The 54121-nt window shown below is 70.5% G+C and carries 64 protein-coding genes (2 of these 64 cut by a window edge); 36 read left to right on the forward strand and 28 right to left on the reverse strand.

Annotated elements, in window-relative coordinates:
• The 6 genes from ACYVC6_RS10255 to ACYVC6_RS10280 all read left to right on the forward strand — a co-directional run.
• Window positions 1–670, forward strand: the 3' portion of a protein-coding gene (locus ACYVC6_RS10255) for an ROK family protein (protein ID WP_460713642.1). 587 nt of this gene lie to the left of the window's left edge; the window shows 670 of its 1257 coding nt (coding positions 588–1257); the start codon falls outside the window, past its left edge; it ends in the stop codon at window positions 668–670.
• Window positions 667–2175, forward strand: a complete 1509-nt coding sequence (locus tag ACYVC6_RS10260; RefSeq protein WP_460713644.1) for a sugar ABC transporter ATP-binding protein — start codon at window positions 667–669, stop codon at window positions 2173–2175. The genes ACYVC6_RS10255 and ACYVC6_RS10260 overlap by 4 nt, the downstream gene beginning before the upstream one ends.
• Window positions 2172–3269, forward strand: coding sequence for an ABC transporter permease (locus ACYVC6_RS10265; protein ID WP_460713646.1), 1098 nt, complete (start codon window positions 2172–2174; stop codon window positions 3267–3269). Before ACYVC6_RS10260 ends, ACYVC6_RS10265 begins: the two co-directional genes overlap by 4 nt.
• Window positions 3270–3333: 64 nt before the next feature.
• Window positions 3334–4383 carry a substrate-binding domain-containing protein gene (locus tag ACYVC6_RS10270; RefSeq protein ID WP_460713648.1) on the forward strand — a complete coding sequence of 350 codons (1050 nt, stop codon included), beginning with the start codon at window positions 3334–3336 and terminating at the stop codon, window positions 4381–4383.
• Window positions 4384–4491: 108 nt separating this feature from the next.
• Complete coding sequence (locus ACYVC6_RS10275) at window positions 4492–5676, forward strand: Gfo/Idh/MocA family protein (protein ID WP_460713650.1); 1185 nt, start codon at window positions 4492–4494, stop codon at window positions 5674–5676.
• Window positions 5677–5707: 31 nt separating this feature from the next.
• The gene (locus ACYVC6_RS10280; RefSeq protein WP_460713652.1) at window positions 5708–6715 is read left to right on the forward strand and encodes a sugar phosphate isomerase/epimerase family protein; all 1008 of its coding nucleotides are present in this window, start codon (window positions 5708–5710) and stop codon (window positions 6713–6715) included.
• 10 nt (window positions 6716–6725) lie between these two features.
• Here the strand turns inward: ACYVC6_RS10280 and ACYVC6_RS10285 are convergent, their stop codons facing one another.
• The 5 genes from ACYVC6_RS10285 to ACYVC6_RS10305 are packed head-to-tail and all read right to left on the reverse strand — an operon-like array spanning window position 6726 to window position 10194.
• Entirely contained in the window at window positions 6726–6923 is a 198-nt protein-coding gene (locus ACYVC6_RS10285; protein WP_460713654.1) for a ferredoxin, read from the reverse strand.
• A complete protein-coding gene (locus tag ACYVC6_RS10290) occupies window positions 6920–8161 on the reverse strand; it encodes an NADH-ubiquinone oxidoreductase-F iron-sulfur binding region domain-containing protein (protein WP_460713656.1) in 1242 nt (413 codons plus the stop codon). Before ACYVC6_RS10290 ends, ACYVC6_RS10285 begins: the two co-directional genes overlap by 4 nt.
• A complete protein-coding gene (locus ACYVC6_RS10295) occupies window positions 8158–8721 on the reverse strand; it encodes a ferric reductase-like transmembrane domain-containing protein (RefSeq protein ID WP_460713658.1) in 564 nt (187 codons plus the stop codon). Before ACYVC6_RS10295 ends, ACYVC6_RS10290 begins: the two co-directional genes overlap by 4 nt.
• Window positions 8718–9686, reverse strand: coding sequence for an FAD:protein FMN transferase (locus ACYVC6_RS10300; RefSeq protein WP_460713660.1), 969 nt, complete (start codon window positions 9684–9686; stop codon window positions 8718–8720). Before ACYVC6_RS10300 ends, ACYVC6_RS10295 begins: the two co-directional genes overlap by 4 nt.
• A 1-nt stretch (window position 9687) precedes the next feature.
• Window positions 9688–10194 carry a hypothetical protein gene (locus ACYVC6_RS10305; RefSeq protein ID WP_460713662.1) on the reverse strand — a complete coding sequence of 169 codons (507 nt, stop codon included), beginning with the start codon at window positions 10192–10194 and terminating at the stop codon, window positions 9688–9690.
• Between the two features lie 164 nt (window positions 10195–10358).
• On the opposite strand from ACYVC6_RS10305, the gene ACYVC6_RS10310 reads away from it, so the two are divergent.
• Entirely contained in the window at window positions 10359–10847 is a 489-nt protein-coding gene (locus ACYVC6_RS10310) for a hypothetical protein (protein WP_460713664.1), read from the forward strand.
• 16 nt (window positions 10848–10863) lie between these two features.
• Here ACYVC6_RS10310 and ACYVC6_RS10315 read toward each other — a convergent pair whose 3' ends face one another.
• On the reverse strand, window positions 10864–12141 hold the full coding sequence (locus tag ACYVC6_RS10315) for a sensor histidine kinase (protein ID WP_460713666.1): 1278 nt from the start codon (window positions 12139–12141) through the stop codon (window positions 10864–10866).
• Window positions 12138–12833 (reverse strand): response regulator transcription factor, encoded by a 696-nt coding sequence (locus ACYVC6_RS10320; protein ID WP_460713668.1) that lies wholly within the window; start codon window positions 12831–12833, stop codon window positions 12138–12140. The genes ACYVC6_RS10315 and ACYVC6_RS10320 overlap by 4 nt, the downstream gene beginning before the upstream one ends.
• A gap of 50 nt (window positions 12834–12883) precedes the next feature.
• Between ACYVC6_RS10320 and ACYVC6_RS10325 the strand changes: the two genes are divergently transcribed.
• Entirely contained in the window at window positions 12884–13501 is a 618-nt protein-coding gene (locus ACYVC6_RS10325) for a hypothetical protein (RefSeq protein ID WP_460713670.1), read from the forward strand.
• Window positions 13502–13684: 183 nt separating this feature from the next.
• Window positions 13685–15688: an ATP-dependent DNA helicase gene (locus ACYVC6_RS10330; protein WP_460713672.1), complete on the forward strand. Its 2004-nt coding sequence runs from the start codon at window positions 13685–13687 to the stop codon at window positions 15686–15688.
• A gap of 105 nt (window positions 15689–15793) precedes the next feature.
• Here the strand turns inward: ACYVC6_RS10330 and ACYVC6_RS10335 are convergent, their stop codons facing one another.
• From ACYVC6_RS10335 to ACYVC6_RS10360, 6 genes are all read right to left on the reverse strand, one after another.
• Complete coding sequence (locus ACYVC6_RS10335; protein ID WP_460713674.1) at window positions 15794–17095, reverse strand: alkaline phosphatase family protein; 1302 nt, start codon at window positions 17093–17095, stop codon at window positions 15794–15796.
• Window positions 17092–18807 (reverse strand): alkaline phosphatase D family protein, encoded by a 1716-nt coding sequence (locus ACYVC6_RS10340; protein WP_460713676.1) that lies wholly within the window; start codon window positions 18805–18807, stop codon window positions 17092–17094. The genes ACYVC6_RS10335 and ACYVC6_RS10340 overlap by 4 nt, the downstream gene beginning before the upstream one ends.
• A 159-nt stretch (window positions 18808–18966) precedes the next feature.
• Complete coding sequence (locus ACYVC6_RS10345) at window positions 18967–20454, reverse strand: MXAN_6640 family putative metalloprotease (RefSeq protein ID WP_460713678.1); 1488 nt, start codon at window positions 20452–20454, stop codon at window positions 18967–18969.
• A 133-nt stretch (window positions 20455–20587) separates the two neighbouring features.
• Window positions 20588–21298: a transcriptional repressor LexA gene (gene lexA / locus ACYVC6_RS10350; protein WP_460713680.1), complete on the reverse strand. Its 711-nt coding sequence runs from the start codon at window positions 21296–21298 to the stop codon at window positions 20588–20590.
• 171 nt (window positions 21299–21469) lie between these two features.
• Window positions 21470–22159 carry a hypothetical protein gene (locus ACYVC6_RS10355; protein WP_460713682.1) on the reverse strand — a complete coding sequence of 230 codons (690 nt, stop codon included), beginning with the start codon at window positions 22157–22159 and terminating at the stop codon, window positions 21470–21472.
• 99 nt (window positions 22160–22258) lie between these two features.
• Window positions 22259–22951 carry a hypothetical protein gene (locus tag ACYVC6_RS10360; protein ID WP_460713684.1) on the reverse strand — a complete coding sequence of 231 codons (693 nt, stop codon included), beginning with the start codon at window positions 22949–22951 and terminating at the stop codon, window positions 22259–22261.
• An 87-nt stretch (window positions 22952–23038) separates the two neighbouring features.
• Here ACYVC6_RS10360 and ACYVC6_RS10365 point away from each other — a divergent pair, with 87 nt between their 5' ends.
• The 3 genes from ACYVC6_RS10365 to ACYVC6_RS10375 all read left to right on the forward strand — a co-directional run bounded on the left by ACYVC6_RS10365 (window position 23039) and on the right by ACYVC6_RS10375 (window position 24950).
• Window positions 23039–23815 (forward strand): SDR family NAD(P)-dependent oxidoreductase, encoded by a 777-nt coding sequence (locus tag ACYVC6_RS10365; protein WP_460713686.1) that lies wholly within the window; start codon window positions 23039–23041, stop codon window positions 23813–23815.
• A 199-nt stretch (window positions 23816–24014) separates the two neighbouring features.
• Window positions 24015–24371: a LysM peptidoglycan-binding domain-containing protein gene (locus ACYVC6_RS10370; RefSeq protein ID WP_460713689.1), complete on the forward strand. Its 357-nt coding sequence runs from the start codon at window positions 24015–24017 to the stop codon at window positions 24369–24371.
• A 162-nt stretch (window positions 24372–24533) separates the two neighbouring features.
• Window positions 24534–24950, forward strand: a complete 417-nt coding sequence (locus ACYVC6_RS10375; RefSeq protein ID WP_460713691.1) for a DUF3052 domain-containing protein — start codon at window positions 24534–24536, stop codon at window positions 24948–24950.
• Between the two features lie 3 nt (window positions 24951–24953).
• Here the strand turns inward: ACYVC6_RS10375 and ACYVC6_RS10380 are convergent, their stop codons facing one another.
• Window positions 24954–25259 (reverse strand): hypothetical protein, encoded by a 306-nt coding sequence (locus ACYVC6_RS10380; RefSeq protein ID WP_460713693.1) that lies wholly within the window; start codon window positions 25257–25259, stop codon window positions 24954–24956.
• Between the two features lie 377 nt (window positions 25260–25636).
• On the opposite strand from ACYVC6_RS10380, the gene nrdR reads away from it, so the two are divergent.
• The 4 genes from nrdR to ACYVC6_RS10400 all read left to right on the forward strand — a co-directional run bounded on the left by nrdR (window position 25637) and on the right by ACYVC6_RS10400 (window position 30662).
• Window positions 25637–26146 (forward strand): transcriptional regulator NrdR, encoded by a 510-nt coding sequence (gene nrdR, locus ACYVC6_RS10385; RefSeq protein ID WP_460713695.1) that lies wholly within the window; start codon window positions 25637–25639, stop codon window positions 26144–26146.
• A gap of 135 nt (window positions 26147–26281) precedes the next feature.
• A complete protein-coding gene (locus tag ACYVC6_RS10390) occupies window positions 26282–29203 on the forward strand; it encodes a vitamin B12-dependent ribonucleotide reductase (protein WP_460713697.1) in 2922 nt (973 codons plus the stop codon).
• Window positions 29204–29370: 167 nt separating this feature from the next.
• A complete protein-coding gene (locus ACYVC6_RS10395) occupies window positions 29371–29625 on the forward strand; it encodes a helix-turn-helix domain-containing protein (protein ID WP_460713698.1) in 255 nt (84 codons plus the stop codon).
• Window positions 29622–30662: a YDG/SRA domain-containing protein gene (locus ACYVC6_RS10400; RefSeq protein WP_460713700.1), complete on the forward strand. Its 1041-nt coding sequence runs from the start codon at window positions 29622–29624 to the stop codon at window positions 30660–30662. Before ACYVC6_RS10395 ends, ACYVC6_RS10400 begins: the two co-directional genes overlap by 4 nt.
• A gap of 87 nt (window positions 30663–30749) precedes the next feature.
• On the opposite strand, the gene ACYVC6_RS10405 is transcribed toward ACYVC6_RS10400, so the two are convergent.
• A complete protein-coding gene (locus ACYVC6_RS10405; RefSeq protein ID WP_460713702.1) occupies window positions 30750–31145 on the reverse strand; it encodes a (deoxy)nucleoside triphosphate pyrophosphohydrolase in 396 nt (131 codons plus the stop codon).
• Window positions 31146–31320: 175 nt separating this feature from the next.
• On the opposite strand from ACYVC6_RS10405, the gene ACYVC6_RS10410 reads away from it, so the two are divergent.
• Window positions 31321–31818 carry a hypothetical protein gene (locus ACYVC6_RS10410; RefSeq protein ID WP_460713704.1) on the forward strand — a complete coding sequence of 166 codons (498 nt, stop codon included), beginning with the start codon at window positions 31321–31323 and terminating at the stop codon, window positions 31816–31818.
• 110 nt (window positions 31819–31928) lie between these two features.
• On the opposite strand, the gene ACYVC6_RS10415 is transcribed toward ACYVC6_RS10410, so the two are convergent.
• Complete coding sequence (locus ACYVC6_RS10415; protein WP_460713705.1) at window positions 31929–32501, reverse strand: TIGR03086 family metal-binding protein; 573 nt, start codon at window positions 32499–32501, stop codon at window positions 31929–31931.
• 59 nt (window positions 32502–32560) lie between these two features.
• Between ACYVC6_RS10415 and ACYVC6_RS10420 the strand changes: the two genes are divergently transcribed.
• The 5 genes from ACYVC6_RS10420 to ACYVC6_RS10440 all read left to right on the forward strand — a co-directional run bounded on the left by ACYVC6_RS10420 (window position 32561) and on the right by ACYVC6_RS10440 (window position 37254).
• Window positions 32561–34948 (forward strand): LuxR C-terminal-related transcriptional regulator, encoded by a 2388-nt coding sequence (locus ACYVC6_RS10420; RefSeq protein WP_460713707.1) that lies wholly within the window; start codon window positions 32561–32563, stop codon window positions 34946–34948.
• 87 nt (window positions 34949–35035) lie between these two features.
• The gene (locus ACYVC6_RS10425; RefSeq protein WP_460713709.1) at window positions 35036–35308 is read left to right on the forward strand and encodes a hypothetical protein; all 273 of its coding nucleotides are present in this window, start codon (window positions 35036–35038) and stop codon (window positions 35306–35308) included.
• Window positions 35309–35361: 53 nt separating this feature from the next.
• Window positions 35362–36609 (forward strand): hypothetical protein, encoded by a 1248-nt coding sequence (locus ACYVC6_RS10430; RefSeq protein WP_460713711.1) that lies wholly within the window; start codon window positions 35362–35364, stop codon window positions 36607–36609.
• Window positions 36610–36634: 25 nt separating this feature from the next.
• The gene (locus ACYVC6_RS10435) at window positions 36635–36868 is read left to right on the forward strand and encodes a FitA-like ribbon-helix-helix domain-containing protein (protein WP_460713713.1); all 234 of its coding nucleotides are present in this window, start codon (window positions 36635–36637) and stop codon (window positions 36866–36868) included.
• A complete protein-coding gene (locus tag ACYVC6_RS10440) occupies window positions 36865–37254 on the forward strand; it encodes a type II toxin-antitoxin system VapC family toxin (protein WP_460713715.1) in 390 nt (129 codons plus the stop codon). The genes ACYVC6_RS10435 and ACYVC6_RS10440 overlap by 4 nt, the downstream gene beginning before the upstream one ends.
• Before the next feature lies 1 nt (window position 37255).
• Here ACYVC6_RS10440 and ACYVC6_RS10445 read toward each other — a convergent pair whose 3' ends face one another.
• A complete protein-coding gene (locus ACYVC6_RS10445; protein WP_460713717.1) occupies window positions 37256–37897 on the reverse strand; it encodes a Uma2 family endonuclease in 642 nt (213 codons plus the stop codon).
• A gap of 15 nt (window positions 37898–37912) precedes the next feature.
• Window positions 37913–38374: a hypothetical protein gene (locus tag ACYVC6_RS10450; protein ID WP_460713719.1), complete on the reverse strand. Its 462-nt coding sequence runs from the start codon at window positions 38372–38374 to the stop codon at window positions 37913–37915.
• A gap of 99 nt (window positions 38375–38473) precedes the next feature.
• On the opposite strand from ACYVC6_RS10450, the gene ACYVC6_RS10455 reads away from it, so the two are divergent.
• From ACYVC6_RS10455 to ACYVC6_RS10470, 4 genes are all read left to right on the forward strand, one after another.
• A complete protein-coding gene (locus ACYVC6_RS10455; RefSeq protein ID WP_460713721.1) occupies window positions 38474–39118 on the forward strand; it encodes a hypothetical protein in 645 nt (214 codons plus the stop codon).
• 73 nt (window positions 39119–39191) lie between these two features.
• Window positions 39192–39446, forward strand: coding sequence for a hypothetical protein (locus ACYVC6_RS10460; protein ID WP_460713723.1), 255 nt, complete (start codon window positions 39192–39194; stop codon window positions 39444–39446).
• Window positions 39447–39451: 5 nt separating this feature from the next.
• Window positions 39452–39856 (forward strand): PIN domain-containing protein, encoded by a 405-nt coding sequence (locus tag ACYVC6_RS10465; RefSeq protein WP_460715325.1) that lies wholly within the window; start codon window positions 39452–39454, stop codon window positions 39854–39856.
• Window positions 39857–40011: 155 nt separating this feature from the next.
• Window positions 40012–40572 (forward strand): hypothetical protein, encoded by a 561-nt coding sequence (locus ACYVC6_RS10470; protein ID WP_460713725.1) that lies wholly within the window; start codon window positions 40012–40014, stop codon window positions 40570–40572.
• Window positions 40573–40594: 22 nt separating this feature from the next.
• On the opposite strand, the gene ACYVC6_RS10475 is transcribed toward ACYVC6_RS10470, so the two are convergent.
• Window positions 40595–41491 (reverse strand): hypothetical protein, encoded by an 897-nt coding sequence (locus ACYVC6_RS10475; RefSeq protein ID WP_460713727.1) that lies wholly within the window; start codon window positions 41489–41491, stop codon window positions 40595–40597.
• Between the two features lie 119 nt (window positions 41492–41610).
• Here ACYVC6_RS10475 and ACYVC6_RS10480 point away from each other — a divergent pair, with 119 nt between their 5' ends.
• Both ACYVC6_RS10480 and ACYVC6_RS10485 read left to right on the forward strand, forming a co-directional pair.
• Window positions 41611–42369 carry a nuclease-related domain-containing protein gene (locus tag ACYVC6_RS10480; protein ID WP_460713729.1) on the forward strand — a complete coding sequence of 253 codons (759 nt, stop codon included), beginning with the start codon at window positions 41611–41613 and terminating at the stop codon, window positions 42367–42369.
• A 19-nt stretch (window positions 42370–42388) separates the two neighbouring features.
• Window positions 42389–42727: a TraR/DksA family transcriptional regulator gene (locus ACYVC6_RS10485; protein ID WP_460713731.1), complete on the forward strand. Its 339-nt coding sequence runs from the start codon at window positions 42389–42391 to the stop codon at window positions 42725–42727.
• A 17-nt stretch (window positions 42728–42744) separates the two neighbouring features.
• Here ACYVC6_RS10485 and ACYVC6_RS10490 read toward each other — a convergent pair whose 3' ends face one another.
• Window positions 42745–43233: a DUF4234 domain-containing protein gene (locus tag ACYVC6_RS10490; RefSeq protein ID WP_460713733.1), complete on the reverse strand. Its 489-nt coding sequence runs from the start codon at window positions 43231–43233 to the stop codon at window positions 42745–42747.
• Window positions 43234–43298: 65 nt separating this feature from the next.
• Between ACYVC6_RS10490 and ACYVC6_RS10495 the strand changes: the two genes are divergently transcribed.
• A complete protein-coding gene (locus tag ACYVC6_RS10495) occupies window positions 43299–43745 on the forward strand; it encodes a hypothetical protein (protein ID WP_460713735.1) in 447 nt (148 codons plus the stop codon).
• On the opposite strand, the gene ACYVC6_RS10500 is transcribed toward ACYVC6_RS10495, so the two are convergent.
• Window positions 43739–44395 (reverse strand): hypothetical protein, encoded by a 657-nt coding sequence (locus ACYVC6_RS10500; RefSeq protein ID WP_460713737.1) that lies wholly within the window; start codon window positions 44393–44395, stop codon window positions 43739–43741. The two genes, ACYVC6_RS10495 and ACYVC6_RS10500, sit on opposite strands and share 7 nt — an antisense overlap.
• A gap of 14 nt (window positions 44396–44409) precedes the next feature.
• Here ACYVC6_RS10500 and ACYVC6_RS10505 point away from each other — a divergent pair, with 14 nt between their 5' ends.
• The 4 genes from ACYVC6_RS10505 (at window position 44410) to ACYVC6_RS10520 (ending at window position 47091) form a co-directional block, all read left to right on the forward strand.
• On the forward strand, window positions 44410–44571 hold the full coding sequence (locus tag ACYVC6_RS10505) for a hypothetical protein (protein ID WP_460713739.1): 162 nt from the start codon (window positions 44410–44412) through the stop codon (window positions 44569–44571).
• A 210-nt stretch (window positions 44572–44781) separates the two neighbouring features.
• On the forward strand, window positions 44782–45450 hold the full coding sequence (locus tag ACYVC6_RS10510; RefSeq protein WP_460713741.1) for a SprT-like domain-containing protein: 669 nt from the start codon (window positions 44782–44784) through the stop codon (window positions 45448–45450).
• Between the two features lie 219 nt (window positions 45451–45669).
• A complete protein-coding gene (locus ACYVC6_RS10515; RefSeq protein WP_460713743.1) occupies window positions 45670–46572 on the forward strand; it encodes a DUF1707 domain-containing protein in 903 nt (300 codons plus the stop codon).
• 48 nt (window positions 46573–46620) lie between these two features.
• Window positions 46621–47091 (forward strand): gluconokinase, encoded by a 471-nt coding sequence (locus ACYVC6_RS10520; RefSeq protein ID WP_460715326.1) that lies wholly within the window; start codon window positions 46621–46623, stop codon window positions 47089–47091.
• Here the strand turns inward: ACYVC6_RS10520 and ACYVC6_RS10525 are convergent.
• Window positions 47076–47759, reverse strand: coding sequence for a hypothetical protein (locus ACYVC6_RS10525; protein WP_460713745.1), 684 nt, complete (start codon window positions 47757–47759; stop codon window positions 47076–47078). The two genes, ACYVC6_RS10520 and ACYVC6_RS10525, sit on opposite strands and share 16 nt — an antisense overlap.
• Window positions 47760–47902: 143 nt before the next feature.
• On the opposite strand from ACYVC6_RS10525, the gene ACYVC6_RS10530 reads away from it, so the two are divergent.
• The gene (locus ACYVC6_RS10530) at window positions 47903–48415 is read left to right on the forward strand and encodes a hypothetical protein (RefSeq protein WP_460713747.1); all 513 of its coding nucleotides are present in this window, start codon (window positions 47903–47905) and stop codon (window positions 48413–48415) included.
• Here ACYVC6_RS10530 and glgA read toward each other — a convergent pair.
• From glgA to ACYVC6_RS10550, 4 genes are all read right to left on the reverse strand, one after another.
• Entirely contained in the window at window positions 48397–49614 is a 1218-nt protein-coding gene (gene glgA / locus ACYVC6_RS10535) for a glycogen synthase (protein ID WP_460713749.1), read from the reverse strand. The genes ACYVC6_RS10530 and glgA overlap by 19 nt on opposite strands.
• A 20-nt stretch (window positions 49615–49634) precedes the next feature.
• Window positions 49635–50099: a family 16 glycosylhydrolase gene (locus tag ACYVC6_RS10540; protein ID WP_460713751.1), complete on the reverse strand. Its 465-nt coding sequence runs from the start codon at window positions 50097–50099 to the stop codon at window positions 49635–49637.
• A 15-nt stretch (window positions 50100–50114) separates the two neighbouring features.
• Complete coding sequence (locus ACYVC6_RS10545; protein ID WP_460713753.1) at window positions 50115–50465, reverse strand: hypothetical protein; 351 nt, start codon at window positions 50463–50465, stop codon at window positions 50115–50117.
• 74 nt (window positions 50466–50539) lie between these two features.
• The gene (locus ACYVC6_RS10550; protein ID WP_460713755.1) at window positions 50540–51382 is read right to left on the reverse strand and encodes a family 16 glycosylhydrolase; all 843 of its coding nucleotides are present in this window, start codon (window positions 51380–51382) and stop codon (window positions 50540–50542) included.
• Window positions 51383–51467: 85 nt separating this feature from the next.
• Here ACYVC6_RS10550 and glgC point away from each other — a divergent pair, with 85 nt between their 5' ends.
• Window positions 51468–52712, forward strand: coding sequence for a glucose-1-phosphate adenylyltransferase (gene glgC, locus ACYVC6_RS10555; RefSeq protein ID WP_460713757.1), 1245 nt, complete (start codon window positions 51468–51470; stop codon window positions 52710–52712).
• On the opposite strand, the gene ACYVC6_RS10560 is transcribed toward glgC, so the two are convergent.
• Window positions 52709–53284 (reverse strand): mismatch-specific DNA-glycosylase, encoded by a 576-nt coding sequence (locus ACYVC6_RS10560; protein WP_460713759.1) that lies wholly within the window; start codon window positions 53282–53284, stop codon window positions 52709–52711. The genes glgC and ACYVC6_RS10560 overlap by 4 nt on opposite strands.
• Before the next feature lie 61 nt (window positions 53285–53345).
• Here ACYVC6_RS10560 and ACYVC6_RS10565 point away from each other — a divergent pair, with 61 nt between their 5' ends.
• On the forward strand, window positions 53346–53804 hold the full coding sequence (locus tag ACYVC6_RS10565) for a hypothetical protein (RefSeq protein ID WP_460713761.1): 459 nt from the start codon (window positions 53346–53348) through the stop codon (window positions 53802–53804).
• Here the strand turns inward: ACYVC6_RS10565 and ACYVC6_RS10570 are convergent.
• Window positions 53801–54121, reverse strand: partial view of a phosphodiester glycosidase family protein gene (locus ACYVC6_RS10570; protein ID WP_460713763.1) — the end only. 975 nt of this gene lie beyond the right edge of the window; the window shows 321 of its 1296 coding nt (coding positions 976–1296); its start codon lies off the right edge, out of view; it ends in the stop codon at window positions 53801–53803. The two genes, ACYVC6_RS10565 and ACYVC6_RS10570, sit on opposite strands and share 4 nt — an antisense overlap.

Here is a 54121-nt window from a genome sequence, read left to right on the forward strand (position 1 = left end):
GATCGCTGTCGAGAACGAGAGCAACCTGGCGGCCATCGCGGAGGCGACCCCTGGAGACCCGGGGCGGCAGGACATCCTGGTGATCTTCGGCGAGGTCGGGGTCGGTGGCGGCATCGTCGCCGACGGCCGGTTGCTCCGCGGGCGGCAGGGCTATGCCGGGGAGTTCGGCCACATGATCGTCGAGCCGCAGGGCCGCCGCTGCGGCTGCGGCCGGGTGGGCTGCTGGGAGACGGTCAGTGGCCTCCGCGCGGTCCTCGACCTGGCCGCCGACCCCGACGACCCGGTGCGTGACCCCGCGCTGGGCATCGACGACCGGCTCGCCGAGCTCAACCGGCGTGCCGCCCTGGGCGACACGCGCACCCTGGCCGCCCTCGAGCAGGTCGGCGGCTGGGTCGGCGTCGGCGCGGCGATGCTGGCCAATGCGCTCAACCCGGCCGCGATCGTCCTCAGCGGGTACTTCGCGGCGGTCGGCGAGCACATGCGTCCAGCGATCGAGGCACGCCTGCAGGCCGGGGTGCTCGCGCCCGACGCGGGCGGCACCCGGGTCGAGCTGTCGAGGCTGGGGTTCACCGCGGCCGTGCGCGGTGGCGCCCAGCTCGCCCTCGAGACCGTCTTCGCCGATCCGACCCGGGTCGAGCGCATCACCGCCATCGAAGGAGCCGGCCGATGAACGACGCGCTTCTGCAGATGACCGGGATCGGCAAAGAGTTCCCGGGCGTGCGGGCCCTCAGCGGCGTCGACCTCGACGTGCGCGCCGGCGAGGTGCACTGCCTGCTGGGCCAGAACGGCGCCGGCAAGTCCACGCTCATCAAGGTGCTGGCCGCCGTCCACCAGCCCGACGAGGGCACGATCGTCTGGGACGGGCAGCCCATCTCCTTCGGCAGCCCGCAGGCCGCCCTCAGGTCCGGCATCGCCACCATCTACCAGGAGCTCGACCTGGTCCCCGAGCTCTCGGTGGCCGAGAACATCTTCCTCGGCCACGAGCTGTCGACCGCCGGCTTCTCCCAGCGCCACCGAGCCAACAGCCGGGCCCGCGAGCTGCTGGTGCGGCTCGGGCACGCCGAGATCTCGCCGACCCGCACGGTCGGCTCGCTCTCGCCCGCCATGCAGCAGATCGTCAGCCTGGCCCGCGCGCTCTCCCGGGACACCCGGCTGCTGGTCCTCGACGAGCCGTCCGCGGTGCTCGACCAGGAGGAGGTCCACAACCTGTTCCGAGTGATCCGGGCCCTCACCGCCGAGGGCGTCGCGGTCGTCTACATCTCCCACCGGCTGGAAGAGATCCGCCAGATCGGCGACCGGATCACCGTCCTCAAGGACGGCCGCACCGTCGCGACCGGACTGGCCGTGGCCGACACCCCCACCCAGGACCTGATCAAGCTGATGACCGGCCGCGCGATCGAGTACGCCTTCCCGCCGCGCACGACCGCGGCTGTCGACGGACCGGTGGTGCTCGAGGTGCAGGACCTCGCGCTCGCCGGGGTGTTCAGCGGCGTCGACCTCACCGTCCGGGCCGGCGAGATCGTCGGACTGGCGGGCCTGGTGGGCGCCGGCCGCTCGGAGATCCTCGAGACCTTGTACGGCGCGCGGCGGGCCACCAGGGGCACGGTGACCGTCGACGGCAAGCGCCTGCGCCGCGGCTCGGTCTCGGAGTCCGTGCGCGCCGGTGTCGGACTGGCGCCCGAGGAGCGGAAGAGCCAGGGCCTGCTGCTCCACGAGTCGGTCTACAGCAACATCACCATCTCCTCGCTGGGTGCCTTCTCCCGCATCGGCTTCCTCAACCGATCCGCTGAGAAGAGCCGAGCGGCCGAGCTCACAGCGTCGCTCGACGTCCGCCCTGCGGGCGTGACCCGCGCGGCCAGGACGCTCTCGGGCGGCAACCAGCAGAAGGTCGTGCTGGCCCGGTGGCTGCTCCGTGAGTGCCGGGTGCTGCTGCTCGATGAGCCCACCCGCGGCGTCGACGTCGGCGCGCGCACCGAGATCTACCAGCTGATCCGCCGCCTCGCCGACTCCGGCGTGGCCGTGGTCGTCGTCTCCAGCGAGATCGAGGAGGTGCTCGGTCTCGCCGACCGGGTCCTGGTGGTCCGCGAGGGACAGGTCGTCCACGAGTCGGCCGCCACCGAGCTCGACGAGTCCAGGGTCCTGGACCTCGTCATGGAAGGAAGGGGAGCCGCATGACCGACTCCACCAAGTCCGCCGGAACGGGCGCCAACCCCGAAACCAACGGAGGGACCAACGGAGGTACCAACGCGGACACCGCACGGGTCGAGGCCGCCGCCCAGGAGACGGTCCGCGAGGCGAACCCGGTCGTCGCGCTGCTGCGCAGCAGCGCCGGCCTCAACGCCGGCCTGATCGTGGCGCTCGTCATCCTCTGCGTCGTGGGCGCCGCCACCACAGGCGACCGGTTCACCTCGACCGACAACGCGCTGACCATCCTGCGGCTGGCGGCCACCATCGGTGTGGTCAGCATCGGGATGACCTTCGTGATCATCGGCGGAGGCTTCGACCTCTCTGTCGGCGCGATCCTCGCCCTGGCGTCGGTGTGGTGCACGACGCTCGCCACGCAGCAGCTGGCCCAGGACACGCACTGGCTGGTGATGGTGGGCGTCGCCCTCGCGGTCGGTGCCGGCTGTGGCCTGGTCAACGGGCTGCTGATCGCCTACGGCGGCGTGGTGCCCTTCATCGCCACTCTCGCGATGCTGGCCAGCGCCCGCGGCCTGGCCGAGATCATCTCCAACAAGAAGACCCAGATCGTGGAGGTCCCCGAGGTCCGGGAGTTCTTCAACCGGGAGATCCTCGGGATCCAGGTCATGATCTACCTCTTCGCGCTGATCGCGATCCTCGGCTGGGTGCTGCTCAACCGGACGACGTTCGGCCGTCGGACCATCGCGGTCGGCGGCAACCCGGAGGCGGCCCGCCTGGCCGGCATCAACGTCAAGCGGCACACGGCGTCGCTCTACGTCCTGCTCGGGCTCTGCTGTGGCGTCGCGGCGCTGATGCTCGTGGCCCGGACCAACACCGGCAGCTCGACCCACGGCACCTTCTATGAGCTCGAGGCCATCGCCGCCGTCGTCATCGGCGGGACGCTGCTGTCGGGCGGCCGGGGCACCATCGTCGGCACCGTCTTCGGCGTGCTGATCTTCTCCACGCTCACCAACGTCTTCACCCTCAACAACCGCCCGTTCTCCGAGCAGTCGCTGCTCAAGGGCGCCATCATCGTCGCCGCCGTGCTCCTCCAGCAGCGGTTGGCGTCTCGGAACAACACCACCTGACGCCTCCGGCGTACCCATCACCCAGCAGCACCTCGGCACCATCCCTCTACACAGGAGCACAACGATGAAGTCCATCCGCAGCAGGTTCGGCGTCACCCTCGTCGCCGGCATCTCCGTGCTCGCGCTCGCCGCCTGCACCAGCAACGAGCCCGACGACGACAAGGACGACCTGGGCGGCGGCACGTCGCAGGCGGAGTCCGGGTCCAACGACGAGGCCGGGGACACCGTCGTCATCGGTTTCTCCGCTCCCGCCGCCGACCACGGCTGGATGGGCTCGATCACCGAGTCCGCCCGCAACGTCGCCGAGCAGTACGACGACATCGACCTCCGCGTGGCGGAGGGCACCAACGACGTCAACCTCCAGATCAGCCAGGTCGAGACCTTCATCAACGACGGCGTGGACGCGATCGTGCTGCTGCCCTTCGACGGCGCGGCCATGACCCCGGTCGCACTGCAGGCGATGGAGGCCGGGATCCCGGTCATCAACGTCGACCGCGAGTTCGACGACCCCAACGCCGCCCGCGTCACCGTCCTCGGTGACAACTACGGCATGGGTGTCTCCGCCGGGGCCTACATCTGCTCCGAGCTGGGCGACAACCCCGACGCCATCGTGGCCGAGATCGCCGGCATCGACTCGCTGCCGCTGACCCAGGACCGCAGCCAGGGCTTCGAGGACGCGCTCTCCGAGTGCGGTCTCGACGTGGACAACCGGGTCGCCGCCGACTTCACCGTCGAGGGCGGCGAGGAGGCCGCGGCCAACCTGCTCCAGGCGGCGCCGAAGATCGACGCGGTCTGGAACCACGACGACGACCAGGGCGTGGGCGTCCTGGCCGCCATCGAGAACGCCGGCCGCGACGAGTTCTTCATGGTCGGCGGCGCCGGCTCGAAGAACGCGATGGAGGCCATCAAGTCCGGTGACAGCGTCCTCAAGGCGACGGTCATCTATCCCTCGACCCAGGCCGCGGACGGCATCAAGCTGGCCCGCCTTCTGGTCCAGGGGAAGTCGATGAGCGACCTGGTCGAGGTCGAGGTGCCGCGCACGGTGCAGCTCTACGCACCGGTCGTGACCGCAGACAACGTCGACCAGTTCATCGACCTCGCGTTCGAGTCCTGACCTGGCCCGGCGCGAGCCGGACCGCCAACCCCCGATGGGCCGGGCACCCTCCTCCGGTCCCGGCCCATCGGTCCTCGAGACCCCTCGCACTCGAACGGAGCACCCGCAATGACCAGCACCCGTCCCACCTTGGCGGTGGGCATGGTGGGCCACGCCTTCATGGGCGCTGCCCACTCCCAGGCCTGGCGCAGCGCCCCGCGCTTCTTCGACCTCCCCCTCACCCCGACGATGCAGGTCGTCTGCGGGCGTGATCCTGGGCGGGTCGCCGAGGCGGCCGACCGGCTGGGATGGGCGGAGACCGAGACCGACTGGCGCCGGCTCGTCGACCGGGCGGACGTCGACCTGGTCGACATCTGTACGCCCGGCGACACCCACGCCGAGATCGCGATCGCGGCGCTCGCCGCCGGCAAGCACGTGCTGTGCGAGAAGCCGCTGGCCAACACCGTGGCCGAGGCCGAGGAGATGGTCGCGGCGGCGGAGCGGGCGGCGGCCGACGGCGTGCGCGCCATGGTCGGCTTCACCTACCGGAGGGTCCCGGCGATCGCGTTGGCCCGCCGGCTGGTCGCCGACGGCCGGATCGGGGAGATCCGCCACGTGCGGGCGCAGTATCTGCAGGACTGGATCGCCGACCCCGAGGCCCCGCTCTCGTGGCGCCTCGACAAGTCCAAGGCCGGCTCGGGGGCTTTGGGCGACATCGGGGCCCACATCATCGACCTGACCCAGCACATCACCGGTGAACGCATCACCGAGGTGTCCGGCCAACTGGAGACCTTCGTCAAGGAGCGGCCGGTCGCCGCGGGCGAGACGGCCGGCACCCTCGGCGGGGGCGGGGCGAGCACCGAGCGAGGCCCGGTGACGGTCGACGACGCCGCGGTGTTCATCGCCCGGCTCAGCGGTGGTGGCCTCGGTGTCTACGAGGCCACCCGCTTCGCCACCGGTCGCAAGAACGCGATCCGGATCGAGGTCAACGGCTCGCAGGGCAGCCTGGCGTTCGACTTCGAGGACATGAACGTCCTGGAGCTCTACGACGCCTCCGAGCCCGCTGAAACTGCGGGCTTCCGGCGGATCCTGGTCACCGAGCCCACCCACCCCTACACGGCCGCGTGGTGGCCGCCGGGCCACGGGCTCGGCTACGAGCACGGCTTCACCCACCAGGTGGTCGACCTGGTGCGGGCGATCGCAGAGGGCACCGACCCGAGCCCGTCCTTCGCAGACGGGCTGCAGGTGCAGCGGGTGCTGGCCGCGGTCGAGACGAGCTCGGACACCCGCAGCTGGCAGGAGATCACGTCATGACCGACCACCGTTTCGCGGAAGGACAACTCTGATGCCTCGACCGATCACCCTGTTCACCGGCCAGTGGGCCGACCTGCCCTTGGAGGAGGTGGCCCGGCTCGCCTCCGGGTGGGGCTACGACGGCCTCGAGATCGCCTGCTGGGGTGACCACCTCGACCCCTGGCAGGGCGCCGAGGACGACGCCTACATCCAGGGCAAGCTCGACCTACTGGAGAAGCACAACCTCCAGCTCTTCGCGATCTCCAACCACCTCAAGGGCCAGGCGGTCTGCGACGACCCCATCGACGCCCGGCACCAGGGCATCCTGTCCGCCCAGGTGTGGGGCGACGGCGACCCCGAGGGCGTGCGGCAGCGCGCCGCCGAGGAGATGAAGTTGACCGCGCGCACGGCCGAGCGGCTCGGGGTCAAGACGGTGATCGGGTTCACCGGCTCCTCGATCTGGAAGTACGTCGCGATGTTCCCGCCGGCCTCCGAGGAGATGGTGGCCGCCGGCTACCGCGACTTCGCCGACCGCTGGAACCCGATCCTCGACGTCTTCGACGAGTGCGGGGTCCGGTTCGCCCACGAGGTGCACCCCTCCGAGATCGCCTACGACTACTGGACCACCGTCGCGACGATGGAGGCGATCGGGCACCGCGAGGCGTTCGGGCTCAACTGGGACCCCAGTCACTTCGTCTGGCAGGACCTCGACCCCGTCGGGTTCCTGTGGGACTTCAAGGACCGGATCTACCACGTGGACTGCAAGGACGCGAAGCGTCAGGTCGGCAACGGCCGCAACGGCCGGCTCGGCTCGCACCTGCCGTGGGCCGACCCCCGGCGCGGTTGGGACTTCGTGTCCACCGGCCACGGCGACGTGCCCTGGGAGCAGTGCTTCCGGATGCTCAACACGATCGGCTACGACGGCCCGATCTCGGTCGAGTGGGAGGACGCCGGCATGGACCGGCTCGTCGGCGCACCCGAGGCACTTGAGTTCGTCCGGCGGCTGGCCTTCGACGCACCGGAGGCGGCGTTCGACGCGGCGTTCGCGACGAAGGACTAGTCAGGCGGCTCTAGCGGTCGAGGAGCCGCAGCGCCGCCCGGGGGCACACCCGCACCGCCTCGCGGGCGTCGTCGAGCAGGTCCTCGGTCACCGGCCCGTGGACGAGCGGGTAGCCCCACTCGTCCAGCGTGACGAGGTCGGGAAGCACCTCGTGGCACAGGCCGCGGGCCACGCAGGACGGCCAGTCGACCCGCAGCTGGCGGCTCACGACGCCCACTCCCCGGCCTGCACGAGGTGCAGCCGACGGACCTCCGCGCAGCTGCCGACCGCGTGCCGCGCCACCTCGTCGGAGAACGTCGCGAGCATCGACCTGACCAGGCGCACCGTGCCGTCCGGATGGGCGCAGGCGCCGCGGCGTTCGACCAGCCGGGTCAGCTCGTGGACCCGCGCCGTTCCGCCGCTGCCCTCGACCACCGCGCGCACCGCGCCGGCCAGGGCGGGCAGCCCGTTGAGGCACGGTCCGCACCGCCCGGCGCTCTGGCCGGCCAGATAGGCCACCACGTCGCCGGTGAAGCGCACCGGGCACGTCCCGGGCGGGCTGCTGAGCACCACGCCGGCGCCCAGCGGGGTGCCCAGGTGTCGCAGCCCGGCGACGGACACGGTGGCGCTGGAGAGCGTCTCCCAGGTCGCCCACGAGCCGTGGAACCCACCGATGAGCGCCGGCCGCTGCCGCATCCAGTCGGGCAGGTGGTCGCGCAGCCGGGCGCCGTACTCGACCTCCACGACGACCGGCTCGCGGCCCGGGGCACCGAGAGTCAGCAGCGCCGCTCCGGGCTCGTCGCGGGTGCCGAGCGCCGAGTAGGCCGGCACGCCACGCAGCACCAGGAGCCCGACCCGCGCCCAGGTCTCGGCGTTGGAGAGCAGCGTCGGGCGCCGGCGATGACCGGACACCGCCTCGGGCTGCCACGCGGTCACCGGCAGGTTGGGGCGACCGCTCATCAGCTGGAGGACCGCCTGGGCCTGCCCGGCGACGAACCGCTTGTCCGCGACGTGCACGACGAAGTCCTCGCTCCGCTCGGCGATCGCCGCGCGGACGGCCATGACGACAGCGGGCCGCTCGCCGGGCAGCACGAGGTGCACCTCGCGGGCCCGCAGAGCCCTGGCGGTCGCGAGGGCGCCGTCGAGCACGAGGTGTGGCCGCGCGGTCGCCAGGGCGTGGTCCTTGGCGCTGGCCGGCTCGCCCTCGCTGAGGTTGACCACGACCACCGGACGGCGACCCTGGGCCGCCGCCGCCAGCTTGGTCGCGAACGGGAACGCCGCGCCGCCCCGGCCGCGCACGGCGGCCTGCTCGACCGCGCTGGTGAGCTCGGCCAGGCTGAGGGACGGCAGCGCGCCGTAGCGGGACCGGTGCGCGGCCAGCCCCGCACCGTCGGCCAGCCCGGCGAGCAGCGCGGGTCCCTCCCGGACGTTGACGACGACGGGCACCGGGACCGGCGAGGCGGTCATCGGGCTCCTCCCAGCGAACGGGGGGCGAGCACCACGTGCCAGGTCCGCCACAGGGCCGCGGCCAGCACCGCACCCACGCACCCGGCGGTGACCAACCAGGCCCACCGCACGTCCTGGCGGAGGTCGGTGCCGATGCCGATGCCGTGGACGACGGAGACCACCCACGCGGCGTAGGACAGGAGGTGCACCAGCCGCCAGCTGCGGTGCGCCAACCGGGCGCGCACCAGGCTGGTGAGGGTCACGATCACGGTGAGATCGAGGGCGACGACCCCGAGCTCGAACCACAGGGGCTCGTACGTCGCTCCCCAGGGGACCAGGGCCTGCCACCAGCGGATGTCGACGTAGGAGTCGACGACCGCGGTGGTCACGTGACCGGCCAGGAGGACCAGCGACAGCACGGCGATGTTGCGGTGCAGCGACTGGGTGACGAAGACCGGCAGGCCCCGGCCCGGCCGGCCGCGGGTGGACAGGATGCCCAGGACCGTGGTGAGCGTGAACGCGACGAGCAGCACCATGCCGCTGCTGCGGTTGAGATACCAGAGGAGCGGGCCGTCGGTCATGCGCCCACCGTCCTCAGGTCGCGGACGACCGCGTCCGACTCCGGCCAGCTGCCGACCCGGTGCACCGCACCGTCCGCGGCCACCAGACGGGCGCTCACTCCGGCCTGGACGAGCCAGCGCAGCGCCTGGTCACCCAGCACCACCGACGCGGTGCTGGCGGCGTTGGCGGCCACGCACGACGGGCCGGTGGCCGTGACGGTTGTCCACACCTCGGGCGCGGGGAGCCCGGTGCGCGGGTCGACCAGGTGGTGCCGGACCCGGCCGCGGTGGGTCCAGCGACGCACCTGGGTGCTCGAGGTCGCCAGGCCGCCGCCGCTCAGCCAGACCCGGGCGCTCGGCGGCTGGTCGACGTGCGGGGTCACGTCGACCGGCCAGTCCTGGTCCCCGGCCACGGCGACGTCGCCGCCGACGCTCACGGCCGCGGAGCCGCTCAGCTGCTCGTCCATCCCGGCCGCGATCAGGTCCGCGGCCCACGCCTTGCCGGTCGAGCCCAGGTCCAAGGCCGTGCCCTCGGGAATGCGTACGGCGTCCTCGCGGAGCCCTATCTCGCGCCAGGAGTCGACGCCCGGCCCGCGGGGCAACAGGGTGGTCACGACGGCCCGTGCCGAGTCGGCGGCTGCTGTGCTTGCCCCGGGCTCCTCGGCGGGCGTCAGCAGGCCGAGGTCCCGGTCGTAGCCGAGGCTGACCAGGTTGCGGCCGAGCAGCGGGTGCACGATGCCGTCGGTCCACCGCGCCACCCCGCAGGCGGTCGAGACCGCGGCCACGAGCAGCGGGTCGACGCGGACCCACCGCCCCGGCTCCCGGTTGACCCGGGACAGGTCGGAGTCGGCGCGGAAGCGGCTGCAGGTCTCGTCCACGTCGACGAGCACCTCGTGGGCGATCCGGGTGGCCTCGGTCAGATCGCCCGGGTCCTGCGTGGCCACGACGACGTAGGTGCCGATGGCCTCGAAGCGGGAGGTGCTCACCTCAGGACCCCGAGCTCGGCACGGGCGGCGGGGGCGGGGGAGGAGGTGGGGGCGGGGTGGACGTCCCTGCGCCGCCACCGCCGCCCCCGCCTCCGCCCCCTCCGGACGAGCCCGAGCCGCCGCCGGAGGATCCGGAGCCTCCTCCGGAGGAGCCTGACGACGAGACACCGCCGCCGGACCCCGAACCGGACCCTGGGTAGGAGGGCGCGGCCTGGACGTAGCGGACCGTCGTGCGGGTCACCTGGGGCCGCTGCTTGACGACCACCCGGCGAGGCTCGGCAGCGGCGAGCGCGGCGGCGTACTCCTGCTGCTGACGGGCGTAGTCGGAGGCCGCCTTCTCCTCGGCCGCCTGAGCCGCGAGGTCGGCAGCCGCCTGCTCCTCGGCGGCGTCGGCTGCCTCTTGGCCGGCGATCCAGCCGGTCGCCGTCATGGCGCCCGCCGTGAGCACGCCGGTCACCGCGGAGACCGTCAGTCGGAACTGGTTGCGTCGCCTCGTCGTGTAGACCATGCCGTCACCGTGGTCGCGACGGCGGCAAGGTGGCCTCAACCGACCGTTAAGTCCGCGTCAACCTGACCGAGCCACGACTGGTGGCGGCCGGACCGGTCGAGACTTGAGGTGGTCTTGACGTTGCCACGAGGCGCCCATAGGGCGCCCGGCGTCACGATCGCGGCATGAAACTCGCCAACATGATCGCCGCCGGTGCCGCCCTGGCCGCCGGGCTCGTCGGTGGGACCGCGACCTATCTCGTCGCCGCCCAGCCCGATGCGTCGTCCGCGCCCGCCCCCGAGACCATCGAGGTCAGCGCCGACTCGCCCGACCCGACCGTCGCCCCGAGCAAGCCGATCGTCAAGCTCGCCCGCTGCAAGCCGCCCGCGGTGCGGGAGGGCAAGAAGTGCGTCACCGAGGTCGTGGAGACAGTGGTCCTCCCGGCGCCGACCAGTGTCTCCACCGGGACCTCCAGCCACGCCCAGAGCGGGGAGGACGACGACCACTGGTCCGGGTCCGGGGGTCAGGACGATGACGACGGAGCCGACCACGACGACCACGGCGACGACCACGGGGACGACCACGGGGACGACCACGGCGACGACCAGGACGACGATGACGACCACGACGAGGGCGACGACCACGGCGACGAGGACGAGGGCGACGACGACTGACCCCGCGGTGACCGGGTCAGGAGCCTGGCCGCAAGGGCAGGCGCACCTCGACCCGGGTCCCCGTCGGGCCCGAGGCATACGTGCTGCTGCCGCCGACCGACCGGGCGGTGCGCTGCACGATGTCGAGCCCGAGCCCGGTGCTGCCGGAGCGGCGCACGCCGGGATCCAGCCCCTTGCCGGTGTCGGTCACCGCGAGGACGGCCTCGTCGCCGGCCTCCCCGCGAACAACGTCGAGGGTCACTGCGAACGCCGTGGACTCATGGGTGTGCGAGAAGACGTTGTCGACCAGGACGTCGACCACGTCGGCGAGGTCGTCGGTGCTCAGAGGGACCGGCACCGGGCGGTCGGGGGTGCGCACGGTGAGGCGTCGTCCCTGGTCCTCGGCGAGGACCGCCCAGAAGGCCACCCGGTCGCGGATGGTCGTGGCCGCGTCGCAGGTCGCCGCGAGGTCGGTGCGGACCGGGCGTCGCGCCTCCTTGACGATCGCGTCCACGGTGCGCTGGAGAGCGGCGACGTGCTCCGCGAGCCGGGCGGCGACCTCGGGCTGTTCGACGTTCTCGGCGTCGAGGCGCAACGCGGTGACCGGAGTCCGCAGCCGGTGGGACAGGTCGGCGACGACGGCCCGTTCGGCGGCCAGCAGCTCGGTCGTCCGCTCGGCCAGACCGTTGAGCGCGCGGGCGAGCTCCTGGGTCTCCTCCGTCCCGCGGACCTCGGCCCGGGCGTCCAGATCGCCCTCCCGCAGCGCGTGCGCGACACCGGCCACTTCCCGCAACGGCTCGCTGATCCGTCGGCCCAGCCGGGCAGCGATGAGCCAGGCGCCGAGCATCAGGATGACGCCCAGCGTGAGGATGCCGGCCCAGGCCCGGCCGACTCCGGCGGTGAGCTGCTCGCTGCTCACCCGGCTGCGCACCACGGCGGTGCCGTCCCGCATCACCACCGGCAGGAGCACCCGGCCACCCTCGCCGTCGACCACCGTGAACGCCTGGCCGTCCATGGCGCGAGCGACCTCCGGGTCGGTCGCGAGCGAGGCCTCCCCGCCGATCACCTCGCCCTCGCTGGTCACCACCACGGTCTCGGGTGCCGAGTGCTCGTCGAGGTCGGCCACCAGCGTGCGCAGCTCGTCGTCCAGGTTCAGCCCGGCGACCAGGATCGCGACGTTGCGCGCCTCCTGGTCGGCCATCGCCATCGCCCGGTCTTCCGCGAGGGTGCGCACCAGCAGACAGAGGGGGATGACGAATGACGCCACGACCGCCGAGGTCGTCGCCAGCACGAGGAACGAGATCCGGCGCCTCACGGCCGGCTCTCGTGCAGAGGGTCGACCAGGCGCACGCCCACCCCGCGCACCGTGAGCAGGTAGCGCGGCTCGGCGGCGGTCTCGCCGAGCTTGCGGCGCAGCCACGACAGGTGCACGTCGACGGTGCGGTCGGCGCCGCCGTAGGCCTGCTGCCACACCTCGGCGAGCAGCTCGCGCTTGGACACCACCTGGCCCTGCCGGTGGGCGAGGGCCAGCAGCAGGTCGAACTCCTTGCGGGCCAGGTCGAGCCGGCGCCCCGCCAGGGTGGCGACCCGGCTCGCCTCGTCGATGACCAGCTCGCCGACGCGCAACGGCGCCGCCTCCGCCGCAGGGGCGGCGCGGCGCAGCACCGCCCTGATCCTGGCCTCGACATGGTCGATTCCGAACGGCTTGACCACGTAGTCGTCGGCGCCGCTGTCGAGTGCCTGGACCATGGTCGGGTCGTCGTCCTGGGCAGTGATCACGATGATCGGCACCGGGCTGGCGGCGCGGATCATGAGGACCAAGGTGAGGCCCGAGACGTCCGGGAGCCCGAGGTCGAGCAGCACGACGTCGGGACGGTCGGCCAGCACCTGCTCGAGCCCGGCCAGGCCCACCCCGGCGGACAGCACCGCGTGGCCTCGTTCCTCGAGGCCGCGGATGAGCGCGGTGCGGATCGCGGCGTCGTCCTCGATGAGCAGGACGCGCGCCATGCTGGGACGCTAGACCTTCGCCCCAGCGCCCAACCAGCAAGGAGAACCTAATGAACGGCGGTCGGCGGTTCTACCTCGCTGTCGTGGGCTGGCTGGCCATCGTGGCGGTCGGCTCCACGCTGGTGTGGACCATCGTGGCGCAGGCGGGACGGGACGTGGGGGAGCCGGAGAGGGAGACGCTGGCCGCGTCGGCGGTCGCCGACCCCAGCGGGTCCGCAGCGTCGTCGCCGTCGCCGTCGTCGTCGTCGTCGCCGTCATCCTCGTCGCCGTCGCCGTTGCCCTCGGACGGCGCCACGGAGAGCGGCACACCGGCGCCCACCGACACACCTGCCCCGACGCCCACCGAGACCGACACCGGAAGCGGGACCCCCACCGAGACCACCGCCCCGCCGCCGGCCGAGACCCATCGGAAGACCTGGCAGGGCGCCGCCGGCCGGGTGGTCGCGTCCTGTACCGGCACGAAGATCTCGCTGGTTGCCGCCCAACCCCACAACGGCTGGCGGGTCGAGGTCGACGACCGCGGCCCCCACGAGCTGTCGGTGAAGTTCGAGCTCACCGAGGAGGAGGACGACCGGGTCGCCGCCCGCTCGGCCACCGGGGAGGTGTTCGACGAGGTAGAGGTGCACGCCCAGTGCGCCGGGGGCGTGCCGGCCTTCGAGGTGGACTGATCCCGGCTCCCAGGGGTACACCACTCCCCAGCCCTGGTTGAGGGCGAACCCGGTGGTGACCACCACCCCCAGCACGCCTCCGACCAGGCCACCCCGGCGTACATCGCCCTGTCCGTGGAGCCCGAGATCCCCGTCGGTGGAGAGAGCGCCGGGACAGTCGGCAGCGGCAACTAGGGTTTGCGGGTGACCGCGCCCACCAGCACCGAGACCCCTGTCGCCGGCTCGGTGGCCGGCGTACTGGCGGCCGCGGTCGACGCGCTCGGAGGCGAGCGCCGCGAGGGCCAACTGCGGATGGCCGAGGCGGTTGCCGACGCGCTGACTGGTGGGGACCACCTGCTCGTCCAGGCCGGCACCGGCACCGGCAAGTCGCTGGCCTATCTGGTGCCGAGCCTGCTGCACGACAGCCGGGTCGTCGTGGCCACCGCGACCCTGGCGCTCCAGCACCAGCTGGTCGAGCGCGACCTGCCGCGGCTGGTCGAGGCGGTCGGCGACCTGCCGGGCGTCGACGCGTCCTACGCCGTGCTCAAGGGGCGCTCCAACTACGCCTGCCTGCACCGGATCCGCGAGGGCGTGCCCGACGACCAGGGCGTCCTCATCGAAGCACCGGTCGGCTCGATGGCCACCAAGGTCCTCGAGCTGCGGGCCTGGGCGGAGGAGGAGGTCGAGAGCAAGGGGAGCGGCGAGCGGGACAACGCGCCGCGCCACACCGACCGTGAGTGGCGGCAGGTCTCGGTGAGCCACCGCGAGTGCTTGGGGGCGGCCAAGTGCCCGTTCGGGGCCGAGTGCTTCGCCGAGCTGGCCCGGGAGAAGGCACAGCGCTCCCACCTGGTCGTCACCAACCACTCGCTGCTCGCGATCGACGCGATCGAGGGGGTGCCGATGATCCCCGACTACGACGCGGTGGTCATCGACGAGGCCCACGAGCTCACCTCCCGGATCACCCAGGCTGCCACCGACGAGCTGCTGCCCGCCGACGTCGACCGCGCGGCCAAACGGTCCCAGCGGCACGTCGAGGGCGAGCAGGCCAACGACCTCGCCGACGCCGGCGACCTGCTGCGCGTGGTCATGGGCGAGATCGACCCGGGCCGGATCGACGTGCCGCCGGATGCGCTGCGCGACGCGCTGGTGCTGGTCCGTGACACGGCTCGGGCCTGCCTGTCGGCCTACCCCAAGTCCGACTCGTCCGGCGAGGCCGACGCCGGGCTGACCCAGGCCAAGGGGTCGGTGCAGGAGCTGTTCGCGACCGCCGACCGGATGGCGGCGTTCAGCGAGGCCGACGTGCTCTGGCTGGCGGAAGGAGGCGACCGGATCCCGCCGCGGCTGTGCGTCGCCCCGCTCCAGGTCTGGGGGCCGATGCGCGACAAGCTGCTCAGTGACAAGGTCGTCGTGTTCACCAGCGCGACTCTGCGGCTCGGCGGCGACTTCAGCACTGTGGCCACGAGCTTCGGGCTGAAGCCCAAGGAGCTGGTCCTCGACGGCGAGCCGGGGCAGCGCACCGACGACGTGCTGCCCTGGCGCGGGATCGACGTCGGCAGCCCGTTCGACTACGGCCGCCAGGCGATCCTCTACGTCGCCAAGCACCTGCCACCGCCTGGACGCGACGGGCTGGGCAAGGCTCAGCTCGACGAGATCGTCGAGCTGGTCGACGCCGCCGGCGGCCGCACCCTCGGCCTGTTCTCCAGCCGCCGCGCGGCCGAGACCGCCGCCGAGGAGGTCCGGGTGCGGCTGCCCCACCTCACCACGCTGGCGCAGGGTGACGCGCAACTGCCCGAGCTGGCCAAGCAGTTCGTCGAGGACCCGCACACCTGCCTGTTCGGCACGCTCTCGCTGTGGCAGGGGCTCGACGTGCCGGGCGAGACGTGCCAGCTGGTGCTCATCGACCGCATCCCGTTCCCGCGGCCCGACGACCCGCTGATGAGTGCCCGGCAGCGGGCCGCCGACAAGGCGGGCGGCAACGGCTTCATGCAGGTCGCCGCCACCCACGCCGCGTTGCTGCTCGCGCAGGGCTCCGGCCGCCTCATCCGCACGACCACCGACAAGGGTGTGGTCGCGGTCCTCGACCCGCGGCTGGCGACCGCTCGCTACGGCCGCTTCCTCAGCGCCAGCCTGCCGCCGATGTGGACGACCACGGATCCGCAGGTCGTCCGCAAGGCGCTGGCGCGGTTGGCAGCCGGCAGGACCGACTGAGACGGCGGCGAGTTTCGTCGGCCGGCCGACAGAACTCTCGGCGGGACGGTGAAACTTCGTCGTCCCGGCACGGGTTTCGTCGGCCGGCCGACGAAACTGAGCTGCCTACTGGAGCCGGTCGTGGCCGTCGTAGCCCCCCTTGGGCTTGCCGACGCCGAAGTAGGCCGCCACGGTCGGCGCGACGTCGACGGTGCGGGCGTGCCGTGGCGAGGCCTTGCCGCGCGGGACGACCGGGGAGCCGCCGCCGATGAAGAACGGGATGTTGCGGGTGGCGGGATGCCCGTGGTTGCCGGGGATCGGATTTGCGGTGACCGGGTCGGGGTCGCTGAACCGCCAGCCGGCCTTGCAGAAGACGACGACGTCACCGGCCTCCGGCCCGACCCGCAGCCACCGGTTGGTCTGGGCGTGGGTCGCCAGCACGCCGGGCACGCCGCCGGCTACCGCGCGCATCCGGGCGATCGCCGCGCCCTTCTCCGAGTCGGGCCCGGTCCAGTAGAGGAGGTCGGCCCCGCCGTTGTCGGCGATCTGGACCTTGCCGGCCAGCAGCGGGTCGGCCTCGAGCGCCGACGACAGCGACACGACGTTGTGGGGCACCGACCAGTCCATCGAGTGGTCGGCGAGCACGATCACGATCGAGCGCTCCCAGCGACCCGACGACTTCAGCTCGTCGACGAACCGCCCCACCTGGGTGTCGGTCGAGGCGAGCGCGGCGCGTCGTGCGGCCTTGAGCCCGAGCGGTCCGGTGAGGTCGCTGTGTCCCATCCGGTCGATGTCGCCGAGGTTGACGAACATCAGGTGGGGGTCGACCTCGTCGAGCATCGCCAGCGCGGCGTCCATGGTGAACTGGTCGGGCGCGTGCCCGGAGACCGGCACGATCGGCTGCGGCTCCCAGCGGGCGGTGGCCCGCTCGCCGAAGACGCCGTAGAGGTATTCCTTGCTGAGCACCGTGCCGGTGCGGTAGCCCGCCTTGTTGAGCCGCTCGATGACGGTGCGGACCCTGATGTCGTCGGCCCGGTCCATGGTGCGCACCTCGCCGATGGTGCGGTCGAAGATCTCGTTGGCAGGCACGCCGCTGCGGTCCGGACGGACGCCGGTCATCATCATCACGTGGTTGGGGATGGTCTCCATCACCGGCATCGAGGAGGCCCGCGGATAGCGCAGCCCGGCGTCGCGCAGGGCCAGGAGGTTGGGCGTGAGGCCCTCGTCGATCTCATCGGGTCGGCAGCCGTCGACGACCAGCACGTAGGCGCGCCGCTTGCGCCGTTTGGGCTTGCCCTTCGTGGCGTACGACGGCGCGGCGGTCGACAGCAACACCCCGGCGGTCCCCGCGGTGAGGAGCGTGCGGCGGCCCGTGCTGATGGCGGCGAGGCCCTGGGCGAACGGCCCGTCGGCGAACGGCGTGGTCACTCGCCCACCGGCCCGTCGACCTCGTGCAGCTTGCCGGTGCCGGCCTTGGTGGCCATCGACCTGGTCCAGGTGACCGTGGTGTGGGGGTCGGCCCGGTCGCCGATGACGAACCAGTCCATCTGCGCGCGCTGGCTGGTGATGTCGAGCACCGAGTAGCCGTGGTCGTCGAAGTTGAGGTACTTGACGTGCCGGTTGTTGGCCATGATCACCGCCTCGACGGCGAGGCTCGAGGTCCGGGGCGGGGAGCCGGTGATGTCCTTGAGGTTGTTGGACGTCACCGACGAGCAGACGAACTCGACGCCGGCCGAGTCCCCGGCCGGGTAGGACGCCGGGTCGTAGGGCAGCTCGCAGGCCCAGCCAGAGTGGATGTCGCCGGTCACGAACAGCGCGTCGCCGACCCCGTGGTTGCGGATGTGCTTGAACACCTCGCGCCGGTCGGCCGTGTAGCCGTCCCACTGGTCGACGTTGTAGGGAAGGCCGTCCTCGGGCAGCAGCCCGGTCACGTCGTTGATCGGGCCGAGGATCTGGTCCGGGACGCCGGCGAAGGTCACCGGCGCGATCATCACCGGGTTGCCGATCACCTTCCACTGGGGGCCGATCCGGTCGAGCGAGTCCTTGAGCCACTGCAGCTGCTGCTTGCCGGTGATGGTGCGGGACGGGTCGCTGACCTCCGCCTCGGCGGCCGGCACCGGCGTGGGCGCGGCGGTCTGCACCTGCTCGCTGCGATAGCTGCGCAGGTCGAGCATGCTGATCTCGGCCAGCCGGCCGAACCGGAGCCGGCGGTAGAGCCGGGCGCCGTCGCGCAGCCGCGCGGTCCCGTCCATCCGCACCGGCATCCACTCGTCGTAGGCGCGGTGTGCCCGCGCCCGGCGGGCCGCGTAGTCGCCCTCGGTGGCCGGGGTGTGGTTCTCCGCGCCCGCCCCCCACTGGTCGTTGGTCACCTCGTGGTCGTCCCAGGTGATGATCCAGGGGTAGGCCGCGTGCAGGTCCTGCAGGTCGGCGTCGAGCTTGTACTGCGCGTGCCGCTGGCGGTAGTCCCCCAGCGAGACCATCTCGTGGGCCGGCTCGTGCGGGCGGATGTCGGTCTCGTCGAAGCCGTAGCCGTACTGACCCGGGGCGTACTCGTAGAGGTAGTCACCGAGGTGCAGCACGGCGTGCAGGTCGGTGCGCCTGGCCAGGGCCCGGTAGGCGGTGAACCAGCCGGCCTGGAGGTTGGCGCAGGACACCACGCCGAAGCGGAGGTGGTCCGGCGTGGCCTGGGGCTTGGGTGCGGTCCGGGTGCGGCCGACCCGGCTGGTGCCGTCGCGGAACCGGAAGCGGTAGTAGTACCAGGTCTCGGGGGTCAGCCCCGTCACGTCGACCTTGACCGTGTGGTCGCGGCCGGGGCCCGTCTCGAAGCTGCCTCGGCGGACGATCCGGCGGAGGCGCCGGTCCTTGGCGACCTCCCAACGGACTGTGACCCGTGGCCCCTTGCCCGAGCCCGGCAGGGCCCGCTTGGTCGGGGTGACCCGGGTCCAGAGGAGGACCGCGTCGGGCAGCGGGTCTCCCGAGGCGATGCCGTGCTGGAAGTAGCGGGCGCCTGCCCGGTTCGGACCGGCCACCGCGTCGCTGCCGCCTGCCAGGGCGACCGTTCCGGCGCCGACGGCGCCGACGGCGCTGCCGGCGAGCAGGGTGCGGCGGGGAAGGTGGTGGGCGGGGTCGGTCGAGGTCACAGCGCATTCAACGACCAGACGGCGGGTGCGTGACGCTTCTGGGACCGGAGTCACCGAGAGTTCACCCGGCGTACGCCGCCGAGCCGCCGGGCAAAGCACACCGCCCCAGCGGGACGAATCCCACCGGGGCGGTGCTGGGTGCTGCTGTGATGCCTGCGGTCAGACCGCCTTGCTGAGCACCGTGATGCGCTTGTCCTGGTCGGTCGGCTTGCCCGAGCACGAGAACGGCGTGCTCCGGACGTAGCACTGCGTGAACCGGACACTGGCGTTGACCAGGGTCACGTCCACGAAGTTGACCGCGCTCTTCTTGAACCCGACGGTGACCGCGCCCCGGCCCTTGGCGTTGATCGCGACGTACTTGGTCTTGACCTTGCCGTTGGCCAGGTAGGTCGTCACCACCGCGCGGGTGCCCTGGACCTTCGGGGCGCCGGCGATCGCGACCTGAAGCTTCTTGGCCTTGCCCTTCGGGGTGAACCGGTAGGCGGCCGCCGACAGGTGGTCGAGCTTGGCGGTGAACGCCTTCGCCTGACCCTTGTTGAGCTTCTTCTTGCCGTTGATCTTCGCGGTCGGGTAGTTGTTGGCCGCGCCCTCCTCGTAGAAGAGGGGTGCCCGCTGGTTGGCGGCGGAGAACAGGGCGAACTCCTTGTCCACCGAACTCTTGTAGGGCCTCTTCTTCAGGACCTGGGCCATGCCCTGGGTGAAGTACTTGTCCTTCTTGGCGCCCTTGGAGCTGTCGGCGGCCTTCCAGAAGTCGAGGATGATCTTGGGCATCCCGCCCTTCTCGGCGCGGAACTTCTCGGTGAGGTAGCGGAACCAGATCCACACGCCGTAGTGGAACAGCCCGCCGAACTTGTCGATCGACCGCTTGCGGTCGGTGATCGGGCTGTCGGCGAGGTATTGCACGTTGTCGTTGACGCCGTCGTAGAGCTCGTCCTCGGCCCAGGCGGCGGTGGCCTCCATGGCCCAGCCGTCGTCGGCGATGTCGTAGGCGAACTGCGTGGCGTGGAAGTACTCGTGGGCGACGGTCACCTGGAGGTTCTGGATCGGCGTCAGGGGGAATCCGGCGTAGTCGTTGTCGACCACGCAGTAGGCCCACACGTCGAACCGGCCCGGCCCGGTCTGCTTCTTCTGGTCGGTCGTGCAGTAGCCGTAGAGGCCCTGGGGAAGCGTGTCGACGTAGATGTCGGTCAGCGAGTCCCCGCCGAGGCTGCCGTCGGGCAGGGGCTGGCGGTAGCCGGCGCCGGCGTAGGCCTGGGCCACGCTCACCGAGGTGTTGAGCACGTCGTTGGGGCTGAACGCCGCCGGGTTCATCTCGAGGGAGTTGTAGTGGATTCGGATGTTGCCCAGGGCCATCGTCTCCGGCTTGACGGGCCGGCCGGCGAGCTTGGCGTAGGCCGCGCGGTCGGCGGCGGAGAGGTTGTCACGCTGGAGCCAGAGGTCGCGCAGCGCCATCGTCGCGTCGCCACCCTTGCCGGTGAGCGCGGTCTGGGCGCGAGACAGGGCCTGGTTGGCCGCACGTGACGACGTGTCGCCCGAGAGGTCGCCACGGTCAGCAGCCACGGCACTCGGTGCGGCGAGGGTCGCTCCAATGAGCGCCACCACGGTCACCATGGTGGCTGCCGCCCGGGAGAGAGCGGAGTGAGGCATGAGGTCTCCGATTCGAAGGTGGAAAGGAATGCCGAGCGAACGGGTCCCCGTGACCGGTCGGCGCGACCCGCTGACCTTACCCCGCGGCGGCGACATCGACGTGCGGGTTGAGGGACCGAAACCAGACGCAAACTCAGACGCGGCGCAGGACTGCGGTGACCTTGCCGAGAATCGTGGCGTGGGTGCCGTCGATCGGCTCGAAGGCGTCGTTGTGGGGCAGCAGCCAGACCTTGCCGTCCTTGCGCTGGAACGTCTTGACCGTCGCCTCGCCGTCGATCAGCGCGGCGACGATCTCGCCGTTGGAGGCGGTCTGCTCCTGGCGTACGACGACGTAGTCGCCGTCGCAGATGGCGGCGTCGATCATCGACTCACCGCTCACCTCGAGCATGAACAGCTGGCCCTCACCGACCAGGTCACGCGGCAGCGGGAACACGGCCTCCAGGTTTTCCTCGGCGAGGATCGGACCACCGGCCGCGATCCGGCCGAGCATCGGCACGTAGGTGGCCGGCGGCATCGCGTCGCCGACCCCGGTCTCGTCGTAGGACGTCTCCTCGGCGGCCGAGATCGACCGGCGGGCGGCCATCAGCTCGGGCAGGAACACCTCGAGGGCGCGCGGCCGGTTGGGGTCGCGGCGGACATAGCCCTTCTCCTCCAGCACCTTGAGCTGGTGGGCGACGCTCGAGGAGCTGGTCAGCCCGACCGCCTCGCCGATCTCGCGCATGCTCGGCGGGTAGCCGCGTGCCTCCATCGACTCCTTGAGGTGGGTGAGGATCCGCTGCTGGCGTGGGGTGAGCCCGGTCGCGTCGGGAGGACCGTCGGGCAGTTGGGAGACCTTGCTAGCCATGCGGCCAGGGTAGGGCGCCCGGCGCCATATGTTCAAACATCTGTTCGAACGGGCGTGTCGTCCGGGCCCCGGCGTGAACCCGAGGTGACAGGGGCCCGACGCCGGTCGCCATGCGCCCACCAAGGGGCGCATGGCGACCGGCGTTCAAACGACTGCCTGAACGTCTCTCGGTCAGCCGCCGAACCCGGGCCTCGACGAGGTACGCGGCGTGCCGGTCGACCCAGCGTTCGTCAGGTCGTCCACACGCGTGAGCACGATGTGAGACGGCAGGACGACGGGGATGGTGTAAGCGGCCCCACTCGACTGGCAGGTCACGGTGTAGGCCGCTGCGGTCGTGTCGAGCAACCCGCCCCCGTTGACGAACCACGTGTCGCCGCCTCCAGTGGCTCCGAGCGCTGCCACCTGACCGTTGGCGAACGGTGCTCCGCTGTCCAGGATGCACCCGAAGAAGACGGTGCCGCCGGGGACCGTGGCCGAGATCGAGAAGTTCGCGACGTACCGGCCCGGGGGAAGCCCAGGAAGGGCGAAGCGCATGATGGCCCCGGCCGAGGTGCCGCTGAGCTCGTAGCGGTAGGCCTTGGTCTGCAGGGCGGTCCCGTCGAGCCCGTCGACCAGGTCGGCGTTCAGCTTCTTGATCTTGGTCTTGTTCGACACGGCGAATGGCGCGTTGCCGGCCTTGCTCTTGAGCTTCAGCGCCGGTCCGTTGCCGGTGTTCTTGAGCTTGGTCGCCTTGTTCGCGACATTGCTCTTGCCGAGCAGCAGTGGGCCACCGGTCGCCGCGAACGCGCCGACGTTGGCCGCGCCGACGACGAGGCCGGTGCAGAGCAGGATCGTCCCGAGACGGGCACGGATGTGGGGCATGGAGCCTCTCCTAAGGTCGTTGGGCCACCAGTCGAACGCACGAGCCCCACTTCGCGCCATGACCCGATCGGACTAGTCGTCTCCCGAGCCGACCGGGCGTCACGGCCGGGGTTCGACACCGCCGACACCGGTGCTGTTGGTGGCGGTGACGTCGTCCACCCTGGTCAGCACGAGTCGGGCCGGGTATCGCGAGTCATTGGGGATCGTCACCGTCGTGCCGCCGGCGCGCTGGCACGCAAGCCGGTACGTCGCGGTGGTGGTGTCGAGGTAGCCACTGCCGCTGACGAACCAGTTGCCGCTCCCCGCATCGATCCCGGCGGCGGCCACGGGGACGACCACGTTGGGTTCCGTCCCGGTCAGCAGGAAGCAGGCGAAGAGCGCCGGCGAACCGCCGATGTTGGCTGACACGGAGAAGCTCGCGTGGTAGCGACCCGAGGGCAGCCCTGGGAGCGCGAACGTGACGTAGACGGCATTGAGGCCGATGGCGGTCAGCTCGTAGACGTAGCTCTTCGTCTGGAGCCCAGTGCTGTCGAGCCCGTCGACCAGGTCGGCGTTGAGCTTGGTGACCTTCGTGGAGTTGGAGACCTTGAGCGGCGCCCTGCCGCCCTTGCTCTTCAGCGACAGCGCCGCGCCGTTGCCGGTTGTCTTGAGCTTGGTGGTCTTGCTGGCGGTGTTGCCCTTGCCCAGCAGGAGCGGACCGCCGGTGGCGGCGAAGGCCCCGAGGTTGGCGGCGCCGACCAGCAGCACCGCGGCGAGGAGGACGGGGACGAGTCGACTGCGACGAGCACTCACTGCGGGCTCCTTGGGTTGGTTCCGGGCAGTCCAGCGGACCGCCGTCGAGTCCGCAAGGGTTGCGAGGTTGCTGCTTGACTGCCGGGCATGAGCACCAACAGTTGTGTCGTCACCGGGGGAGCGCGCGGCATCGGCCGTGCCATCGCCGAGCAGATGGTCGCCCGCGGGCATCGGGTCGTGGTGACCGATCTCGACGGTGAAGGCGCCGAACGGACGGCCGCCGAGATCGGCGCCGCCGAGGGCATCGCCCAGGACGTCCGCGACCCCGAATCGCACCGTGCGGTCGCCGAGGCCGCCGGGCGGCACGGACCGTTGACGGCGTGGTTCAACAACGCCGGGGTCGCCTTCGACCAGGACCTCGTCGACCTCTCCGACGAGCAGGTGCACACCACCGTCGCGGTCAACCTGCTCGGGGTCATCTGGGGCACCCGTGCCGCCGTCGACGCGTTCGGGGCGGCCGGCGGCGACGTCGTCATCACCTCGTCGCTGTCGGCGCTCGGGCCCGTGCCCAACCTCTCGGCGTACGCCGCGACGAAGGCGGCCGTGCTGTCGCTCGCGACGTCGGTCCACCTCGAGACGCCTCCCAACGTCCGGGTGCACGCGCTGTGCCCCGACGGGGCGGCGACGCCGATGGTCCATGGCATGGCCGGCGGCAAGGCCGAGAAGCTGGTCAGGTCCGGCGGCCGGCTCCTGACCCCCGAGGAGGTCGCCACGGCTGCGGTCGGGCTGGTCGGCAGTCGGCGGGTGGTCAGGACCATCCCAGGATGGCGGGCCCCGGTGATGCGGTTCGGGAGCCTGATCCCCTCCCAGGCCGGCCCGGCGATGAAGCTGTTCGAGCTCCAGGGGAGCCGCCGGACCCGCTAGCCCTGCTGTCCGCCTGAGGGCGACACGCCGTTCGAACAAATGTTCGCGCGGTGCTTGATTCTGTTCGAACAGGTGCTCTACTCTCGTACACATGTTCGATCGAACGTCTGATCGAACCGCTGATCTCGAAAGGGCCACTGTCGGTGGTCCCTTCTAGAACTTGAGACCAGACCGACCACCCCTTCCCCTGGAGGTCACGATGAGCACCTTGACGATCGGCCCGGCGTTCCGCCCGGTCCCGCTCGCGCCCCGATCGCCCCGATCGACGGTGCGGCTGACGCGTCGTGGGCGAGTCGTGGTCTTCCTGCTCTCCTTGGTGCTGGCGTTCGCGATCGGCATCCTGGTCGCGGCCGGCTCCGTCGCCACCGGTGAGGCCGGCACGCCCGAGCCCACCCGGGTCGTGACCGTCAGCACCGGGGACACGCTCTGGGGCATCGCCGCCGACCTTGCCGACGACGGCGACGTGCAGGCCATGATCACCCGCATCGAGCGGCTCAACGCCCTCGACTCCGGGATGCTCTCCGCCGGCCAGCGTCTGGTGGTCCCGGCCGACTGATCGCCACACCAAGACTTCGCCAGCCGCTTCGACCCCGGCTGGCGGGCCGGGGAAGAACAGGGGCGGAGCCGGGGGCTCCGCCCCTGCGGCTTGTCGGTGGTCGAGGAGGTCGCGCAGCGACCGTCTCGAGACCAGGTGAGCCGGGGCTGGGACTATCGGGTCATGGCCGGCTACTCAGGCACCCCACTGGCGAAGAAGATCGGCATCAAGGACGACCACGTAGTCCTCTTCGACGGCGCGCCGGAGGCCCTTGACCTCGACGCCGGTGGCGCCCGGGTGGTACGCCGCCTGCCGGCCGGCGTCGACGTCACGCTGACCTTCCACACGACGTACGCCGGTCTCGCCCGGAGGCTGCCGACGCTGTTCGACCGCACCACGACCGCCGGCATGGTGTGGGTGTGCTGGCCCAAGAAGGCGGCGCAGAAGACGCCGCGCAACCCCGACGGCATCGCCAGCGACCTCGACGAGAACACGGTGCGCGACCTCGGCCTCGAGCTCGGGTGGGTGGACGTCAAGGTCGCCGCCGTCGACGACACGTGGTCGGGACTGAAGTTCGTCAGGCGGCTCGCGGACCGCTAGCGGTCAGTGCTTGTGCGGCTTCTTCTCCTCCAGGACCCCGAGCTTGCGCAGCAGCAGCGTGCCCAGCATCAGCGACAGGAACAGGCACGCCACCGCGCCGAGCGAGGCGACCGCCAGGAAGATCCAGGCCTGGCTGTCACCGCCGCGCGCGGTGCGGCCGAAGTCGATAGCGGCCCACACCAGGAAGCCCCAGGCGGCCAGTGCGAGGACGGAGGCGGCGGCAATCCCAACGAGCTGCGGCTGGATCCCGCGCCGGCGGCGCTCGCCGCGACGCGCGCCCGCCCGCTTGGGCTCCGCCCGGCCTGCCACCTCGACATTCTGGCCCGCCGGGCCGCTCGGTGCCGGTGCGCCACGCGGCAGTCCCGACACGGCCTCGACACAGCCTCGACACGCCGGTCCGGAAGCCGGGCCAGGCCCTCTGACCTGCGCAAACGCACGGAGTGTGACCCAGATCAAAAAAGAGCCGGTCGGGGTCTTGCGTGGCCCGACCCCACGGGCGTACCGTCACCACTAGATGTAGTACTTACACCGGTGTAGTTATCCACATCTAGTCCCCAGATCGGGGCATAGGTCGCACAGCTAGCCGGTTGTTCTACACAGGGAAACGCCCGTTATCCACAGTTCCAGGACGCCCGACGCCGGGTCGTTGAAGCGCGCCCACGACCGTCACGAGAGGAGGACCGAGGATGCACTGCCCGTTCTGCCGCAACACCGACACCAAGGTCCTCGACTCCCGGGTCGCCGAGGACGGCGGCTCGATCCGCCGCCGCCGGGTGTGCGCCGAGTGCGAGCAGCGGTTCACCACCCTCGAGCTGATGCAGCTCACGGTGGTGAAGCGGTCCGGGGCCACCGAGGCCTTCAGCCGCGACAAGGCGATCGCCGGTGTCCGCAAGGCCTGCAACGGCCGGCCGGTCACCGAGGACGACCTCGCGTGCCTGGGCCAGGCGGTCGAGGACGCGCTGCGCGGCTCCGGGCAGGCCGAGTTCCCCGCCCACGAGATCGGCATGGCCATCCTGGCCCCGCTGCGCGAGCTCGACGAGGTCGCCTACCTGCGCTTCGCCAGCGTCTACAAGTCCTTCGAGTCCGCCGAGGACTTCGAGATCGAGATCGCCTCGCTGCGCAGCCACCGCGCCGAGCAGCTCGCCGAGCTGGTCGGCGAGCTCGCCGACCAGCCCCAGCCCGCCAACACGGGCTGACCACAGACCGCCCGGTACGTCGTGGGGAAGCGGCGTACCGGGCGCAACACCTTTGATTCGCCCAGCCGCCGTACTCACCCAGGAGTGTCGGTGGCACCAGCAACAATCGAGATACGACGCACAGGGGAGAAGCGCATGACCGAGGTAGTCAACGGGCCGTCCAACGGGCCCTCGAGCGGCAAGGCCGGTGCCAAGGCCAACAGCGGCACCGGGCTCACGATCGAGCGCGTCTTCAGCACCGAGGGCGTCCACCCCTACGACGAGCTCACCTGGGAGCGCCGCGACGTCGTCCAGACCAACTGGAAGACCGGCGAGACGGTCTTCGAGCAGCGCGGCGTGGAGTTCCCCGACTTCTGGTCGGTCAACGCCTCCACCATCGTCACGACGAAGTACTTCCGCGGCGCGGTCGGCACCGACGCCCGCGAGTGGAGCCTCAAGCAGCTCATCGACCGGGTGGTCAAGACCTACCGCAAGGCCGGCGAGGACAACGGCTACTTCAAGTCCGAGGCCGACGCCGAGCTCTTCGAGCACGAGCTGACCTGGCTGCTCGTCCACCAGTACTTCTCGTTCAACTCCCCGGTCTGGTTCAACGTCGGCACGGCCTCTCCCCAGCAGGTCTCCGCGTGCTTCATCCTCTCCGTCGACGACTCGATGGACTCGATCCTTAACTGGTACAAGGAGGAGGGGTTCATCTTCAAGGGCGGCTCGGGTGCCGGCCTCAACCTCTCCCGGATCCGCTCGTCCAAGGAGCTGCTCTCCAGCGGCGGCACGGCGTCCGGCCCGGTCTCCTTCATGCGCGGCGCCGACGCGTCCGCGGGCACCATCAAGTCCGGTGGCGCCACCCGCCGCGCGGCCAAGATGGTCGTCCTCGACGTCGACCACCCCGACATCGAGGAGTTTGTGATGACCAAGGCGCGCGAGGAGGACAAGATCCGCGCGCTGCGTGACGCCGGCTTCGACATGGACCTCGGCGGCCACGACATCACCTCGGTGCAATACCAGAACGCCAACAACTCGGTCCGGGTCAGCGACGAGTTCATGCGCGCGGTCGAGGACGGCACCGAGTTCGGCCTGCGCGCCCGCAAGACCGGCGAGGTCATCGAGACCGTCGACGCCCGCGAGCTGTTCCGCAAGATCAGCCAGGCCGCGTGGGAGTGCGCCGACCCCGGCCTTCAGTACGACGACACGATCAACGACTGGCACACCAACCCCGAGACCGGCCGGATCACCGCGTCCAACCCGTGCTCGGAATACATGTCGCTCGACAACTCCTCGTGCAACCTCGCGTCGCTCAACCTGCTCAAGTTCCTCAAGGACGACGACACCTTCGACGCCGTCCGGTTCGCCCAGGCGGTCGAGTTCATCATCACCGCGATGGACATCTCCATCTGCTTCGCCGACTTCCCGACCGAGGCGATCGGAGTCACCACGCGTGACTACCGCCAGCTCGGCATCGGCTACGCCAACCTCGGCGCGCTGCTGATGGCGATGGGTCTCGGCTACGACTCCGACGGCGGCCGCGCCATGGCCGCCGCGATCACCTCGCTGATGACCGGCACCTCCTACCGCCGCTCGGCCGAGATCGCCGGCGTCGTCGGCCCCTACGCCGGCTACGCCCGCAACGCCGAGGCCCACAAGCGGGTCATGCGCAAGCACCAGGCCGCCAACGACACGGTCCGCACGCTCGGGATCGCGGACCGCCAGGTCCACCAGCTCGCCACCGTCGCCTGGGCCGACGTCCAGGAGATCGGCGCCAAGAACGGGTTCCGCAACGCGCAGGCCTCGGTGCTCGCGCCCACCGGCACCATCGGCTTCATGATGGACTGCGACACCACCGGCATCGAGCCGGACTTCTCGCTGGTCAAGTTCAAGAAGCTCGTGGGCGGCGGCTCGATGCAGATCGTCAACCAGACGATCCCGCGGGCGCTGCGCAAGATGGGCTACCAGCCTGAGCAGGTCGAGGCGATCGTCGCCTACATCGGCGAACACGGCCACGTCATCGACGCGCCCGGTCTCAAGCTCGAGCACTACGAGGTCTTCGACACCGCGATGGGTGCCCGGGCCCTCAAGCCGATGGGCCACGTGCGGATGATGGCGGCCTGCCAGCCGTTCCTCAGCGGTGCCATCAGCAAGACCGTCAACCTGCCCGAGTCCGCCACGGTCGAGGAGATCGAGGAGGTCTACCTCCAGTCCTGGAAGCTCGGCCTCAAGGCCACGGCCATCTACCGCGACAACTGCAAGGTCGGCCAGCCGCTGTCCGACGGCAAGTCCGACTCGTCCAAGAAGGACCAGGGCCGCGCCGCCGCCCACATGGCGGGCGACGCCGAGACCAAGGTCGTGGAGAAGATCGTCCACGCCCCGCTGCGCAAGCGGCTCCCCAAGAGCCGGGTCTCGCGCACCACGTCGTTCACCGTCGGTGGCGCCGAGGGCTACATGACCTCGGGTGCCCACGACGACGGCGAGCTCGGCGAGATCTTCCTCAAGCTCGGCAAGCAGGGCTCCACGCTTGCCGGTGTCATGGACGCGTTCTCGATCGCGGTCTCGATCGGCCTTCAGTACGGCGTCCCGCTGGAGACCTACGTCTCGAAGTTCACCAACCTGCGCTTCGAGCCCGCCGGCCTCACCGACGACCCCGACGTCCGGATGAGCCAGTCGATCATGGACTACATCTTCCGCCGGCTCGCCCTCGACTACCTGCCCTTCGAGCAGCGCGAGGCGATGGGCATCTACTCCGCCGAGGAGCGCCAGCGCTACCTCGAGACCGGCTCCTACGAGCCCGTCCTCGAGGAGATCGGCTCGCCCGCCGAGCTGATCGATGATGAGTCGGTGGTCGAGCAGCGAGCGCTAGCGAGCGTCGTCGAGACCACGGAAGCCGACGCTGAGACTGAAGCCCCGGTCGCCGAGGTCAAGGAAGCCCACACTTCCGCGGAGCTCATGGAGAAGATCACCGGCACTGCCATCGACTCCCCGCTCTGCATGACCTGCGGCACGAAGATGCGCCCCGCCGGCTCTTGCTACGTCTGCGAGGGCTGCGGATCGACCTCGGGATGTAGCTGATCCTTCGCGGCTGACTGCCGCCAACAACCACCGGTCCGGACCTCGACCTCGAGAACCGGGCCGGTGGTGTGTTCAGAAGGACCGAGGGGGTCTGAGCGTGGACGCCTAATCGCGGAGAGAACATTTATGTTCTCGTACCTAGTGTCTGCGCCTCCCAGTGTGGCGGGGTGTCAAACACCAAGGCGGGGATTCATCGGCCTCTCCCCGAACCCGTCGCGGCCGCCCTCGCCGGCGCTCTGCGTGGGCACCGCACCAGTCGGGGAGTGACGCAGGAAGACCTCGCCACACGCGCCGGCGTCTCGGTCCAGATGGTGCGGCGCCTCGAGGCAGGCACCGCCAACCCCACTCTCGGCACCCTCCATGCCGTCACGATCGCTCTCGATATCACCTGGACCGACCTCCTTCTGGAGATCGAGCGGTGACCGACTACTTCTTTGGTGAAATCCTGGGCCATCCCGTCGGCACGACCTACGAGAGCCGCATCGAGGCCGCCGAGGAAGGTGTCCACCAAGTTCGAGTACAAGGCATCGCAGGCAACCGAAGCGTCGGCTGCGCCTCGATCGTCCTCAACGGCGGCTACGACACCGACGAGGACTACGGCCACGAGATCTTCTACACCGGCTCCGGCGGCCAAGACCCGCAGAATCGGAAGCGACACATCGCCGACCAAGATCTCGACGCCAGCGACAACGCTGCCCTCGTCACTAGCGAAGCGACTGGTGAACCCATCCGCATCATCCGCGGCTGGAAGGGAGCACCCGACTACTCACCCCCGACTGGTTATCGCTACGACGGCCTCTACAAGGTCATCAAGCACTACCCATTGATCCCCGAAGACGGCTTCCGCCGTTGGATGTTCCACCTCGTCCAACTAACGCCAGAGGAAGCCGCCTCCCACACGCCGCCGGAGAACAGCGAAGCCAACGCGCTGGCCTACACCGAGCACGACCTTGGATCCGGACCCATGGGCGGGGACGAAGCTCCCTCGCGATCCGCGCGCCCGATAGACCCGTTCTTCGATGCGCCTGCCGAAATCGTCATACCCGCAGGCAAGACCGATCCCGGTATCAAGACCGTAATCAGCCAGCGGGTAATCCGGGACACCAAGATCACCGCCACGGTGAAAGTCATGTACGTCAACGCCTGCCAGATCTGCGGCACCCAACTTGCCACCAGGACGGGCTACTACTCCGAAGGCGCCCACATCCGCCCGCTAGGCAAGCCCCATCACGGCCCCGACACGATGGGCAACGTCCTGTGCCTCTGTCCCAACCACCACGCAGCGTTTGACAAGGGCGGCATCTACCTTGACGACGACCTCAGCGCCCGCGACGCCGATGGCAATGTGATCGACACGCTCTCGGTTGATTCTGACCACGACATCGACCTGAACAATGTCCGCTACCACCGGATGCATCACGGTCACGACATTGTGGGGAAGCACGACCTGTCTCCTTGATGGAAGATCCAGCCAGCGCTCGGCCATCGGTGTTCGCAGGTAGCGCCCTCTGCGCGGAGCACGCTCGTGGCTCAAGGTCGGCGGGTGCTAGCACGCAAGGTCCCGCTGGATCCTGGTGATCGCCGGGATGTCCGCGGGGGCCCAGTCGAGTTCCGCTATTGCTTCGGGGCTCGACCACCGAACCTGGGCGTGCTCAGTTAGCTGCGGATCCCCCTCCAGCAATGTGCAGTAGAACGTGGTGAGGGTGATTGTGGCGAAGTCGTAGTCATGCGTTGTGCTCTCAACCTGCTCGCCGACCGCGACGAGGCACTTGAGTTCCTCGTCGATCTCGCGTTGAAGAGCCTCGCGCGGGCTCTCTCCTGGCTCGATCTTGCCGCCAGGGAACTCCCACTTGAATGGCAGGTTGCCCTCGTCACCACGCTGCGCGCAGAGGACCTTGCCGTCTTTCACGATGACCGCGCCTACGACCTCGATATGGCTCAAGCGTGCTCTCCTCGACTCCTGGCGCAGTGTAGGTCGAGTTCGAAGAGTCGCTCCGTGGCCGCGACCACCACTCGCACACATCGTGCCGACGCCCAAGCGGGTGGTTCTCGTCAGATCTCAAGACACACCAGCTGTTGTCCTCTTAGGTTCCTGGCCGGGAGAACGGATGGTCAGGGTGTCCACATCAGAGCCTGCTGAGGCGTTGCAGAAGGCGGCGCGGCTGCGCCGTGAAGTCGAGCAGATGGAACCCCGCACGCCAAAGCGCCGAAGCTTCGCAGGGCGCTTCTTCTCGTTCGTCAGGACTTCTTTGACATGCCTGGTGCTCATCGTTCTCGCTGTTGACGTGTGGCTTGCCTACGACGCTTTCCGTAGGGAAGCGCCCGAGTCGGGAACCAGTGCCTCGTCGCCAGCTGACGGTCCGACGTACTCGGACCTCGAGATCTTCGACAGCGGCGGCCGCTTCGCCGGGCAGGTGGCGATCACCAACCCGTTCGACCGGGACATCGAAGTGTTCGTGACAGTCGACTTGTACGACGGCGAGCAGAACGTCGGCGAGGTCAGCGGCAACGTGACCTTGAGGCCGGACTCGACCTCGACCGTCGAACTGCGGGGATTCGACGACCTTGTGTCGTACACCGAGACTCGAGTGCATCTCAGCGGCTGGCCGCTGTAGCCGCCTGAGTCGGCGACGTCAGGTCCGCAGATCGAGCCAGGAGAGGCCTCCGGCCAGGCGCGACCGACCCCCTGCCGCCGCCTGGGTTGCGGCAGCACCAGAGGCTGCAGCTAGGCCGGGATGGTCCGGCCCGCCGCGGCCATCAGCCGTTGGGTGTCGGTGGCGTCGGGAGGTGGTGTCGTGGGTGGCTTGACCAGTCCGATCTCGACGGTGTGCTCGGTGCAGGTCAGCTCCACGACTCGGGTCATCCCAGGGATCCACTCGGGTGGGAACTCGATGGCGCGACCCACGCTTGCGGACACGTCCCACGCATGGGCGGCCGCGTCGACGAGGGCGAAGTTGATGACCACGGCGCCGGGCAGCTCGCCGAACGGCGTGGCGTGGGTCGCGGTCATCACGCCGTCGGTGCGCCACAGCTCCACCACCTGCGCTGTGGCCTCGGCGGCGATGGGAGCGAGGTCCCCTTCGTAGGGCACGGCGGCCATCGCCTCGTCCTGTGGCATGAGGTCGTGACCGGTCACGAGGCCGGCCCAGAAGAGCTGGTTCTTGATCGCATGGCTGGCGAGGCGGCGTACGGTCCAGGGCGGGCAGTTGCTGACCAGGTCCATCTCCGCGTCGGCGAGCTCTCCGATGACCCGGCTCAGCTCGAGCTCCGCCTCAGCCAGCAGCGTCAGATCGTCCATCTCGTGCCCCCTCCGGACTGCGCCCACACTACTCACGCCGAACGGGCCAGACTGGCGGCGTGAGCCGGGAGGTACGCCGAGGCAACCTGCCCAGGGCGGTCGCGACCTTGATCGGGCGCGACCACGCGGTGACCGAGGTCGGGTCGCTGGTCCGCACCCACCAGCTCGTGACGCTCAGTGGTATCGGTGGAGTGGGAAAGACGCGGCTGGGCGTAGCCGTCGCAACCAGGCTGGCCGACGAGTTCCCGGACGGGGTGTGGCTGGTCGAGCTGGCACCTGTCGGTGATCCCGGCGCCGTCCCCGACGCCATCGCCAACGCCCTCGGCATCACCCCGCAGGGCGACACCTCTGTCATCGACACCGTCGCCGAGGCGGTGGCCGGACGGCGCCTGCTCATCGTGGTCGACAACTGTGAACACGTGTTGTCGGCTGCGGCCGCCGCCATCGGACAGGTCATTGCCCGCTCCGACACGCCACGGATCGTCGCCACGTCGCGGGAACGGCTGCTGGTGGCCGGCGAGGTTGTGGTGCCGGTCGCGCCGTTGGCAGTCGACGGTGGCCTGACCTCCGATGCGGTGGGGTTGTTCGTGGAGCGGGCCGCCACCGCGCGGCCCGGCTTCGGGATCTACGACGAGCAGACCGCCGATGCCGTGGTCGAGATCTGCCAGACGCTGGACGGCTTGCCCCTGGGCATCGAGCTGGCCGCGGCGCGGATGGCCGCGATGAGTGCGGCCGAGGTGCGGGACCGACTTGGCGACCGGTTCCGGCTGCTGACCGGGCCGGATCACGGACCGGACCGCCAGTCGACTCTGCGCAGCACGGTGGCGTGGTCCGTCGACCTGCTGGACGACGCCGAGCGAACGGTGCTGAGGACGGCGTCGGTGTTCGCGGGCGGCTTCGACCTGCCCTCGCTCTGCGCGGTCGCCGAGGCGAGCGACGACGTGGAGATCCTGCGGCTCCTGGACTCGTTGGTGCGCAAGTCCCTGGTCGTCGCTCATCACGGTGCGGCGCGCACCCGCTACAGCATGTTCGAGACCATCCGGACGTTCGCCCACGAGAGCCTCGCGGACGGGTCCGGACACGAGACCCTTCGCGATCGTCACGCCGCTCACTTCGCGAGCGAAGCCGCCCTGCGATGGGAGCGGTGGAACGGGCCCGAGTGGCATGACCAGGTCGACTGGGTGCGGGTCGAGCTGGCCAACCTCCGGTCCGCCTTCCGGTGGAGCGTCGAGCGTGGCCAGGTGGTGGTGGCGACGGATGTCGCCGCCCACGCTGCCCTGATGGGCTTCTCGGTCGAGCTCTTCGAGACGATCGGGTGGGCGGAGGCGTTGCTCGAGGAGGCGGTGCGCGCCGACGTCCCGCGGCTGCCTCGGCTGTACGCCGCGGCGGGGTATGCCTGCTTCGTCGGGCGGGCCGCGGCCGCGACCGCCAACGCACATCGCGCGGTCGAGCTGGAGGGGCGACCGGGCTACGAGTCCTGCGAGCCCGGCTACGCGACGTTCATCGAGGCCCTCGGACGGGTCTACTGCGGCAACCTCTCCCGCTATGTCGAGCTCACCCATGACGTCGCGGCGCTGCCCGGCACGAGCCGGGCCTACGGGATCGCCGCCTACATCGACGGGCTGCAGTCCGCCGGCCGGGTCGCCGAGGCGCTGGAGCTCGCCGAGGCCGCGGTCCAGGCCGCGCACGAGCTCGGCAACCCGTACTGGGTCGCCTACACGTCGTGGATCGTCGGGTTGGCCTGGGCGAAGGCGGATCCGCAGCGTGCGCTGGAGACCTGGGACGAGGCGGTGGCCTACATCGGAGAGCACGACGTGCGCTTCTTCGAGGGGTTCGTGGCCCGGGACGCCGCGCTGCTGCACACCTCGGACGGTCAGCTCGAGTCGGCGCTGACGCTGTTCGCAGCCTCGATCGAGGCGTTCCTGCGCACCGGTGCTGTGGCGCAGCTGGTGATCACCCTCGCCAGCCTGCCGGCCTTGTTCGAACGCCTCGACCGACCGGCCGCCGCGGGCACGCTGCTCGGTGCCATGTCCCGGGAACCGGCCAGCTTCCACCATGTTCCTGCGCTCGCCGATCTCGGCCCCCGGCTGCGGGACTCATGGGGCAATGAGCGGTCGGAGCGCTGGGCCGCCACGGGTGCGGCGATGGAGCTGCAGGACACGGCGGCGTACGCGCTCCACCAGATCGACGTGGCCCGGCAGGCACTCGCCGTCGCGGGTCAGCAGGGCGCCCTGGCCGGCCTGACCGCCCGAGAGATGGAGGTGCTGCGGCTGATCGCCGACGGAGCGACCACCCGCGCGATCTCCGAACGGCTGTTCATCTCGGCGAAGACGGCCGACAACCACATCCAGCACATCTACACGAAGCTCGGCGTGACCAACCGAGCGGCGGCCACCAGGTGGGCGCTCGAGCACGAGGTGGCCGGCCAAGATGGGGGCCCGGAATGAGGAGGTCTCCTCATGTGCCCGGGGACTCATCGGCGCAGTGTTCCTCCTGATCCAGCCGACAAGTGCTGGCGAGAGAGGGAGAGAACGATGATCTTGGCAACCACGAAGGTGAAGGACCTGGACCACTTCCTGGAGGTCTACGGCACGGCCGGCGCCGACAAGCGCGGGTCGCACGGGTCGAAGGGCTCCACCGTCTACCGCGACCCGATCGAGGAGGACCGGGTCTGGGCGGTCTTCGACTGGGACGAGGAGGGCTGGACCGCGTTCGCCACCGACCCCGAGACCCCCGGGATCATGCAGGAGGCCGGCCACCTCGGTCGCCCGTCGCTGGGGCAGTTCCTCGGAGCCTTCCCGGCCTAGCTGCCTGTGGATGACCGGTCGCGTGCTCGCCGCGATGTCGGCAGTGTCGGAGCATGCCGAAGTCACGCAAGCGGAAGCCACGTCGCAAGCCCACCCCGCCACGGCGTCGCCGGGTCGCCACCGTGCGGCCCGGCCAGGACGTCGACCACCTGATCACCGAGGACGACGTGGAGCTGCTGCGCGCCGAGATCGACGCCGGCGCGCGCGGCGACGCGTTGGCGGCGTACAACTTCCAGCAATCGGGTCTGCAGGTGGAGGGAGGGCGCTATCCCTTCATGCTGCGCGAGCTGGTGGTCCTCGGTGAGGAGGCACCGCCGTGGATGTATTCCCGCTGGTGCCTCGACCTCGCCTATCGCTGGATGCTGGTCGAGCACGACACTCGCGTCGATGACGCAGTCAAGCAGCTCATGCTCATGGCCCACTGGGACCTCGCCGAGCCGCTGCTCGACGACCCGGTTGCGTTCGCCGAGCTCGGCACGCGCATCGCTGCGGGGGACCGACTGTGCGAGGAGCTCGCACTGCACGAGTACGGCGGGATCTACGACTACATCGACATCAAGGCCGAGAACGGCCTGCTCGACCGATGCGACCACGTCGTCGAGTGGGCCTTTGCCGAGCTCGGCGGCTACGTCATCAAGGACGCCGTCGGGCCGCTCCTGCGCGTCGTGGATCTCGCGGACAACGGCGAGATCGAGGTGCTCAACATCGGCGCGCTCGCCGACCGCGAGCGTGACGAGCCGGTGATCGGTCGGCTCGGGCCCATCTCGTCCGGGCCGGGGCTCATGTTCCAGAAGCGTCCGATCTCGGTCGACCTCGAGACGGCGCAGGGAGTGGCCAACAGCGACGGACCACAGGACGACTGGCCGCTGTGGGTGCCGGCGGTCACCAACGGCTGTCACCAGGGTCGGCTGCCGTCCGGCTTCTCGGTGGTCAACCACACGCTCTACTCAAGCGACATCCTGCCGATGGACCCTGAGCTGGCCGACCACCTCGACGAGCACGAGCCGCCGGGGCGGCTGGTCGAGCTGCGCGCGGCCGGGCTCGACGACTTCGTGGCGAACGGCGTGATGCTGGCGGAGTTCGCGCTCATCGCCGTCGAGGTGTCCGGCGCGGACGCCGTCAGCGCGGTCGGGCCACACCTGGCGACCGTGCTGGTGGAGCCACGGGTCGTCGAGGCGCTGCGGCTGCACTGCGTGGCGCCCGAGCACGAGCACCACTGGGACATCCTGGCGGCGGGATCGATCGAACCCGTCCGCAGCCGGTGCACCGAGCTGGCTCGGCTCTGTCGTGAGGCGGCGTGAGGGCCAGTGCATGCATAATGCAAGCATGCCGTCCATCACCATCCGCGATGTCCCGGCCGACGTCCGCGACAAGCTCGCGGCCCGCGCTGCCGCGGAGGGACGGTCGATGCAGCAATACCTCGTGAAGGAGCTGACGCAACTGGTCGACCGACCGTCCAACCAGGAGATCTTTGCTCGAGCGCAACGGCGGGCCCGGCGGGCCGGCTTGAACATCACCACCGAGGAGATCCTCGATGCCTTGAAGGCTGACCGACGATGATCGTCATCGACGCTTCGGTCGTGCTCGCCGCGAGCGTCGACGACCCCAGCCACGGTGATTGGGCCGTCGGAGTCCTTCAGGAGAGCGGTGCCGCGCCGCATGCCTTGCCTGCGGAGGTCGCGAACGTGCTGAGAAGGCTGGAGTCGGGCGGCCAAGTGGACCGTAGGACGGCAGCAGCCACGTTGAACGACGTGATCGGAGCCGACGTCGAGCTGTGGCCGTTCGCGCCGTTCGCGAAACGCGTCTGGGAGCTGCGGGGTGCGGTGACGGCATACGACGCCTGGTACGTCGCCCTCGCCGAAGCTCTCGAGCTCCCGCTCGCCACGCTCGACCGGCGGCTCGCCACAGCCAACGGACCACGCTGCGAGTTCGTCGTCCCTGACTAGCTCAGTCGACGAGGTCGCGCGGCACTACAGCGAGCGGGAACGGCTCGTCGGTCGACCATGAGTCGCCGCCGGCGACGGCGGCCACCTCGGCGTACTGACCCTTGTCGACGCGCCACGCGGTCAGCGAGGTCTCACGGGTCTCGTCGCCGGGGTCGACCACCCAGTAGTGCGGGCAGCCGGCCTCGGCGTAGATCTGCCTCTTGCGGACCAGGTCGCTGCGGCGGGTGGAGGGGGAAAGCACCTCGACGACGAGCAGTGGCGGAGCAGGCAGACCGCGCGGGGTGAGGTCGGCCTTGCGGGCGACCACGACATCGGGTTGGGCCACGGTGTGGTCGCTCAGCGTCACGTCGTAGGGCGCCGTGCGGACCCGCAGATCCGACGGGCAGGCAGCCTTCAACAGCACGATCAGGTTGACGACGATCGCCTGGTGCCGGTCGCCCGGCGCGGCGGTCACCAGGATCTCGCCGTCGAGCAGCTCATAGCGGCGGCGGTCGTCATGGGCGATGACCTCGAGGTCGGTCGACGTCAGCTTGCGGTCGGAGCGGATCCAGATCGCGCCGTCGTCGAGCTCGTAGGAGAGGCCGAAGCCGGGCATGGCCTCGAGGTCGCTCCGGGTGAGCTCGTTGCCCGGCAGGGTCGCCATGTCTTCCATGGTGCCTCACATCACCGGTGACTCTGCGGGGACGAGAGCCGGGGTGCTGCCGGCGTCGTAGGTCATGAAGTCGAGCCAGCCGTGCTCGGTCACGAGGACGAGCTGCATCGTCCAGAGGTCGGCGAGGTGGTTGGCGTAGCGGTCGGCGGTCAGCCACATCGACTCGTTGGGTCCGAAGACGCAGAGCCCGCGTCGCACGACGACGAGCACCGGGGTGTGGGTGGGGCGCTTGCCCCGGACCCACGGGATCGACCAGCTCTCGACGACCTTGCGCAGCTCCTCGCGCGGGGCGTCGTCGTCGAAGATCTCCGCGGGTGTCCTCAGGGTGTCGACCCGGACGATCTGCTGGGTCCGCGACACGTCGGCCACCAGGGCCAGCTGCGCGGTGCCCTCGGTCAGGACGACGCGCTCGGCGATGTCGCGGACGAGCTGGGCGGGGTCGCGGACGTCGTACTCGTGTCTGGTCATGAGCCGACCATCGTGCACAGCCCTCGAGGGTGCACTCGGTCATCCACAGGTGTGGCCACCGCGGCCCCAGGTGCCTCGATGTGCGCGCAAGGTGGGTGCATGGGATACACGACAGATTTCATCGGCCACATCGACATCGAGCCCGCCCTCAACCAGGACGAGATCGAATACCTCACTGCGTTCAGCGAGTCGCGCCGCTACGACCGGGTGGACGGGCCCTACGCCGTGCCCGGCAACCCGTCTGCGGAGAACCAGGCAGGTCGCGCGGATGTCGACATCGATCGCTACAACCGCCCGGGTCGCGGCCAGCCGCAGCTGTGGTGCCAGTGGGAGCCGTGCTGGACCGGGTGCTGCCTGTCATTCGACGGGCGGGAGAAGTTCTATGAGCCGGTCGCGTGGCTGCGCTACCTGATCAACCACTTCCTGCGGCCGGGCGCCATCGCATCAGAGTCCGGGCTGCCGGCGTTCGAGCACTTCACCTTCGACCATCGGCTCGAGGGCATGGTCGTCGGCTGCCGCCGCGACACGAAGCGGCTGTTCGCCATCACCGTGACCGACAACGAGGTCCGTGAGGAGGAGCTCAGGAGAGGCCTCAGCGAGTACGCCCGCCGCCCGCCGCTGCCCTACGAGGCCGCGATCGACCGATTGGCGGCCCAGGCACGACCGCGACGCTGGCGGCGTACGCCGGCGGGCGAGCAGTCAGGGGTCGTCGACCTCGCGGGGCGACGGGCGTCAGGTGACTGAGCCCGACCGGGAGCTAAAGCTGACGGGGTTCCGGCGCGTCCCGCGGTCGATCCAGCAGCAGTATGATCCGAGTATGAGCGACGGGAAGGTGCGCAAGACGCTGACCCTCGACCCGGACATCGTCGAGGTGCTGGGCTCGGACCCTGCGGCTCTGTCGGCCACCGTCAACGCCCTGCTGCGCGAGGAGGTCGAGCGGCGCAAGCGGCGCGCCTCGCTCAAGGAGCTCGTCGAGGAGCTCGAGGCTGACTACGGCCCCGCGGATCCCGACGAGGTGGAGCGAATCCGCGCCCTGATGCAGGAGGCCGAGGCGGAGATCGCCGGCGCGTGACCGTCGTGCTCGATTCAGAGGCGCTCTCGGCCGTAGCGAGAACCGGGACCAGGGCGGCCTCGACGGCCACGGCCGTGAACATGCTGCGAGCGGCCCTTCTCCAGGAGGAGGAGATCCTGGTGCCGGCCGCCGTTCTGGCCGAGCTGTATCGCGGACATCCGCACGACCAGGTCGTCGATGCCTGTCTCAACCGTTTCCCGGCCATCGTCGTGGTGGACACGGATCGCGCTCTGGCGCGCGAGATCGGCCACGTCCTCGCCCGGGCCGGGCGCGGGTCAGCAGATCACGTCGACGCCTCAGTCGTGGCTGTGGCCGCACGCACCGGACCCGCCTTGATCGCCACCGCGGACGCCGCAGACATCACTGCTCTGGCCGCGGGAATGCGTGGGGTGCGGGTCCTCCAGATCTAGCTCCCACAGGTCAGGAGCTGTCTCAGGCGTCTGTCGGCGGCGTCGGCGTCGGGCGCACAGGCCGCGGCGACTGCGGACTTTTCGAAAGGCGATCCGCGCTTACGATGGCGACAACCCCCTCCACCGACGCAACACTCACGCATTCGGGAGCACCGATGAGCCACAACCTCCGCATCCTCCGCAGCCTGTCGGCGACCGGCGTCGCCGCCGCCCTGATCGTCGGGTTCGCCCCGGCCGCCCACGCCGCCCAGACCAAGCGCGTCGTCGAGGACCCGGTGGAGCCGGGCAAGGCCTACGACATCGTCAAGGTCGTCCTGAGCAGCCAGAAGACCAGCACCACCAAGGCCAAGGTGGTCGTGAAGCACGGCCGCGAGGTCGAGGTCGGCGACGCGATCGACCTCTGGCTCAACATCGACGCCGACGCGCAGCCCGACATCCACCTGTCCGGCGACTCCTTCTCCGAATACCAGGTCTTCCAGACCACCTCGTTCAACACCGAGGACGACGGCAAGGAGATCACCAAGCGCGGCTGCATGGACCTGAAGATGACCGGCTTCAAGTCGATCGTCAGGTTCGAGCCGAAGTGCCTCAAGGCAGGTCCGAAGTTCGCGGTGTCGGTCAAGTCGTGGCGCTCGGACAAGCCGGCCGGCAAGGCTGACTACGTCCCGGCGGCGGGCAAGTTCACCAAGAAGGTGCTGAGCGGCCCGCTCTCCTGACGACGCGCCGTCGGGCCGGGGGTCAGTCGCCCAGGATCCCCGGCGCGGCGGCGTAGAAGTCCGCCAGCGAGGCCGGCGTCCGCTCGATCGGCGCCTTGACCTGCGGCGTGGCCGACGGCAGTGGGGCCGCGACGTCCTCCGGGGTCTCGCCGGCGGCGACCTGGACGAGGCGGTCGGCGGCGATCTCGGTGTAGGGCGCCAGCAGCTCGTTGTCCTCGGTCACGCCGATGCTGAGCAGCATCACCATCGTGATGTTGCTGTCGATCCGGGCGATCGCGAAGCCGACGCCGAGGGGAATGTTCTGCCCGTCGAAGGACCAGCTGCCGCCGCCGACCATGTCGAACTGGTCGTCGACGTCCCCGGTGGCCGGGTCGGTGTCGACGGTGACGTCGATGACGGTGGTCTCGGTGCCGTCCTCGGACGCGTCCTCGAAGTGGGTGCACTCGCCGATGTCCGCGTAGAGCGCTTCGAAGGCCGCCTCGGCGGTCGCCTCGTCGCCGAACGAGCTGACCACGCTGGTGACCGCCATCAGCCGGACGTCGTCGAACATCCAGTAGTCGATGTCGGCGTCCCCGAGCGACAGGCCCTCGGGGTCCAAGCGGTCCTCGAACGACACGTCGGACTCGCAACCGGTCGCCGTCGTCGCGCCGGGGTTGTCGGGGTCGTCTGCCTCGTCGGACGACGGGTCGGCCTCGAAGGCGGCGCCCAGGTTGCCCTGTGAGAGCAGTGCGAGCTCGGCGCGCGCGTCGTCGAGGACGGCGAAGGACGCCGTACGCGGGGTGAGTCGCGGCGACTCCTCGGTCGCGACGTCGGGCTTGCGGTCGCTGCCGTCGCTCGTCGTCTCCTCGCCGCAGGCGGTCAGCAGCCCGCCGGCGAGGACGAGGGCGGGGAGGACGCGGTGGAGGCGGGTACGACGCACGGGGCAAGTGTGAAGGATCGGGCTGGTGCAGACCAGCGCCTGACGCATTCCGGCGTTCCGCGGACGAGCAGGGCCGTCCCCTCCTACGGTGGCCCTGAAGCACTTTTCGGGAGGCCCCGATGGGGGACAAGTACGCCATGGACAGGTCGCGGCACCGCCGACCGGTGCCACCCCGCCTGCCCCTCGTCGGGGACGCCGACGCACGGCGGGTGGAGGCTCAGCTGCGGACGACGCACGCCCTCGACGAGCTCGACCCGAACGTCTGGACGGTCATCAAGGACCTCGAGTGGCCGGGAGGCCGCTACGGGCACGTCGACCACGTCGTCGTCGGACCCTCGGGGGTCTACGTCATCGAGACCAAGCCCTGGAGCGGCGACGTCAGCGTCTACGGCGAGCGCCTCCGCTACGAGGGGACCACCCAGGACTCGGTCGTCGCGTCCTTGACGGAGGCAGCGGCCGCGGTCGCCCTGCTGACCCCCGGAGTGCCGCAGCGGCTGGTCAAGCCGGTCCTGTGCGTGGCGGGCGCCGAGGGCCTGGACGCCCAGGTCGACGGGCTGCTGGTCGTCTCGACCGACAACCTGGCGGCTGTGCTCGAGTCGCGGGTCCACAGCATGTCGACCCACCAGATCACCATCGCCTCCGGCCAGCTGCACCACCACCTGCAGGACCGAGGCCTGGTCAAGGTTGCCGCGCGAGCCGGCCATCGCGAGGTCAAGCAGGCCAACCGGCGCGACTCCCGGCCGATGCGCGGCGTACCGGTGATCCGGATCGCGATCGCCGTCTGGTTCGCCGCGACGCTGATCCTCTCGCCGCATGCGTTCGCCGACACCTTCGAGACCATCCAGAACACGATCGAGGAGAAGATCGTCAACCGCTGACGCGGCTACCCTCCGCCTGGTGACACCTGAGGCCGCTCGTGCACTGATCGAGGCCGAGCGGCGGCGCACCGAAGCCCGCCTCGCGCAGCTGCGCGACGACCATCGCGGGTTCGTCGAGGCTTCGCGCGACACCAACGCCGACGACGAGCACGACCCGGAGGGCGCCACGATCGCGTTCGAGCGCTCCCAGGTCGGCGCGCTCGTCCGGCAGGCCGAGGCACATCTCGCCGAGCTCGACGCGGCTCGCGACCGCGTCGCGCTCGGAACCTACGGCGTCTGCGAGCGCTGCGGCACGGCCATCCCGGACGGCCGCCTCGAGGCCCGCCCGACGGCGCGGCTCTGCGTGGCGTGCGCGTGACTGTGTGAGATGGCCGGTCAGCTGGCCGGTGCGCCCATCGACTTCCAGTAGTCGTTGAGCGCGCCGTTGGTCTTGACGAACCACACGATCGGGCCGATGAGGATCAGCATGCCCGGGAAGTACCACAGGCCGGTCGCGGCGCTCACCGGCTTGGGCTTGCCCTGTCGCTCGTAGAGCCCACCCACCTCGTTGGAGGTCAGGTAGGGCATCACGAAGCCCACGAACAGCCCGAGGAGCAGGGCGACCACGCCGCCGAGGCCCTGGCCGCTGTGCCGCTTCATCTCCTCGTGCGTGGAGTAGAACCAGTAGAGGGAGTAGAACCCGAGGGTCACGATCAGGAGCAGGATGCACATGCCCGTGCCCCTGACCTTGCCGACCTGGCCGCTCTGGGGTGCGGCGTTGGCAGGCGGTGCGGCGGCGTACGCCGGGGTCGCGGGCGGTGTCGCCTGGTCCGCCGGCGGCGCGGCGGGAGTGGTGGGCTGGGTGGGGTCTGGGGTCTCGGTCACGTCCGGACAGTACGCCGACCCGGGCCGCTGTGGGGGCAAGGCGCGGGGTCGGTACGGTCGGAGTCGTGGCCGAGGACTACTGCGACCTGTGTGACCTGCCGCTCAGCACGTGCATCCACGGGATGCCCGCACCGCCGCCCGTCGCGGCCCCAGCCCCTCGCACGCCACGCGCGCCACGGGCGACCGCGACCCGCAAGCCATCGGTCCGCACGACGACCACGAAGCCGAGCCCCGTGCGCAAGCGGACCGAGCAGGAGACGTTCCGTCCCTACATCGTGCAGCTGCTCATGGACGAAGGGGCGCTGGAGACCGCCGAGGTCATGGAGCTGCTCGAGGAGCGGATGGCCGAGGTGCTGCTCGAGCGTGACCGCCAGAAGGCACCCACCGGCGAGGTCCGCTGGCACACCGCCGCCCGCGCCGAGCGCAAGGCGATGATCGACGAGGGGCTGATCGTCCCCGCTCAGCCCGGGATCTGGCAGCTGACCGACCGCGGGCGCGCTGTCTCTTACTGAGCCTCGGGTTGAGCCTGGGGTTCGGGAGTCAGCACCCGGATCTCGGCGCCGAGCCGAGCGCCACGGAGCAGCTCGAGGTCGTCGCCCGACCAGAACTTCCCCGGGTCGTAGTAGTTCGTCGGCCGGTCCGCGCCGAGCAGCCCCATGGCGGCGTACGACGCGGCGACGACCTCGGCGCAGTAGGCGAGCTCGGCACCGGCGACCCGGCGGGCCTTGCCGCGCGCCACGCGTCCGATCAGCTTGGCCGTCGACGGGAAGGGCGTGCCGTCCATCGTCGCGATGGTGCGCAGCAGCTGGTCCTCCATGTCCTTGGTGACCGTCACGTCGAGCTGGCGCAGCCAGGCCTCCTGGCCGTAGCGGCCGGTCCACTGCACCACCGCCTCGCGGAGGTCATGCAGCTGAACCCCACGGTGGTGCTGCCCGGCCCAGACGTCGAGGAGACCCTTGCCCAGCTCGGCGTGCCACATGAGCGGCGGCATGTCGTCGAGGACGACGGCCATCCCCACGTGGTTGACCGGCGCGTTGGTGAGCAGCCGGATCGCATGGTCGGCGACCGAGCCGCCGCGGAAGATCCAGACGTCCCCGGTCCGGGTGATCTCGCAGGCGTGGTCGAGGGTCAGGCGCGACTCGGCACGAGGCGGCAGGGTCATGGCACGATCATCGCGTGAGTCTGTGGAAGTGGCTCGGACTGGCCGGGGTCGCGGGCGTGGCGGCCACCGGCGTGGTCATCGCCCGCGACCAGCGCAAGCGGGCCGCGCTCACCCCCGACGAGGTGCGCGAGCGGCTGCACGCCCGAGTGAACGATGCGAGCGAAGCGAGCAAGTGAACGACGGTGGTCGAGGAAGGCGCGCAGCGCCTGTCTCGAGACCTCCGCAGCGAAGGCACCTGGGGTGACCCGGCGGTTGGTGGCGTCCCAGCGCCGGCTTGCGTGGTCTCGAGACGGTCGCTGCGCGACCTCCTCGACCAGCGCCGCCTCGTAGGCTCGCTGCGCTCGCCTCCCTCGGCTTGTCGGCGCGCCGTCGTACGGTCCTGACCCATGGACCTGCGTGACGCCTACGCCCTCGCCGAGCACCTGCTCGCGCGACACGGGCTGCACGACTGGCAGGTGGCCTATGACAACGCCAAGCGGCGGGCGGGCGTGTGCCGCTACCGCGACAAGACGATCGGGCTGAGCGCACCGCTCACGGCGCTGCACTCCGACGACGACGTGCGCGACACGATCCTCCACGAGATCGCCCATGCGCTGGCCGGCCCCGAGCACGGTCACGACGCCCACTGGCGCCAAGTGGCGATGAGCATCGGCTCCACCGGCGAGCGGTGCGTCTCGACCGACTCGCCGCGGGTGGCGGCCGCGTGGCTGGGGGTGTGCTCGGCCGGCCACACCCAGGAGCGTCACAAGCGGCCCGAGCGGGTGACGACCTGCGGCACCTGCTCCAGCCGGTTCGACCTGACCCACCTCTACGAGTGGACCCACCACGGGCGCCCCGCCGAGATGCACCCCAACTACGTCGCCGAGCTCGAGCGGCTCCGCGCCGGCAAGTACGTCGTCCTCCTGCCGGTCGGCTCACGGGCCCGGGTCACCGTGGCCGGCGACTTCCACGGGGTGGTCGGCCGGATCGTCAAGCGGGGCCGCACCTCCTACCACCTGCGCGCCGGGCGCCAGGTCGTGCGCGTGCCGTTCGCCTGGGTCGAGCCGGCCAGATGAGCGTGACCTCTCCGGGAGTCCTGCGTTGTTCATGCCGTACGACGCAGGTGTCTCCCGGGCGATCTCGGACCGATCGGGGACATCCGGTGATGGCGACTCGACCCCTCCCGGGGAGGCCGAGCTGCCTTCTCCGGATGCCGGTTCGCCCAGGGAGACGCCGCGTTTCTGGGGATCGAAACCTCTGCCTAACCACCGGTGCTGGGCACTAGGGTTCGTGCCGTGACCGACCGCCGCCAGGCGATCTCGCTCGTCGAGGCCGCTCTCAAGTCAGGCCGCATCGTGCAGGCCGACCACGACATGCGCATCGACCAGATCAAGAACGCGTCGAGCGACCACGACTTCGACATGATCGTCCGCGACCTCCTGCCTGCAGCCGGGGCCGCAGCCGTCACCGCGCCGACCGTGACCGCCGGCGCGCCCCCTGCGGGTGGCCAGCCCCCGTGGCCCCTGGTCAACTACGGCCCGGGCCAGAGCGTCCCCGACAGCGCGGAGCTCCAGGCGTTGACCAAGACGGGCGGCAAGGCCATCGGCGGCATCATCGCCGTGGTCGTCCTGATCAGCGTGATCGTGCCGATCGCCGGAGTGATCATCGGGCTGGTGAGCGCCAGGGACACCTTCGACGAGATCAACTTCGGCCAGCCGGTCGACGAGACGACCTACCTCCCAGGCCAGGAGCCGGGCGAGAACGGCGTCAACGTGCTGAGGGCCCAGGGCTACGACGACCTGGTGGCCGCCCTCTCCGAGGAGACCGGCTCGACGATGGTGTTCAGCGCGACTCTCTACCCGCGCTACGCCGTCCTGTCGGTGCCGGAGCAGGAGACCGGCAAGCGCTACCGCAGCTACTACTGGGACGGCCGCACCCTGGTCGCCAACGACATCAAGAGCACCAGCGACGCGCCGCGCATCGACCTCGCGAGCGTCGACCCCGACGTGATGGTCACGCTGGTCGAGGACGTCCGCGGCCGTGTCGAGGACCCGATCAGCTGGTACGCCAACCTCGACTCGATCGCCTCAGAGGGCCCGCGGATGTCGGCCTACGCCACCAACGACTACGGCGAGGGCGCCTACGTCGTCGCCACGCTCGAGGGCGAGATCCTCTACGAGAGCGAGTACGGCAAGTAGGGGGACGGGTACCTCCCGCTCGTGCCACTCGACCACCCGGTCGTCGTGATGGGCGTGTCCGGTGCGGGGAAGTCAACCGTGGGGGCTGCGCTCTCCGGTCGGCTGCGGGTCCCCTTCGAGGACGGCGACGACCTGCACCCCAGCGCCAACATCGCGAAGATGGCGCGTGGCGAGCCGCTGGACGACGACGACCGCCGGCCGTGGCTCGACCGCGTGGGTGAGTGGCTGCGCGACCATGCCGACGGCGGCGTGATCGCCTGCTCGGCGTTGAAGCGGACCTACCGCGACCAGCTGCGCGGCCACTGCCCGCCCGTCGAGTTCCTGCTGTTGCAGGGCAGCCGCGAGGTCATCGAACGCCGTCAGGCCGGGCGGCCCGGACACTTCATGCCCGCCGCGCTCCTGGCTTCCCAGCTCGCCGCGTTGGAGCCCTTGTCGCCGGACGAGCGCGGGCTCGCGGTTGGCGTCGACCAGTCGGTCGATGACGTCGTGGCGGCCTACCTTGCCTACGCCAGCGAGTAGACGTACCTGCTCGACGGCACCAGGTCGAGGTCGCGGTCCGCGCCGAACCGCGCCACGCTGGTCATGAGTCGGGTGAACCGGTCGTTGAGCTCGGTGTCGTCACCGCCGCTGCCGTAGAACGCGTGCATGTCGGTCATCGCCCCGCTCGGGAACAGCTCCTCGACCAGCGCGTCGACCCGCGGCGCGTCCTCGGTGACCGGGCCGACGACGACGTTCTGCACGTAGCCGAAGGTCGCCTGCGTGGCGATCGCCACGGGCGTGTGGTCGACCAGCCAGTTGTGCCTCCACTCGTCCACGCTCAGCTCGTCGGGCCGGCGCAGCACCGCGACGTTGGCCAGCGCGTCCGTCCGCTCACCATCGGCGACCTCCGGCGGCGGGATCGGCAGCCGCTCCTCGACCTCCCAGCCGGCCAGCCGTGAGGTGACCGTCGCCAGGACGTCCGTGACCGGGGCCGCGTCACCGTCGGTCCAGACGCTGACGATCGCGCCGATTGGCTCCTCGAAGGTCGGGATCCGCATCGCCGGGGCGACCGCCTCGTCGTCCACGTTGACCTGCAGGCGGTTGGCGCCGGCCGCTGCGAGCCGGGTGTGCAGGCCGGGGTCGCGCAGCGCTGCGGCCAGGTCGTCGCCCCAGGCGGCGTACATCAGCTTGGTCGTCTGCTCGGTCACGCGGTGACCGTATCGGGGCCGGCCGCCGTCCACAGGGTCCGGGCGCCCTGGCCTGTCCACAGCCATGCGGGGCTGGCGGTTCGACACGTCGGTGGTCGCGGAAAGCCTCTGAGACCAGGAACCGAGAGCTCCGGAGGTCTCCCATGTACGACGCCGCCGATGACTGCGAGCGCATCAGCATCACCCCGCCGCTCGACCAGCGAGAAGCGGAGCTGGTGGGCGGGCTGGCGGGCGCGGGAGCCGGCCCACGCCGCGTGTGGCCGGGGCAGCCGAGCCCTCGGTCCCCGTGGCTGCCGTGCCTCGACGGCTGCTGCCTGGTGCTGGAGTGCCGCCCCAACCTGGCGCCGGCCGCGGACCCGGCGACCTGGCTGCGGTTCCTGATCCGCGAGGTGCTGGCGCCGCGGGCGGCGCAGGCACGCGCGCGGGCTGACCGGGTCGGTTTGCCAGGCGGTCACCGGCTGCAGGGGCGGGTGCTGCTCGACGTCGACCGGCCGCGCCCGAGGTTGGTCGTGGTCAGCAGCAACCGGGTGCGGGAGATAGCGCTCGACGAGGAGCTGTTCCCGGTGGAGCGGCCACCCAGACGCGCGCCGGGGGAGGTGGTGTCACTGGAGAGGGCGGTGCGACCCGGGAGGGAGGGTCAGCGTGCCGACCGATAGACCTCGAGGGTCCGCTCCGCGATCGCCGCCCAGCTGAACGCCTCGATGGCTCGCTGCCGGCCGGCCCGGCCCATGGCCGCGGCTCGGTCGGGGTCGGAGACGACCTGGTTGAGCGCGGCGGCGAAGTCGGCGACGTAGCGGTCCGGGTCGAGGGGGGTGCCGGTGCCGTCACTCGCCTGGTCGATCGGCACCAGCCGGCCGGTCTGGGCGCCTTCGGACGCCCCGAGCCCGGAGTGTGGGTCGACGACGACCTCGGGGATCCCGCCGGTGGCGGTGGCCACCACCGCGGTCTCGCAGGCCATCGCCTCGAGGTTGACGATGCCGAGCGGCTCGTAGATCGACGGGCAGGCGAAGACCGTGGCAGCGCTGAGCAGGGCGACGACGTCGGCGCGCGGCAACATGTCGGGAATCCACACGACGCCGTCCCTGGTCGTGCGGAGCCCCTCGACCAGCCCCGCCACCTCGGCCTCGATCTCGGGGGTGTCGGCCGCGCCGGCGCAGAGCACCACCTGGACCTCGGGCGGCAGCTCGGCGACGGCGCGCAGGAAGAGGGGCAGCCCCTTCTGGCGGGTGATCCGACCGACGAAGACGACCGAGGGCCGGTCGGGGTCGACCCCGTGGCTGCGGACCCGGTCGGGGTCGTCGACGGGCGACCAGAGCTCGGTGTCGATGCCGTTGTGCACGACCTGGACGCGGTCGGGGTCGACGTCGGGATAGGAGTGCAGCACGTCGTGCCGCATCGCGGCTGACACGGCGATCACGGCGGCGGCGGACTCGTAGGCGGTGCGCTCGACCCAGGACGACACCGCGTAGCCCCCGCCGAGCTGCTCGGCCTTCCACGGCCGCATCGGCTCGAGCGAGTGCGCGGTGACGACGTGCGGCACGCCGTGCAGCAGGGCGGCGAGGTGGCCGGCCATGTTGGCATACCAGGTGTGCGAGTGCACCAGGTCGGTGCCGGCGCAGCCGTCGGCGATGGCGAGGTCGACGCCGAGGGTCTTCAACGCGCCGTTGGCGTCGGCCAGCTCGGCCAGGTCGGCGTACGACGCCGTGCCGACCTCGTCGCGTGGGCCGCCGAAGGCGTGCACCCGGGTCTCGACGTCGTCACGAGCCCGCAGGGCCCGGACCAGCTCGGCCACGTGCACCCCCGCGCCGCCGTAGATCTCGGGCGGATACTCCTTGCTGAGGATGTCCACGCGCATACCCCGGACGCTAGTCCAGATCAGCAGGCGTCGGCGTAGGTCCCCATGGTCATCTCAGGAGCCTCGATGGGCAGGGCGCCCGGCCGCTTGAGGGTGTAGTAGCGGATCCAGTCCATCTGCATCCAGGTCGGTCGCATCGAGGCGCCGTCGACGGCCTGCATCCGGAACTGTGGCCGGAACTTCACGTTCGACAGCGCCTCGGGGCGGCGTTCGGTGTGCACGACGAGCGTGTCGACGAACCACGAGATGTGGTCGTCGGTCACCTCGATCGCGAAGGTGTGGAACCAGCCCTGGGTGAGGGGCAGGACCCGCGAAAACGAGAACTCGTTGTTGGGCAGGGTTCGCACCGCACCGGTCGCCTGGAGCTCGTCCTGGGCGTAAGACGCGATCACGATGCTCTTGGCACCGCAGCGGTACTTCTTGTTGGGGACCAGCTCCCAGAAGACCCGGTAGGGCGTCCCGACGGTCCGGTTCTTCTCCCACACCCGGACCCGGGCCTCTCAGCGGCCGACCTTGGCCTTCTGAGTGGTCGGGGTCGCGGTCACGGTGCCGGAGCTCGGGTAGGCCATCAGCGTCAGCATCCCGTTGCGGGTGACCACGTCGCCGCCGGCGCTGGTCGCCCAGTCCTCGCGCAGCGGGTTGACCTCGAACTCGTCCTTCCACGCCTCGACGCCCCAGCGGAACAGCTTGGCCGCGTTGGTCGGGTAGGTGTAGACCGGCGTGGGCGGGTAGGCGTCGGCCTTCTGAGTCCCTGCCGGTGCCGCTGCCGGTGCCGCGACGGTGGACGATGAGGTCGCCACCAGTGCGAGCAGGAGCAACGCCAGCGCGGAGCGGCGTACGGACGCGTGCATGTCCTTCACGGTAAGCACGCGCGCCGGGTCGCGGACCAGTTCGGCCAATCCAGGGACAGGCCCCCGGAGGTTTGTTAGCAGGGGTCCTTGTAGACGCCCTTCTTCATCCGCGGTGCCTTGATCGACTTCGCCCCGGGCCGGGAGAGGTCGTAGTGGCGCACCCAGTCCATCTGCAGCCAGGTCGTCCGGTGCTTCTCGCCCGTGGCGCCCTGGAGCCGGAAGCGCGGCCGGTACTCGATGCCGGTCAGCGCGTCCTTGCGCCGCTCGGTGTGGATCACCTTGGTGTCGACGAACCAGGAGATGTGGTTCTTGGTGATCTCGATGGCGTAGGTGTGGAACCAGCCCTGGTGCAGGGCCAGCCGCTTGCTGTAGCTGTATTGCGTCTTCTCGGGCACGCGGACCGCGCCGGTCACCCGGCGGTCCTGGCTGCGGTACGACGCCAGCACGATGTTCTTCGCGCCGCACTGGTAGTCCGAGGTGGGGATGAGCTCCCAGTAGGCCCGGTAGCGGCGGCCGTTGTGGTTGGTCTCCCTGATCCGGACCCGGGCCTCCCAGCGCCCGTAGCGCGCCTTCACGCTGTTGGCGGCGGCGGTGACCCGGTCGTTCTTGCCGGTCGCGATCACGGTGAGCATCCCGCTCTGGGTCTTGACCCGGCCCTCCTTGCTGGCCACCCAGTCCTTGCGGAGGCCGCCGACCTCGAACTCGTCGGTCCACTTCGGCTTGCCCCAGCGGTAGACGGTCCCCGCATTGGTCGGGTAGTGCACCGTCTGGTTGGGCGCGGGGATGTGGTCCAGCCGCACGCCGGCGCTCGACGGTGCGGCGGTGGAGGAGCCGCCGGCGGAGGCGGCGAGGAGGGCGGAGACGGCCAGGGCCAGGGTCACGAGAAGGACCACGGGACGGCGTAGAGCAAGAGGCATGCCTTCCACCAAAGCATGAGACGGCTGTCCAGGGCCAGTTGGCGACGGTTCCGGGGACCCGCCCGTGGTGGCTAGGTTGGCGGTCATGAGCACCCACCGCCCGAAGGTCCTGGCCATCGTGCTGGCGGGAGGGGAGGGCAAGCGGCTGATGCCGCTGACCGCGGACCGCGCCAAACCGGCCGTCCCGTTCGCCGGGATCTACCGGCTCATCGACTTCGCCCTCTCCAACGTCGTCAACAGCGGCTACCTGAAGGTCGTCGTGCTGACGCAGTACAAGTCGCACAGCCTCGACCGACACGTCAGCCAGACCTGGCGGATGTCCTCGATGCTCGGCAACTACGTCTCCTCGGTCCCGGCCCAGCAGCGCGTCGGCAAGCACTGGTACATGGGCAGCGCGGACGCGATCTACCAGTCGCTCAACCTGCTGCGTGACGAGGAGCCCGACATCGTCGTGGTGGTCGGCGCCGACCACGTCTATCGGATGGACTTCTCCCAGATGGTCGATCAGCACATCGACAGCGGTGCGGCGTGCACGGTCGCCGCGATCCGCCAGCCGATCAAGCTCGCCGACCAGTTCGGCGTCATCGACGTGCAGCCCGACGACCCGTCCCGGATCCGGGAGTTCCTCGAGAAGCCGACCGACCCCGTCGGCCTGCCCGACAGCCCCGGCGAGGTGCTGGCCAGCATGGGCAACTACGTCTTCACCGCCGACGCGTTGGTCGAGGCCGTCACCCGCGACTCCGAGACCCAGGGCTCCAAGCACGACATGGGCGGCGACATCGTCCCGGGGTTCGTCAGACGCGACCTGGCCGGCGTCTACGACTACAAGGACAACGACGTCCCCGGCTCCAAGGACCGCGACCGCGACTACTGGCGCGACGTCGGGACACTGTCGTCCTACCACGCGGCGCACATGGACGTCGTCTCGCCGCTGCCGGAGTTCAACCTCTACAACTTCGACTGGCCGATCTACACCTCCTACGGCCCGCAGCCGCCCGCCAAGCTGGTCCAGGGCGCCGACGGGACCCCCGCGCAGGTCGACGCCGCGGTGCTGTCACCCGGTGTGGTCGTCACCGGCGGGTCCGTCGGTCACTCCGTCCTGTCGCCGGCGGTGCGCGTCGAGAGCGGGTCCAGCGTCGAGGGCTCGGTGCTGCTCAACGGCGTGATCGTCGGCGAGGGCGCTCAGGTGCGCAACGCGATCCTCGACAAGAACGTCGTGGTGCCGCCCGGTGCGCGGGTCGGCTTCGACCCGGAGGAGGACGAGGCGCGCGGGTTCCTCGTGGAGGACGGGCTGACCGTCCTGGGCAAGGACCAGCCCTTCCCCGCTTAGATCACCCCCGCGGCCCGGGCGGCCTCGCCGTACGCCGCGGCCAGCGAGTCCACTGTGTCGTGCGCGTTGAGCCCGCTGGGGTTGGGCACCACCCACAGCTCGGATCCGGCCAGCGACTCGGGCTGCCGCCCGACCACGGCCTTCCGATGTCCGAACGCGACTCGGTAGGCCGTGATCCCGGCGACGGCGACGACCTTGGGCCGGGTGCGCTCGGCGGTCACCACGAGCCGTCGGCCGCCTTCGCGCAGCTCGTCGTCGGACAGCTCGTCGGCGCGGGCCGTGGCGCGGCGTACGACGTTGGTGATCCCGAGGCCGCGCCGGCGGAAGTAGTCGCGGTCCTGGTCGGTCATCCCGGCGGCCGGGTCGATCGGCCGCTCGATGATCCCGGCGCGCAGCAGAGCAGGGTAGAACCGGTTGCCGGGTCGCGCGAAGTGGGTCTGCACGGCCGCGGTCCACAGCCCCGGGTTGATGCCGACGAACAGCAGCCTGAGCGGTGAGCCGTCCTCCGGCAGCAGGTCGGGCACCTCCGCGTCGCGGAACGACTCGAGCTCGGCGCGGGTGAAGCGGGGCACGCGGGAAATGAGACCACGAGGCGCGTCGGAACCCATCCGGTTGGGCTACCGTCCCAGGGTCATGCGCAGAGCTCTCGGTGTCCTCGCCCTCATCGGCACCCTCGTCGTGGCCTCGTGCGGCGAGGAGGAGGCCGGTGAGGCGGACCAGGAGCCCAGGGGGGCGATCGCCTTCGAGCTGGTCGAGATGGTCACCGAGACCGCCGTCGGGGGGATGGTCTCGCCCGGCGCGGTCCCGCTGGCCGACGTCAGCGCGGTGCGCCAGTTCGCCGGTCAGTTCGACGACGACCGGATGGAGACCGCTCTCGTCCAGGTCATCGACAGCCTCGAGGTGCCGGACGACCAGGCGGCGTACGCCGCGGTCGTGGCGATCGGCTGCGAGGTACCGAGCGAGGTGACGGTCACCAGCACTGACACCGGCATCCTCATCCAGGCGGTCAAGACGACCAAGAGCCCCGTCGAGTGCTTCGCCCCGATGACCAGCGTCGCCGTGGTGCTCGTCGACGAGTCCGTCGTCGGCTAGGGAGTCGGCGGCGGAGTCGGCGGTGGCGGTGGCGGTGGCGTGGCCGTCGGGTCGTAGAACACCTCGAGGCCGTTGGGCACCCACCGCTGATGGCCGTCCGAGGGGGAGTTGAGGACCTTGGTCTTGCCGTTGGGACGCAGCGCGACCATCGTCGAGGAGCCGCCGCCGTCGAGGTTGAGGGCCTCGTCCGCGCCGAGATACTCCATCAGCTTGGCCAGCTCCACCATCGTGTAGCCGCGGCTGTTGTCCTGCCGGCCGTCGATGACCAGCAGGAAGATGACGCCGGTGTCGTAGTCGATGCCGACGGCGGTGCGCGG

This window comes from Nocardioides dilutus (assembly GCF_054779555.1).

Excerpts from the sequence above, each read along its gene's own strand:
- ACYVC6_RS10260 (WP_460713644.1), top strand. The coding sequence starts at position 667 with ATGAACGACGCGCTTCTGCAGATGACCGGGATCGGCAAAGAGTTCCCG.
- ACYVC6_RS10265 (WP_460713646.1), top strand. The coding sequence starts at position 2,172 with ATGACCGACTCCACCAAGTCCGCCGGAACGGGCGCCAACCCCGAAACC.
- ACYVC6_RS10270 (WP_460713648.1), top strand. The coding sequence starts at position 3,334 with ATGAAGTCCATCCGCAGCAGGTTCGGCGTCACCCTCGTCGCCGGCATC.
- ACYVC6_RS10275 (WP_460713650.1), top strand. The coding sequence starts at position 4,492 with ATGACCAGCACCCGTCCCACCTTGGCGGTGGGCATGGTGGGCCACGCC.
- ACYVC6_RS10280 (WP_460713652.1), top strand. The coding sequence starts at position 5,708 with ATGCCTCGACCGATCACCCTGTTCACCGGCCAGTGGGCCGACCTGCCC.
- ACYVC6_RS10290 (WP_460713656.1), bottom strand. The coding sequence starts at position 8,161 with ATGACCGCCTCGCCGGTCCCGGTGCCCGTCGTCGTCAACGTCCGGGAG.
- ACYVC6_RS10295 (WP_460713658.1), bottom strand. The coding sequence starts at position 8,721 with ATGACCGACGGCCCGCTCCTCTGGTATCTCAACCGCAGCAGCGGCATG.
- ACYVC6_RS10305 (WP_460713662.1), bottom strand. The coding sequence starts at position 10,194 with ATGGTCTACACGACGAGGCGACGCAACCAGTTCCGACTGACGGTCTCC.
- ACYVC6_RS10310 (WP_460713664.1), top strand. The coding sequence starts at position 10,359 with ATGAAACTCGCCAACATGATCGCCGCCGGTGCCGCCCTGGCCGCCGGG.
- ACYVC6_RS10320 (WP_460713668.1), bottom strand. The coding sequence starts at position 12,833 with ATGGCGCGCGTCCTGCTCATCGAGGACGACGCCGCGATCCGCACCGCG.
- ACYVC6_RS10325 (WP_460713670.1), top strand. The coding sequence starts at position 12,884 with ATGAACGGCGGTCGGCGGTTCTACCTCGCTGTCGTGGGCTGGCTGGCC.
- ACYVC6_RS10345 (WP_460713678.1), bottom strand. The coding sequence starts at position 20,454 with ATGCCTCACTCCGCTCTCTCCCGGGCGGCAGCCACCATGGTGACCGTG.
- lexA (WP_460713680.1), bottom strand. The coding sequence starts at position 21,298 with ATGGCTAGCAAGGTCTCCCAACTGCCCGACGGTCCTCCCGACGCGACC.
- ACYVC6_RS10355 (WP_460713682.1), bottom strand. The coding sequence starts at position 22,159 with ATGCCCCACATCCGTGCCCGTCTCGGGACGATCCTGCTCTGCACCGGC.
- ACYVC6_RS10365 (WP_460713686.1), top strand. The coding sequence starts at position 23,039 with ATGAGCACCAACAGTTGTGTCGTCACCGGGGGAGCGCGCGGCATCGGC.
- ACYVC6_RS10370 (WP_460713689.1), top strand. The coding sequence starts at position 24,015 with ATGAGCACCTTGACGATCGGCCCGGCGTTCCGCCCGGTCCCGCTCGCG.
- ACYVC6_RS10375 (WP_460713691.1), top strand. The coding sequence starts at position 24,534 with ATGGCCGGCTACTCAGGCACCCCACTGGCGAAGAAGATCGGCATCAAG.
- nrdR (WP_460713695.1), top strand. The coding sequence starts at position 25,637 with ATGCACTGCCCGTTCTGCCGCAACACCGACACCAAGGTCCTCGACTCC.
- ACYVC6_RS10390 (WP_460713697.1), top strand. The coding sequence starts at position 26,282 with ATGACCGAGGTAGTCAACGGGCCGTCCAACGGGCCCTCGAGCGGCAAG.
- ACYVC6_RS10415 (WP_460713705.1), bottom strand. The coding sequence starts at position 32,501 with ATGGACGATCTGACGCTGCTGGCTGAGGCGGAGCTCGAGCTGAGCCGG.
- ACYVC6_RS10425 (WP_460713709.1), top strand. The coding sequence starts at position 35,036 with ATGATCTTGGCAACCACGAAGGTGAAGGACCTGGACCACTTCCTGGAG.
- ACYVC6_RS10430 (WP_460713711.1), top strand. The coding sequence starts at position 35,362 with ATGCCGAAGTCACGCAAGCGGAAGCCACGTCGCAAGCCCACCCCGCCA.
- ACYVC6_RS10435 (WP_460713713.1), top strand. The coding sequence starts at position 36,635 with ATGCCGTCCATCACCATCCGCGATGTCCCGGCCGACGTCCGCGACAAG.
- ACYVC6_RS10440 (WP_460713715.1), top strand. The coding sequence starts at position 36,865 with ATGATCGTCATCGACGCTTCGGTCGTGCTCGCCGCGAGCGTCGACGAC.
- ACYVC6_RS10445 (WP_460713717.1), bottom strand. The coding sequence starts at position 37,897 with ATGGCGACCCTGCCGGGCAACGAGCTCACCCGGAGCGACCTCGAGGCC.
- ACYVC6_RS10450 (WP_460713719.1), bottom strand. The coding sequence starts at position 38,374 with ATGACCAGACACGAGTACGACGTCCGCGACCCCGCCCAGCTCGTCCGC.
- ACYVC6_RS10455 (WP_460713721.1), top strand. The coding sequence starts at position 38,474 with ATGGGATACACGACAGATTTCATCGGCCACATCGACATCGAGCCCGCC.
- ACYVC6_RS10460 (WP_460713723.1), top strand. The coding sequence starts at position 39,192 with ATGAGCGACGGGAAGGTGCGCAAGACGCTGACCCTCGACCCGGACATC.
- ACYVC6_RS10470 (WP_460713725.1), top strand. The coding sequence starts at position 40,012 with ATGAGCCACAACCTCCGCATCCTCCGCAGCCTGTCGGCGACCGGCGTC.
- ACYVC6_RS10480 (WP_460713729.1), top strand. The coding sequence starts at position 41,611 with ATGGGGGACAAGTACGCCATGGACAGGTCGCGGCACCGCCGACCGGTG.
- ACYVC6_RS10500 (WP_460713737.1), bottom strand. The coding sequence starts at position 44,395 with ATGACCCTGCCGCCTCGTGCCGAGTCGCGCCTGACCCTCGACCACGCC.
- ACYVC6_RS10510 (WP_460713741.1), top strand. The coding sequence starts at position 44,782 with ATGGACCTGCGTGACGCCTACGCCCTCGCCGAGCACCTGCTCGCGCGA.
- ACYVC6_RS10520 (WP_460715326.1), top strand. The coding sequence starts at position 46,621 with ATGGGCGTGTCCGGTGCGGGGAAGTCAACCGTGGGGGCTGCGCTCTCC.
- ACYVC6_RS10530 (WP_460713747.1), top strand. The coding sequence starts at position 47,903 with ATGTACGACGCCGCCGATGACTGCGAGCGCATCAGCATCACCCCGCCG.
- glgA (WP_460713749.1), bottom strand. The coding sequence starts at position 49,614 with ATGCGCGTGGACATCCTCAGCAAGGAGTATCCGCCCGAGATCTACGGC.
- ACYVC6_RS10545 (WP_460713753.1), bottom strand. The coding sequence starts at position 50,465 with ATGCACGCGTCCGTACGCCGCTCCGCGCTGGCGTTGCTCCTGCTCGCA.
- ACYVC6_RS10550 (WP_460713755.1), bottom strand. The coding sequence starts at position 51,382 with ATGCCTCTTGCTCTACGCCGTCCCGTGGTCCTTCTCGTGACCCTGGCC.
- glgC (WP_460713757.1), top strand. The coding sequence starts at position 51,468 with ATGAGCACCCACCGCCCGAAGGTCCTGGCCATCGTGCTGGCGGGAGGG.
- ACYVC6_RS10565 (WP_460713761.1), top strand. The coding sequence starts at position 53,346 with ATGCGCAGAGCTCTCGGTGTCCTCGCCCTCATCGGCACCCTCGTCGTG.